The organism is Streptomyces mangrovisoli, assembly GCF_000974985.2.
Lineage (GTDB): Bacteria > Actinomycetota > Actinomycetes > Streptomycetales > Streptomycetaceae > Streptomyces > Streptomyces mangrovisoli.
Genome location: NZ_LAVA02000062.1, coordinates 1 through 42,450 on the forward strand (window position 1 = coordinate 1; position 42,450 = coordinate 42,450).

General features: G+C 73.3%; 35 protein-coding genes and 2 pseudogenes. 20 read left to right on the forward strand and 17 right to left on the reverse strand.

Annotated elements, in window-relative coordinates:
• Window positions 1-59: 59 nt before the first annotated feature.
• A complete protein-coding gene (gene allB, locus WN71_RS24765; RefSeq protein WP_046592720.1) occupies window positions 60-1,400 on the reverse strand; it encodes an allantoinase AllB in 1,341 nt (446 codons plus the stop codon).
• Between the two features lie 227 nt (window positions 1,401-1,627).
• Here allB and WN71_RS24770 point away from each other — a divergent pair, with 227 nt between their 5' ends.
• Window positions 1,628-2,422, forward strand: a complete 795-nt coding sequence (locus WN71_RS24770) for an IclR family transcriptional regulator (RefSeq protein WP_046592721.1) — start codon at window positions 1,628-1,630, stop codon at window positions 2,420-2,422.
• Window positions 2,423-2,544: 122 nt separating this feature from the next.
• Here WN71_RS24770 and WN71_RS24775 read toward each other — a convergent pair whose 3' ends face one another.
• Window positions 2,545-2,859 carry a DUF5955 family protein gene (locus WN71_RS24775; RefSeq protein WP_046592722.1) on the reverse strand — a complete coding sequence of 105 codons (315 nt, stop codon included), beginning with the start codon at window positions 2,857-2,859 and terminating at the stop codon, window positions 2,545-2,547.
• Between the two features lie 187 nt (window positions 2,860-3,046).
• Here WN71_RS24775 and WN71_RS24780 point away from each other — a divergent pair, with 187 nt between their 5' ends.
• Together WN71_RS24780 and aceB are read left to right on the forward strand one after the other, a co-directional pair.
• Entirely contained in the window at window positions 3,047-3,667 is a 621-nt protein-coding gene (locus tag WN71_RS24780) for a nucleotidyltransferase family protein (protein WP_046592723.1), read from the forward strand.
• 237 nt (window positions 3,668-3,904) lie between these two features.
• On the forward strand, window positions 3,905-5,530 hold the full coding sequence (aceB, locus tag WN71_RS24785) for a malate synthase A (RefSeq protein ID WP_046592724.1): 1,626 nt from the start codon (window positions 3,905-3,907) through the stop codon (window positions 5,528-5,530).
• A 97-nt stretch (window positions 5,531-5,627) separates the two neighbouring features.
• On the opposite strand, the gene WN71_RS24790 is transcribed toward aceB, so the two are convergent.
• The 3 genes from WN71_RS24790 to WN71_RS24800 all read right to left on the reverse strand — a co-directional run bounded on the left by WN71_RS24790 (window position 5,628) and on the right by WN71_RS24800 (window position 8,424).
• Entirely contained in the window at window positions 5,628-5,903 is a 276-nt protein-coding gene (locus WN71_RS24790; protein WP_046592725.1) for an Rdx family protein, read from the reverse strand.
• Complete coding sequence (locus WN71_RS24795) at window positions 5,900-6,805, reverse strand: HipA family kinase (RefSeq protein ID WP_046592726.1); 906 nt, start codon at window positions 6,803-6,805, stop codon at window positions 5,900-5,902. Before WN71_RS24795 ends, WN71_RS24790 begins: the two co-directional genes overlap by 4 nt.
• 116 nt (window positions 6,806-6,921) lie before the next feature.
• Entirely contained in the window at window positions 6,922-8,424 is a 1,503-nt protein-coding gene (locus WN71_RS24800) for an IucA/IucC family protein (protein WP_046591101.1), read from the reverse strand.
• Window positions 8,425-8,623: 199 nt separating this feature from the next.
• Here WN71_RS24800 and WN71_RS24805 point away from each other — a divergent pair, with 199 nt between their 5' ends.
• The 3 genes from WN71_RS24805 to WN71_RS24815 are packed head-to-tail and all read left to right on the forward strand — an operon-like array spanning window position 8,624 to window position 12,279.
• The gene (locus WN71_RS24805) at window positions 8,624-10,180 is read left to right on the forward strand and encodes an IucA/IucC family protein (RefSeq protein WP_046591102.1); all 1,557 of its coding nucleotides are present in this window, start codon (window positions 8,624-8,626) and stop codon (window positions 10,178-10,180) included.
• 9 nt (window positions 10,181-10,189) lie between these two features.
• Window positions 10,190-11,452 (forward strand): VWA domain-containing protein, encoded by a 1,263-nt coding sequence (locus tag WN71_RS24810; RefSeq protein WP_046591103.1) that lies wholly within the window; start codon window positions 10,190-10,192, stop codon window positions 11,450-11,452.
• On the forward strand, window positions 11,452-12,279 hold the full coding sequence (locus WN71_RS24815) for a hypothetical protein (protein ID WP_046591134.1): 828 nt from the start codon (window positions 11,452-11,454) through the stop codon (window positions 12,277-12,279). The genes WN71_RS24810 and WN71_RS24815 overlap by 1 nt, the downstream gene beginning before the upstream one ends.
• A gap of 163 nt (window positions 12,280-12,442) precedes the next feature.
• Here WN71_RS24815 and WN71_RS24820 read toward each other — a convergent pair whose 3' ends face one another.
• Window positions 12,443-13,075 carry a winged helix-turn-helix transcriptional regulator gene (locus WN71_RS24820; RefSeq protein ID WP_046591104.1) on the reverse strand — a complete coding sequence of 211 codons (633 nt, stop codon included), beginning with the start codon at window positions 13,073-13,075 and terminating at the stop codon, window positions 12,443-12,445.
• An 87-nt stretch (window positions 13,076-13,162) separates the two neighbouring features.
• Between WN71_RS24820 and WN71_RS24825 the strand changes: the two genes are divergently transcribed.
• From WN71_RS24825 to WN71_RS24845, 5 genes and pseudogenes are all read left to right on the forward strand, one after another.
• On the forward strand, window positions 13,163-14,371 hold the full coding sequence (locus WN71_RS24825; protein ID WP_046591105.1) for a pyridoxal phosphate-dependent aminotransferase: 1,209 nt from the start codon (window positions 13,163-13,165) through the stop codon (window positions 14,369-14,371).
• Window positions 14,372-14,392: 21 nt separating this feature from the next.
• The gene (locus WN71_RS24830; protein WP_046591106.1) at window positions 14,393-14,992 is read left to right on the forward strand and encodes a histidine phosphatase family protein; all 600 of its coding nucleotides are present in this window, start codon (window positions 14,393-14,395) and stop codon (window positions 14,990-14,992) included.
• A gap of 102 nt (window positions 14,993-15,094) precedes the next feature.
• A pseudogene (locus WN71_RS42865) lies at window positions 15,095-15,313 on the forward strand (hypothetical protein); the annotation flags it as partial.
• A 513-nt stretch (window positions 15,314-15,826) separates the two neighbouring features.
• Window positions 15,827-16,228 (forward strand): annotated as a pseudogene (locus WN71_RS24840) (hypothetical protein); the annotation flags it as partial.
• Window positions 16,229-16,321: 93 nt separating this feature from the next.
• Window positions 16,322-16,744 carry an acyl-CoA thioesterase gene (locus WN71_RS24845; RefSeq protein WP_046591107.1) on the forward strand — a complete coding sequence of 141 codons (423 nt, stop codon included), beginning with the start codon at window positions 16,322-16,324 and terminating at the stop codon, window positions 16,742-16,744.
• An 88-nt stretch (window positions 16,745-16,832) separates the two neighbouring features.
• On the opposite strand, the gene WN71_RS24850 is transcribed toward WN71_RS24845, so the two are convergent.
• Window positions 16,833-17,234, reverse strand: a complete 402-nt coding sequence (locus WN71_RS24850; RefSeq protein ID WP_079178082.1) for a winged helix-turn-helix transcriptional regulator — start codon at window positions 17,232-17,234, stop codon at window positions 16,833-16,835.
• Between the two features lie 83 nt (window positions 17,235-17,317).
• On the opposite strand from WN71_RS24850, the gene WN71_RS24855 reads away from it, so the two are divergent.
• The 3 genes from WN71_RS24855 to WN71_RS24865 all read left to right on the forward strand — a co-directional run bounded on the left by WN71_RS24855 (window position 17,318) and on the right by WN71_RS24865 (window position 22,946).
• A complete protein-coding gene (locus WN71_RS24855; protein WP_046591109.1) occupies window positions 17,318-18,823 on the forward strand; it encodes an MFS transporter in 1,506 nt (501 codons plus the stop codon).
• A 430-nt stretch (window positions 18,824-19,253) separates the two neighbouring features.
• Window positions 19,254-22,280, forward strand: coding sequence for a glycosyl hydrolase (locus WN71_RS24860; RefSeq protein WP_046591110.1), 3,027 nt, complete (start codon window positions 19,254-19,256; stop codon window positions 22,278-22,280).
• 63 nt (window positions 22,281-22,343) lie between these two features.
• Window positions 22,344-22,946, forward strand: coding sequence for a 3'-5' exonuclease family protein (locus tag WN71_RS24865; protein WP_046591111.1), 603 nt, complete (start codon window positions 22,344-22,346; stop codon window positions 22,944-22,946).
• Between the two features lie 21 nt (window positions 22,947-22,967).
• On the opposite strand, the gene WN71_RS24870 is transcribed toward WN71_RS24865, so the two are convergent.
• The 7 genes from WN71_RS24870 to WN71_RS24900 form a co-directional block, all read right to left on the reverse strand.
• On the reverse strand, window positions 22,968-24,335 hold the full coding sequence (locus WN71_RS24870) for a nucleobase:cation symporter-2 family protein (RefSeq protein WP_046591112.1): 1,368 nt from the start codon (window positions 24,333-24,335) through the stop codon (window positions 22,968-22,970).
• Between the two features lie 304 nt (window positions 24,336-24,639).
• Complete coding sequence (locus WN71_RS24875; protein WP_046591113.1) at window positions 24,640-26,019, reverse strand: 8-oxoguanine deaminase; 1,380 nt, start codon at window positions 26,017-26,019, stop codon at window positions 24,640-24,642.
• 144 nt (window positions 26,020-26,163) lie between these two features.
• Window positions 26,164-27,135 (reverse strand): factor-independent urate hydroxylase, encoded by a 972-nt coding sequence (pucL, locus tag WN71_RS24880; protein WP_046591114.1) that lies wholly within the window; start codon window positions 27,133-27,135, stop codon window positions 26,164-26,166.
• 4 nt (window positions 27,136-27,139) lie between these two features.
• A complete protein-coding gene (gene uraH / locus WN71_RS41035) occupies window positions 27,140-27,535 on the reverse strand; it encodes a hydroxyisourate hydrolase (protein ID WP_046591115.1) in 396 nt (131 codons plus the stop codon).
• 3 nt (window positions 27,536-27,538) lie between these two features.
• Window positions 27,539-28,051, reverse strand: a complete 513-nt coding sequence (gene uraD / locus WN71_RS41040; RefSeq protein ID WP_046591116.1) for a 2-oxo-4-hydroxy-4-carboxy-5-ureidoimidazoline decarboxylase — start codon at window positions 28,049-28,051, stop codon at window positions 27,539-27,541.
• 153 nt (window positions 28,052-28,204) lie between these two features.
• A complete protein-coding gene (locus WN71_RS24895) occupies window positions 28,205-28,573 on the reverse strand; it encodes a helix-turn-helix domain-containing protein (protein ID WP_046591117.1) in 369 nt (122 codons plus the stop codon).
• The gene (locus WN71_RS24900; RefSeq protein WP_046591118.1) at window positions 28,570-28,821 is read right to left on the reverse strand and encodes a thiamine-binding protein; all 252 of its coding nucleotides are present in this window, start codon (window positions 28,819-28,821) and stop codon (window positions 28,570-28,572) included. The genes WN71_RS24895 and WN71_RS24900 overlap by 4 nt, the downstream gene beginning before the upstream one ends.
• Before the next feature lie 202 nt (window positions 28,822-29,023).
• Here WN71_RS24900 and WN71_RS24905 point away from each other — a divergent pair, with 202 nt between their 5' ends.
• From WN71_RS24905 to WN71_RS24915, 3 genes are all read left to right on the forward strand, one after another.
• Entirely contained in the window at window positions 29,024-29,854 is an 831-nt protein-coding gene (locus WN71_RS24905; RefSeq protein ID WP_046591119.1) for a TIM barrel protein, read from the forward strand.
• Window positions 29,855-29,981: 127 nt separating this feature from the next.
• Window positions 29,982-30,875, forward strand: a complete 894-nt coding sequence (locus WN71_RS24910; RefSeq protein ID WP_046591120.1) for a 2-hydroxy-3-oxopropionate reductase — start codon at window positions 29,982-29,984, stop codon at window positions 30,873-30,875.
• A 561-nt stretch (window positions 30,876-31,436) separates the two neighbouring features.
• Window positions 31,437-31,688, forward strand: a complete 252-nt coding sequence (locus WN71_RS24915; RefSeq protein ID WP_046591121.1) for a hypothetical protein — start codon at window positions 31,437-31,439, stop codon at window positions 31,686-31,688.
• Between the two features lie 206 nt (window positions 31,689-31,894).
• Here WN71_RS24915 and gcl read toward each other — a convergent pair whose 3' ends face one another.
• On the reverse strand, window positions 31,895-33,679 hold the full coding sequence (gene gcl, locus WN71_RS24920; protein ID WP_046591122.1) for a glyoxylate carboligase: 1,785 nt from the start codon (window positions 33,677-33,679) through the stop codon (window positions 31,895-31,897).
• Window positions 33,680-33,935: 256 nt separating this feature from the next.
• On the opposite strand from gcl, the gene WN71_RS24925 reads away from it, so the two are divergent.
• On the forward strand, window positions 33,936-34,799 hold the full coding sequence (locus WN71_RS24925) for a hypothetical protein (RefSeq protein ID WP_079178083.1): 864 nt from the start codon (window positions 33,936-33,938) through the stop codon (window positions 34,797-34,799).
• 42 nt (window positions 34,800-34,841) lie between these two features.
• Here the strand turns inward: WN71_RS24925 and WN71_RS24930 are convergent, their stop codons facing one another.
• Window positions 34,842-36,494: an AMP-binding protein gene (locus WN71_RS24930; protein WP_046591124.1), complete on the reverse strand. Its 1,653-nt coding sequence runs from the start codon at window positions 36,492-36,494 to the stop codon at window positions 34,842-34,844.
• Window positions 36,491-38,161 carry an AMP-binding protein gene (locus WN71_RS24935; RefSeq protein ID WP_046591125.1) on the reverse strand — a complete coding sequence of 557 codons (1,671 nt, stop codon included), beginning with the start codon at window positions 38,159-38,161 and terminating at the stop codon, window positions 36,491-36,493. Before WN71_RS24935 ends, WN71_RS24930 begins: the two co-directional genes overlap by 4 nt.
• Before the next feature lie 187 nt (window positions 38,162-38,348).
• Here WN71_RS24935 and WN71_RS24940 point away from each other — a divergent pair, with 187 nt between their 5' ends.
• Window positions 38,349-39,191 (forward strand): helix-turn-helix transcriptional regulator, encoded by an 843-nt coding sequence (locus WN71_RS24940; RefSeq protein WP_046591126.1) that lies wholly within the window; start codon window positions 38,349-38,351, stop codon window positions 39,189-39,191.
• A 236-nt stretch (window positions 39,192-39,427) separates the two neighbouring features.
• Window positions 39,428-42,238, forward strand: coding sequence for a helix-turn-helix transcriptional regulator (locus WN71_RS24945; RefSeq protein ID WP_046591127.1), 2,811 nt, complete (start codon window positions 39,428-39,430; stop codon window positions 42,236-42,238).
• Window positions 42,239-42,450 lie beyond the last annotated feature (212 nt).

The window sequence follows — 42,450 nt, forward strand, 5'->3', positions numbered from 1 at the left end:
GGTGTGGGTGCGGGTCGGGGTGTGGGAGCCGTGCCGGTCGTCCCCTGCCGGGTGCGGTCTCAGGTCGTACGGCTCAGCAGGTGCCCCCTCGGAGCCGTGAACTCGCCGTCGGCGAACACGCGTTCGCCCCGCAGCCAGGTCGACCGCACGACGCCGTACAGCGTCTTGCCGGCGTACGCCGTGACGCGGTTGCGGTGGTGCAGGGCGGCCGGGTCCACGGTGAAGGTCTCGTCAGGGGCGAGGACGGCGAAGTCGGCGTCGTGGCCCGGCGCGATGGCGCCCTTGCGGCCGTCGAGGCCGACCAGCCGCGCGGTGTGCGCGGACATCCAGCGCACCACGTCCTCCAGTCCGTGCCCGCGGCGGCGGGCCTCGGTCCACACCGCGGCCAGGCTGAGCTGGAGGCCGGAGATGCCGCCCCAGGCGGTGGCGAAGTCGTCGGTCTTGAGGTCGGCGGTCGAGGGCGAGTGGTCGGTGACCACGCAGTCGATGGTGCCGTCCGCGAGCGCCTGCCACAGCAGGTCCTGGTTGGCGGCCTCGCGGATGGGCGGGCAGCACTTGAACTCGCTCGCGCCGTCCGGGACTTCCTCGGCGGTGAGGGTCAGGTAGTGCGGGCAGGTCTCCACCGTGACGGCCACCCCGTCGGCCTTGGCGGCGGCGATCAGGGGCAGGGCGTCGCTGGAGGAGAGGTGCAGCACGTGCACCCGGGCGCCGAGCCGCCGGGCGTGCTCGACGAGCCGGGCGATCGCCGTGTCCTCCGCGTCGCGCGGGCGGGAGGCCAGGAAGTCGGCGTACTTCGGGCCGGGGCGGTGCGGGGCCGCGTCCAGGTGGCGGGGGTCCTCGGCGTGCACGATGAGCAGCCCGCCGAACCCGGCGATCTCGGCCATCGAGCGGGCGAGCTCGTCGTCGTCGAGGTGGGGGAACTCCTCCACGCCCGAGGGCGACAGGAACGCCTTGAAGCCGAAGACCCCGGCCTCGTGCAGCGGGCGCAGGTCGCCGGTGTTGCCGGGCAGGGCGCCGCCCCAGAAGCCGACGTCGACATGCGCCTTGTCCGCGGCGGTCTTCTGCTTGATCCGCAGATGCTCGACCGTGGTGGTCGGCGGCAGGGAGTTGAGCGGCATGTCGACGAGGGTGGTGATGCCGCCGGCCGCCGCCGCGCGGGTCGCGGTCCAGAAGCCCTCCCACTCGGTGCGGCCGGGGTCGTTGACGTGCACGTGGGTGTCGACCAGGCCGGGCAGCAGCACGTCCTCGCCCAGGTCCACCAGGCGCGCGCCCGCGGGGATCGGGGTGTCGTACGGCAGTACGGCCGCGATCGTGCCGCCGGACACCGCGACCACGGCGGCCCGTGTCCCTTCAGGGGCGATGACCCGCCGCGACCGCAGGACCAGCTCTGTGTCGGACACCCGGACCCCTCTCTCCGCCGGCGCTTCACGTCCGGGAAACGGGATTTACTTCCACGTAACGGAATTCAACTTTCTGTTGAAGGAGTCTTCACTCCCGCCTTCGCGCCGTCAAGGGCACACTGCTGTACAGCCTGCCCCGCGCGCACACTCTGGACGTTTCCACAAGGCGAAATTACAATTCCGTAGAGCAGAATGTAGGGACGCACCATCGTCGAAAGGAACGCGCCGTGCCGACGTCCAGCGCCAGCACCAACGGCTCCGCCCGGTCCTCCGGCGGCGGTGGCGTCCAGTCCCTCGAGCGCGCCTTCGACCTGCTGGAGCGGATGGCGGACGCGGGCGGCGAGGTCGGTCTGAGCGAGCTGTCGGCGAGCAGCGGGCTGCCGCTGCCCACCATCCACCGTCTGATGCGCACGCTGGTGGCCTGCGGCTACGTACGCCAGCAGACCAACCGGCGGTACGCGCTCGGCCCCCGTCTGATCCGGCTCGGCGAGTCCGCCTCCCGGCTGCTCGGCACCTGGGCGCGGCCCTGTCTCGCGCGACTGGTCGAGGAGACCGGCGAGACGGCGAACATGGCACTGCTCGACGGCGACGAGATCGTCTATGTCGCCCAGGTGCCGTCCAAGCACTCCATGCGGATGTTCACCGAGGTCGGGCGGCGCGTGCTGCCGCATTCCACGGGGGTCGGCAAGGCCCTGCTGGCCACCACGCCCGACCACGAGGTGCGCGCCCTGCTGGCCCGCACGGGGATGCCCGCCGCCACGGAGAAGACGATCACCACGCCCGACGGCTTCCTCGCGGCGCTGGCGGACGTGCGGCGGCTCGGTTACGCGGTCGACGACAACGAGCAGGAGATCGGGGTCCGTTGCCTCGCGGTCCAGGTCCCGGACTCCCCCACGGCCGCCGCGATCTCCATCTCGGGCCCGGCGGGCCGGGTCACGGAGGAGGCCGTCGAACGGATCGTGCCGGTGCTCCAGCAGATCGCGGTGGAGCTGTCACAGGCCCTGGCGGGCGCGGGAAGCTAGGAGAGACACCGGCGGGCGCGGGAGGCCAGAAGAGACACCTGCGGGCGCGGGAAGACCAGAAGAGACACCTGCGGGCGCGGGAGGCCGGAAGACACCCCGGCACGAGCGTGGTTGACGGTACGTCACCTGCGCGGCGGTTCGCCGAACAGCTCGACCGCCGCGCGCACGTCCGCGAGGCCGCGGGCGAGGGCGCTGACCGAGCCGATGGAGCCGGCGATCAGCAGTAACGAGCGGCGCAGACGCGGGATCTCGGGGGCGCCGCCCATGGCCATCGCGGCCAGCGCGGCGAGTTCGTCCTCGGCGATGCCGCGGTCGGGGAACTCGGCCGGGTGAGCGGCGAGTTCACGGCGTAACCGGGACACGGCGGACCGCAGTTCCGCCACTCTCGGGTCCTCGTCACTGCCGGTCACTGACCTCTGCCCCACGCTCCGCAACACAGCTCTCCCCCCGCGCACGCCCTTGTGCGCACCGTCGTGGTGAACCCGCCCGGTGCCCCGTGGCGCTGGTCGGACGCCGGGGACGCGGGTCAGTAAACGCCACCTCGTGCGGAAAGCGCCACCGGGCGGACCGAAATTCAGTCCCGGGAATCCGCGCCACCGCCGTGCGGTCAGGTATGCAGGAGTCATGACCGAAGAGAAGGCGGACGAAAAGGGCGGAGTCCGGCAGGTCGCCGGGGTGCTGCTCGCGGCGGGCGGGGGACGGCGGCTCGGCGGCCGGCCCAAGGCGCTGCTGCCGCACCGCGGGCGGCCCCTGGTGGAGCACGCGGTGGGGGCCCTGCGGGCCGCGGGGTGCGCGCCGGTGCACGTGGTGCTCGGGGCGGCCGCCGACGCCGTACGGGAGTCGGCGGACCTCGCGGGCTGCGTCGTCGTGGACAACCCCGACTGGCGGGAGGGCATGGGCGGTTCGCTGCGGGCCGGGCTCGACTCGCTGGCCGGCTCCGGCGCGTCGGCCGCGCTCGTGCTGCTGGTGGACCAGCCCGGGATCGGGGCCGCGGCGGTGGCGCGGGTCGCCGGGCGCGGCGGGTCGCGGGAGTCGCTCGTGGCCGCCGCGTACGACGGCGAGCGGGGGCATCCGGTGCTGTTCGGGTCGGCCCACTGGGCCGGGATCGCCGCCCTCGCGCACGGGGACCAGGGGGCGCGCGCCTACCTGCGGGCCCATGCGGACCGGCTGGAACTGGTGGAGTGCGCGGACGTGGCGGAGCCGTACGACATCGACACCGAGGAGGACCTGGGCCACCTTGAGTGAACCAGGTGGCACCGAGAGCTTGAGTGAACCAGGTGGCACCGAGAGCCACTCCGGCTCGCCGCGGAGGGTCTCGACATCAACAAATCATTGAACTTCCACCATGAGGAAACTACTATCCACTGTTCAGAAGCGTCGTGCCGTGCCGCAGGGCTTGCCGGGCCGTTTCCGGGCACCTGGCATCCCGTGCCAGCGCGTACGCACCCCAGCTCGCCAGCTCGCTGAAGGAAGTGACCGCTCATGTCCGCACCAGCGCCGTCCCCGCTGGCCCTCGTCGACGCCGAGCCCCTGCCCCGGCAGGAGGAGATCCTCACGGACGCGGCGCTCGCCTTCGTGGCCGAGCTGCACCGGCACTTCACACCGCGCCGTGACGCCCTGCTCGCCCGCCGCGCCGAGCGCCGCGCCGAGATCGCCCGCACGTCGTCGCTCGACTTCCTGCCGGAGACCGCCGCGATCCGCGCGGACGACTCCTGGCGGGTGGCCCCGGCGCCCGCCGCGCTGAACGACCGGCGGGTGGAGATCACCGGCCCCACCGACCGCAAGATGACGGTCAACGCGCTGAACTCCGGCGCCCGGGTCTGGCTCGCGGACTTCGAGGACGCCTCCGCCCCCACCTGGGAGAACGTCGTCGGCGGCCAGCTGAACCTGAAGGACGCCTACGCCCGCGCCATCGACTTCACCGACCCCGCGTCGGGCAAGTCGTACGCCCTGCGCCCGGACGAGGAGCTGGCGACCGTCGTCATGCGGCCGCGCGGCTGGCACCTGAACGAGCGGCACCTCGTCGACGCCGACGGCGTCCAGGTGCCGGGCGCGCTCGTCGACTTCGGGCTCTACTTCTTCCACAACGCGCGGCGGCTGCTCGACCTCGGCAAGGGCCCGTACTTCTACCTGCCGAAGACCGAGTCGCACCTCGAGGCCCGGCTGTGGAACGACGTGTTCGTCCTCGCCCAGGACCTGCTCGGCATCCCGCAGGGGACCGTCCGCGCCACCGTCCTGATCGAGACGATCACGGCCGCCTACGAGATGGACGAGATCCTCTACGAACTCCGCGACCACGCCTCCGGGTTGAACGCGGGCCGCTGGGACTACCTGTTCTCCATCGTGAAGAACTTCCGGGACGGCGGGGTCAAGTTCGTCCTGCCGGACCGCAACGCGGTCACGATGACGGCGCCGTTCATGCGCGCGTACACCGAACTCCTCGTGCGCACCTGCCACAAGCGCGGCGCGCACGCGATCGGCGGGATGGCCGCGTTCATCCCCTCGCGGCGCGACGCCGAGGTCAACAAGGTCGCCTTCGAGAAGGTCCGCGCCGACAAGGACCGTGAGGCGAACGACGGTTTCGACGGCTCCTGGGTCGCCCACCCCGACCTGGTGCCGCTCGCCATGGAGTCCTTCGACCGGGTCCTCGGCGACAAGCCGAACCAGAAGGACCGGCTGCGCGAGGACGTCGAGGTCAAGGCGGGCGACCTGCTCGCGGTCGACTCCCTGGAGGCGAAGCCGACCTACGCCGGTCTGGTCAACGCCGTGCAGGTGGGCATCCGTTACATCGAGGCGTGGCTGCGCGGCCTCGGCGCGGTCGCCATCTTCAACCTGATGGAGGACGCGGCCACCGCGGAGATCTCCCGCTCGCAGATCTGGCAGTGGATCAACGCGGGTGTCGTCCTCGACAACGGCGAGCTGGTCACCGCCGACCTCGCGCGCCGGGTCGCGGCCCGCGAACTCGCCGACATCCAGGAGGAGATCGGCGCGGAGGCGTTCGCCGCCGGGCACTGGCAGCAGGCCCACGACCTGCTGCTGACCGTGGCGCTGGACGAGGACTACGCGGACTTCCTGACGCTGCCGGCGTACGAGCAGCTGAAGGGCTGACGCCCCTCGGCGGCGCCTCCGGCAACGCGCACCGCGCTCACGCGGCGCGTGACCCGGTCACGCGCGGCGGGGTCCGCCCACGCGCCGCCGCAGCCGCTCACGCGCCGCGGTCCGAGTGGCCCAGGGATCTGCCCGGGGCCACTCGGTCGCGTACGGCCTGCTTCACGGCCGTGGGCTCGGGGAAGCCCTGCTCCCTGCGGTCCCAGACCACCTCGTCGTCGACGCGGACGACGAAGACGCCGCCGGTGCCGGGCTTGAGCGACAGCTCGTCCAGTTCCGTCTCGAACGTGGTGAGCAGCTCCTGCGCCAGCCAGGCCGCGCGCGGCAGCCACCGGCACTGGGTGCAGTACTCGATCTGGACCTTCCCGGTCATCCCAGGTGCACCGACCAATCCTGTTCTGCGGCCGGTTCGCCGTGCAGGTCGGGAACCCGCTTCAGCCACTTCGGCCGGCTCGCTTCGGTCCGCGCCGCCTTGATCGCGTTCTCGGCGGCGAGCTCCTCCCGGGTGGGGAAGTCGGTGGGCAGCCAGCGCGCGGAGGCCCGCACGCGGGCGTGGAGATACGCCACATACGCCTCCCGCGCCAGGTCCGGCGTGGGGAAGTCGGTGAGCCAGGCGTCGGGCACCTCGGCGACGACGGCGCGCAGCAGCTCCTCGGTCACCTTCGGCGCGAGTTCGGCGTCGGCGGCGCGCACGTCGGGGCCGTAGTGGCCGAGGGCGTGGTGGCGGAAGTCGTAGACCTTCTCGGGGTCGGCGCCGTCCCAGCGGTGGTGGAAGACGAGCGCGGCACCGTGGTCGATGAGCCACAGGCGGGGCGGCACCGTGCCGAGGGTCGGCCAGACCAGCAGGTTGGAGCTGTGGACCGTGCGGTCCACGTTGACGGTGAGGGCGTCGAGCCAGACGATCCGGCCGGCCTCCACCGGGTCGACGGGGAAGTGCCGGGCGAGGTCGGGCGTGAAGTCGCGCGCGCCCGAGAGGTAGTCCATGCCGAGGTTGAGGCCGCCACTGGCCGCGTGCAGGTCGCGGACCTCCTGGTGGGGCTCGTCGGCGGCGATCGCGGGGTCGAAGTGGACCAGGACCAGTTCGGGGAAGCGCAGCCCGAGGGCGCGCGCCAGCTCCCCGACGATCACCTCGGCCACCAGCGCCTTGCGGCCCTGCGCGGAGCCGGTGAACTTGACGACGTACGTGCCGAGGTCGTCGGCCTCGACGACCCCGGGAACGGAGCCGCCGGACCGCAGAGGGGTCACGTATCGAACAGCAGTCACGTCGCGCAGCACACCCGCAAGGGTAAGTCAGCGCCCGGACCGGGACGGGCGGCGGTCGGGCACGGGCCCGCTCCGCGCGGGCGGGTGGGCTGAGCCGGCGGGCAGGTCGGGGGCGCGGGCGGGTGGGTTCAGCCGGCGAGCGGGTTGGGCAGCGGCAGGTAGCGGGCGTCCGCGCCGTCCGCGCCGGTCCAGCGCAGCAGCAGGTTGGTCTTGCCGGGCAGGGTGGGCGCGGTGAGCAGGGCGGCGGCCTCGGGGAGGTCGCGGTGGCGGGCCAGGGCGCGGCGCGCGGCGGGCCACGGGTCGAGCCCGGGGTGGTGCTCGGCGAGGGCGGCGGCGATCTCGGTGAGGTGGTTGACGACCAGGCAGTACACCAGCCGCTCCCACCCGGCGGCCCGGGAGACGTCCGGCAGCAGCTTGACGCCCTCGGCGTCGCGGAACAGCGCCTGCACGGGGGTGCCGGCCGCGTCGACCGCGACCAGCGTGTTCTGGAGATGTGCCTCCAGTACGACGCCGTGGTCCGCGAACGCGGTGAGGGCCGGGGGGACCACCTGGCGCAGATACGCCTCCCACCAGGCGGCCGGGTCGGCGGTGGCGGCGAGCGGATTGCCCGCGAACCCCTCGGCGAGGGCGGCGGCGAGCAGCGGGGTCGCCCCGGGCACCAGGTGGTCGCGGACTCCGTCGCGGACGACGACGGCGAGTTCCTCGAAGGCGAAGCCCGCGGTGCGGTAGCCGCGGTCGCTCAGCCAGGCGGCGGGGGCGGGGCCGGCGCTCAGGGCGGCGGCCGCGGCCGCGTCGGTGCGGCGCAGCTTCAGCAGGTCGTGCCGCCACAGCCGGCGGATGTCGTTGGTGATGCGCACGTCGAGGCTGAATTTCAGGTGGAGGTCGGGCCCGGGAGCGTACAGAGTGCGGATCGCGGCCGTCGGCCACGCCGGGAAGGCGGCGGGGCCGAGGCGCACCAGGCGGCCGTCCGCGAACGCGGGGGCGAGGTCCCGGCCGACGAGTTCGAGCTGCCAGGGGTGGGCGGGCAGCAGCCGGTAGCCGGGCGGCGCGGCGCCGAGGGCGTCCAGCGCGCGGACGTCGCCCTCCTCGACGACCGTGTCCTCGCGCACGCCGAGCAGCACCGGCGGGAAACTGGTGTGGGCCTCGGGGGCGTACGGCAGCCAGGCCGTGACGGGTCCGCCGCCGCGGGCCTTGGGAGCGGGATGGCAGGGGTGACCGGTGACGAGGGACTGCTCCGAGCGTCGGTACGGGTCCTCGGGGACGGGGGTGCGGGCCCGTGCGGCGAGCAGCGCGGCGACGGCGGCGCGACTGTCGGCCATCTCGACGGGCAGTTCGTCGTTGGCCAGGCCGGTGTCTTCGCGCAGCTCGTCGGCGACGAGTTTCACCAGGTCGGCGTGGGTCAGCGGGTGCCAGCGCCCGTCGGTGCGCAGCTCGGGGTCGGCGGGGCGGCGCGCGCCGCGCACCCGCAGCAGCCGGCCACTGCCCGGCAGCCGGTACTCGCGCAGGTCGCCGGTGCGCGCGTGCGGCCGGGCGACCTCCCGCAGCAGGCAGTTGAGCAGGGGCGCTGCCGCGTACGCGTCGGCACTCCGTCCGGCGTCGTCGCTGGTGGGCATCGGGTCCACGCGGTCCATTCGTCGTGCGGCCACTCGGGGCGGTCATGATCAGTATGTCTGGCACGGTGGACGGCCGTGACCGGTTCCCGGGCCGTTGCCGGTTCCCGGGCCGCGACCGGTTCGGAGGCCGTCACCGGGGCGGGGGCCGCGACCGTTCGCCTCCCGTGGCCGGGCGCCCGTAGTGCCTCATCCGTCCCGTACCCCGAGGAGCCCGAGCGTGCACCGTTTTCCTTCCGTCGAGGCGCAGGTCGCCGCCGAGCTGGCCGAGGTGCGGCCGGATCTGCTGCCCGCGTACACGGACGGGCTGCCCGGCGCCCGTTGCGCCGTGCTGACCCGGCTGTGGCGCGGGCTCGCCCATGAGCCGCTGCCGTGGGTGACCCGCAGGGTCGAGGAGGCGCGGGGGCTCGCGCTGCGGCTCGCCGACGGCCGGTCGCTGCACGGCCCCCGGGCGGATCCTTACGCGACCGGCGACCTGGTGGGCGCGGTCCTGCTCGACGGGGTGGCGTACGCGGACCCGGCGCGGCTGATGACGGACCTGCGGGTGCCGCACGGCGCCGGGTTCGCCGCCGAACTGGCGCACAGCGTGGCGTCGTCGGCGCTGTCCCGGGCGAACCAGCCGGCCGGCGTCGCGCCCTGGCCGGGTGCCGGCCGGGACTGGGAGTGGGAGCAGCGGGTCGTGGACGGGCATCCGTTCCACCCCGGGTGCCGTTCCCGGATCGGCTTCTCGGTGGCCGAGCAGCTCGCCTACGGCCCCGAGCACCGGCCGGTCGTCGCCCTGGGAGCGGTGGCCGCGCCCGAGGAGGACTGCCTGGTGTCGGGGGTGTGGCCGGAGCATCTGCGCGACGGTGGACGGCTGTTGATCCCGGTACACCCCTGGCAGGCGGCCCACGTGCTGAAGCAGCCGACCGACACCGGGCGGCCCGCCGGGGGCGAAGCGGGCGGCGGGGGCCTCTCCGCGCATCCGTTGATGTCGTTGCGTACGCTCGCGCTCCCCGGGGGGACGCACGTGAAGACCGCGCTGAGCGCCCGGTTGACGTCGTCGGTCAGGGACATCTCGGTCGGTTCGGTACAAGCGTCCGCCGTGCTCTCGGAGTTCGGCGAGGTGCTGGCCGCGCGCTCCGGCGGACTGCTGCACGTCACCCGCACGCTGGGTGCGGCCACCACGGGCTCCCCCGACCTCGCGGCCGTACTGCGCGAGTCTCCGCAGGCGTACGCGGGGGCGGGCGAGCACGTGGTGCCGGTGGCCGCCCTCGCCACCACCGAACTCCCGCGATCGGGGGCCTGGTTGGCGGACTTCACGCGGCTCGCGCTGACGGCGGGGCTGCGACTGCTCGAACTGGGCGCGGCGCTGGAGGCGCACGGCCAGAACCTGCTGGTGGTGCTCTCCGGCACCGGGCGGCCGCTGCGGCTGGTCTACCGCGATCTGGCCGACATCCGGGTCAGCCCGGCCCGGCTCGCCGCACACGGCATCGAGGTGCCGCGGCTGCCGGAGCGGATCGTCACGGACGACGTACGGGCCCTGCGGCGCAAGCTGTTCGGCTCGCTGGTGGCGGGCGCGCTGGCGACCACGGCCGCTTCGGGACCGGCGCTGCGCGCGGCGCTCGCCGCCGTGGCGGGCGATCTGCCGCGCACCCCCGATCTCGCCGCGCTGCTCGAAGAGCCGCTGCCCGTCAAGGCGTTGACGCTGATGCGGCTGTCGCCGGACGTCCCCGGCGACCAGTGGACGACGCTGCCCAACCCGCTCGTTTTGAAGCCGGACGCCTTCGATCACTAGGATCCGGCGATGATCAGAACACAACGGCTGGCGGCGGGCGTCTGCGCCCTGCTCGCCGCCCTGACGGCCGGGCTCGCGTTCCCTGCCACGGCGACCGCCGACGAGACGGACACGCAGGCAGCCCCCAAGGTCGAACTCGTCCTGGACGTCAGCGGTTCGATGAGCGCCCGGGACATCGACGGCGGCAGCCGGATGGCGGCGGCGAAGCAGGCGTTCGACGAGGTGCTCGACGCCACGCCGGAGGGTGTGCAGCTCGGCATACGCACCCTCGGCGCCAACTACCACGGCAACGACCGCAAGACGGGGTGCAAGGACACCGCTCAGCTCTACCCGGTGGGCACGCTGGACCGCACCGAGGCGAAGACCGCGGTGGCGACGCTGTCACCCACCGGCTGGACGCCGATCGGACCGGCCCTGGAGAAGGCGGCCGACGACCTCCAAGGCGGTGACGGCACCCGCCGTATCGTCCTGATCAGCGACGGCGAGGACACCTGCCAGCCGCTGGACCCGTGCGAAGTGGCCCGGGAGATAGCCGCGAAGGGCGTCGGGCTGACCATCGACACCCTCGGCCTGGTCCCGGACGCCAAGACCCGCGAGCAGCTCAGCTGTATCGCGGACGCCACCGGCGGCACCTACACGGACGTGCAGCACAAGAAGGAACTCAGCGACCGCGTGGGCCAGTTGGTGGATCGCGCGGCCGACCCGGTGGTCACCCCGGTGGCCACCGAGGGCACCGGCCAGTGCTCCGACGCGCCCTCGCTGAAGTCCGGCCTGTACACGGACCGCGAGGAGTTCGGCCAGCAGCGCTGGTACAAGGTGGAGGTCAACCCCGGCCAGGAGCTGCGCGCTTCGGTCAGCGTCGCCGACGACCGGGCGGTCAACCCGTCGTACGGCGTGCTGCTGCGGGCGGTGACCCAGCACGGCCGGGAGATCGTGCGCGGCGAGGCGGACGGTGACGGCCGTACCGACGTCGTCTCGACGGGCCTGCGCTACCCGAAGGCGGAGGGCGACGACGACACGCCCGCCGAGACGGTGTGCCTGGAGGTCACCAACTCCTTCTCCCCCGCCACGGGGGTGAAGACCACGCCGGGTCTCCCGCTGGAGATGACCGTGGACGTGGTGGACGGCCCGGACCAGGCGAGCGACGTGGCCTCCTTCGGCCTCGGCCGGGGCTGGTGGCTGCTGGGCGCCCTGGTGCTGACCGGCTTCGTCGCCGGTCTGCTGTGGGGCTGGGTGTCGCGCTGGCGGGTCGCGGTCTGGAGGACCAACTGATGAAGTTCACAAGAATCCTGGGCACGGCCCTGCTGGCCGTCGGGCTGGCGGCGGGTCCCGCCGTCGCCGACTCCTCCCCTTCCGCGTCGCCGAGTTCGTCGGACGACTCCAAGGCGCCCACCGAGGCGGGTACGTCGTTCCGTACGGCGGCGGAGATGGACCAGGGCGTCGACGCCACCGCCGGCGCCTCCACGGGTGACTACCTGTACTGGTCGTTCGCCGCCGACGCGGGCCAGCGCCCCACCGTCAAGGCGACGGTCGACCTGCCGGACAAGCACACCGCGCAGACCTGGCAGATCGACGTGTACGACGGGCTGCGGCGCCGCCAGGCCTGCCAGTACGGCGCGCAGACCCGCGCGGCGGCCGAGGGCGCGACCTCGGTCGAACTGACCTGTGTCCTGCGCACGGTGCGGGCCTGGTCCGAGCAGTGGTCCGACGACCCGCTGCCGGGCACGTACTACATCCGGCTGACCGTCGTGGATCTCGCCGACTCCGACCTGGGCCTCCCGGTGAGCGCCAAGGTCCATGTCGACTCCAAGGACGTCGGCGGCTCGGCCGCGGTGGACGGCTCGCTGGCGAAGCCGCTGGTGCCGGGCATCGCGGTCACGTCGGCGTCCGGGGACGACGACTCCGCGGACGAGGACTCCTCCACCAAGGGCGCGGTGCTCTCCGCGATCGAGCCCGACGACGGCTGGTCCTCCGGCTGGTGGTCCGACCGCTGGGTGTGGACCGGCATCGGCGGCGTCCTCGCCGCGCTCGCGGGCATCGGCGGCTACGCGCTGACCCGCGGGCACGGGCGGCCGTACCGGGTGCCGCCGGGCGCGTGACGCCGTAGTCCGACGGGTCCTACGAACTGTCGGACGACACACAGGGGCCGACCTGCAGGGGCCGGCGCACAGGGGCCGTCGCATCGACCGATGCGGCGGCCCTTCTTCGATGCGGCCGCCCTTCGCGATGCGGCTGCCGTTCGCCGATGGGGCGCCGCCCGCGTCACCCGTCGCGCAGCGCCTTGGCGAGGGTGCCCTCGCCGGTCACCTCGACCCGGCCCGTCCGCGTCGCCTCGCGGAGGCTCAACTCCCCTCGCCCGACGGCCTCGCAGGTCGCCGGGTCGAGGGTGAGCCGGGCGTCCGGGGCGGCGGGGGCGGGCCCGTCGCCGTAGACCGGGCCCTCGGCCGCCCCGACGTGGACGTGGAACTCGCCTTCCTGCAGGCCGACTTCGACCAGTCCCCGGCCCTCGCGCTCCAGGTCCCGCAGCAGCGGGAGCGCGAACCAGTGCGCCCGCACCGCGTCCGTGGGCCGCCGCTCGCCCAGCTCGGCCGCGCCCCACTCCCCCAGCGCCTGCACGACGGGCAGCAACCGCCGCCCGCGCTCGCTGAGTTCGTAGACGTGCGCGACGCCCGGCGGGGGCAGCCGGCGCCGGGTCGCCAGTCCGTCGCGCTCCATGTCCTTCAGCCGCGAGGCGAGCACGTCCGTGCTGACGCCCGGCAGATCGGCGTGCAGGTCCGTGTAGCGGCGGGGCCCTGCGAGCAGCTCCCGGACGATCAGCAGGGTCCAGCGGTCGCCCACGACGTCGAGGGCGCGGGCGGCGGAGCAGTACTGGTCGTAGCTTCGGCGAGGTGGCATGCGACGCAGTCTAGACAAGACGTTGGACTTTCCAAGCTCGGACTTGGTAAAACCAAGTAACACCAGATACCGGAGGGGAATCGGCGCATGGAGTTCCGGCAGTCGAGCAAACTGAGCGAGGTCTGCTACGAGATCCGCGGTCCGGTCATCGAGCAGGCGGACGCCCTGGAGGCGGCGGGCCACAGCGTGCTGCGCCTGAACACCGGCAATCCGGCGGCGTTCGGCTTCGAGGCGCCGGAGGAGATCCTCCAGGACATGATCCGGATGCTGCCGCAGGCGCACGGCTACACGGACTCGCGCGGGGTCCTCTCCGCCCGCCGGGCCGTGGCGCAGCGCTACCAGAGCCTGGGCCTGGAGGTCGGCGTCGACGACGTGTTCCTCGGCAACGGCGTCTCCGAACTGGTGTCGATGGCGGTGCAGGCGCTGATCGAGGACGGCGACGAGATCCTCATCCCCGCACCGGACTTCCCGCTGTGGACGGCGGTCACCACGCTGGCCGGCGGCAAGGCGGTGCACTACCTCTGCGACGAACAGGCCGAGTGGTACCCGGACCTGGACGACATGGCCTCGAAGATCACCGACCGGACCAAGGCCGTCGTCATCATCAACCCCAACAACCCCACGGGCGCGGTCTATCCGAAGGAGATCGTCGAGGGCATCCTCGATCTCGCCCGCCGGCACGGGCTCATGGTGTTCGCCGACGAGATCTACGACCAGATCCTGTACGACGACGCCGTGCACCACTCCGCCGCCGCGCTCGCCCCCGACCTGGTCGTGCTGACCTTCTGCGGGCTGTCGAAGACCTACCGGGTGGCGGGCTTCCGCTCCGGCTGGCTGGTGGTGACCGGCCCCCGGCAGCACGCGCGCGACTATCTGGAGGGGCTGACCATGCTCGCCTCCATGCGGCTGTGCGCCAACGCGCCCGCGCAGTACGCCATCCAGGCCGCGCTCGGCGGCCGCCAGTCCATCCGCGAACTGACCGCGCCCGGCGGCAGGCTGCACGAACAGCGCACGGTGGTCTGGGAGAAGCTCAACGAGATCCCCGGCGTGTCGTGCGTGAAGCCGAAGGGCGCGCTGTACGCCTTCCCGCGCATCGACCCCAAGGTGCACCCGATCCACGACGACGAGAAGTTCGTCCTGGACCTGCTGCTGCGGGAGAAGATCCAGGTCGTCCAGGGCACCGGCTTCAACTGGCCGACGCCCGACCACTTCCGCATCCTGACCCTGCCGCACGCGGACGACCTGGAGGCGGCGATCGGGCGCATCGGGCGGTTCCTGAGCGGGTACCGGCAGTAGCCCGGACGTACCCTGTGCCCCATGGGTGATCTTTTCCTGGTTCGGCACGGCGAGACCGAGTGGTCGCGATCCGGACGGCACACCGGCTGGACGGACGTGCCGCTCACCGAGCGCGGCCGGGAGGAGGCGCGCCGCCTGGTGCCGCTGATCCGCTCGCACCGGATCGGGGCGGCGTTCGTCAGCCCCTCGCAGCGGGCGCGGGAGACCGCGCAGCTGATCGGGGTGGACGACGCACGGGTCGACACCGACCTGCGGGAGTGGGACTACGGCGGCTACGAGGGCGTCACCACGATGGAGATCCAGCGCTCGCGGCCCGGGTGGTTCCTCTTCGACGACGGGGTCGCACCCGGACCGCCCGAGCACCCCGGGGAGACCCCGGCGCAGGTCGGGGAGCGCGCCGACCGGATGCTGGGCAAGGTCGACGCGGCGCTCGCCAACACCGAGGGCGTCGTGCTGCTGGTGGCGCACGGGCACTTCCTGCGGGTGCTGACGGCCCGGCGGCTGGGGCTCGCGCCGTCGGCGGGCGCGCACTTCCTGCTGGCGACCGGAACGCTGTGCCGGCTGAGCACCGAGCACGGGCGGCCGGTGATCGCCGGCTGGAATGTCAGACCCACGCCGTAACCTCGAAGAGGCCGTCGGGGGACGGCTCGGGACCGGCCCGACGCGCGAGCGGACGGGGCCTTCGCGGCGGGCGCTCCCGGGGACGACGGGGAGGTGCACGCCATGACACGACCGCCGACCGCCACGCAGTGGCGCGTCATCGACGCGGCCGATCCGGTGACGGGGCTGCTGCGGGGGACGCCGGCGCAGCTCGCCGCGCTGGTGCGGCGGGGCCTCGCCTTCCGCCATCCGCGACCGCCGCACGACCACTTCCTGACGCCTGCGGGACATCGGATCCGGGAGGCGGGTCCCTCGAACGCCGCGGCGGGGGGTGAGGCGCCCGGGTCCCGGGCGGACCCGCGCGCGACGGCCGGAACGGGCGGCCGGGCCCGCACGGACGGCCCGCACCACTCCGACACCCTCGACGCACACGGCACGGAAGCGCTCTGGACGCAGGACACCGAAGCCGCGGGTACGCACGGCGCCGCGGCGGGCGGCGCCCGGACCGGCGGCCGGACCACCCCGCACGCGGACGAGCGCGCCGCGGGCGAAGCGATCCGGGACCAGGGCGGCGGGGGCGGCCGACCCGGTGGCGGCGCGTGGCCTGGCGAGGGCGGTCGGTCCGGCGGCGGTGACCGGCCCGGTGCCGGTGATCGGTCCGGCGGGAGCGACCGGTCCGGCGGGGGCGGTCGGTCCGGGGGCAGCGCATGGCCTGACAGGAGCGGTCGGTCCGGCGGCGGTGACCGGCCCAGTGCCGGTGATCGGCCCGGCGGGAGCGACCGGTCCGGTGGCGGCGCGCGGTCCGGCGGGGGCGGGCGGTCCGGCGGCGGTGACCGGCCCGGGGGCGGCGAGCGCGGTGTGTTCGCGGCGCGTGTCGGTGGTGAAGACGGTGGGGGCGACGGGCCCGGGCGGGTGCGGGAGGTGTACAGCGCCTGGCAGGGGCTGCTCGAACTGCGCCGGATGACCAATCCGGACGGCGCCACGGACCGGCCCTGCGGCTGGGAACGGACGCATCTGATGCGGGCGGCCGCGCTCGCCCTGGAGGCGGCCGGGCACCGTCCCGCCGGAGCCGACGGCGACGACGGATACCGGGTGCGCGCCACACCGCAGCCGGAGGCGGTCGCCGTGCACGCGCCCACGGTCGAGGCGCTGCGGGCCTGCGCCGCCACCCTGGAGAGCGCGGGCTGGCAGACCGGGGAGCACGCGGAGCCGCGCGGCAGAACGCGCTATCTCCTGGCATCGCCGCGCCGGGCCTGAACGCGTGCCAAGATCGGTTGCGAACCGGAACGACCTCAACATGAGCACACGCACGCGCCAACGGACGCGAGCCGTGCGCGAGAAGGGAAAGCCGTGGCCGAACCGTTTTCCGTCCGGGTGACCGTCCGAGGGTACGAGACGGACGTCCAGGGACATCTGAACCAGGCGGTGTACCTCAACTACGCGGAGCACGCCCGCTGGACGCTGCTCAGGGCGGCCGGCGTCGGCCAGTCGCGGCTGATCTCCCGGGGCGTGGGTCCCGTGGCGCTGGAGACGACGATCCGGTACAAACGCGAACTGCTCGCGGGCGACGAGGTCGACGTGACCTGCGAGTTCGAGTGGAGCGGGGGCAAGGTGTTCCACATCCGGCAGGAGATCCGCAAGACGGACGGAACCGTGGCGGCCGAGATCGTCGCGACCGGCGGCGTGATGGACCTCGAACAGCGCAAGCTGGTCGCCGACCCGAGGGAGATCTTCAAGGAACTGGCGGACGACCTCAGCCTGTTCGGGCTGTAGAGCCGGTCCGGGCGTCCCGGACCACCCGGTCCCGCCCGGACCACCCAGTTCCGCCCGGGACGCCCGGTTCCGCCCGGGACGCCCGGACCTACCCGTCGACCAACTCCGGCCGGTGCTCCGTGTCGTAGGCCGCCCGCGCGTTCGCGATGTACACCCGGTTGCGCTCGGCCCAGTCGGTGAGGCGTTGCAGGGTCTCGTTCAATTCGTGGGCGACCGGCGTGAGTTCGTACTCCACCTTCGGCGGCACGGTCGCGTAGACGGTGCGCTTGACCAGTCCGTCGCGCTCCAGGTTGCGCAGGGTGAGGGTCAGCATCCGGCGGCTGATGCCCTCGATGCCGCGCTCCAGTTCGGTGAAGCGGACCGGCCCGTGCGCGGCCGCCACCAGGATCTGCACGCTCCATTTCCCGGACACCCTGTCAAGAACTTCCCGGACCGGGCACGCGTGCGCGTTCACTGCCTGGACGGTAACACCGGTGTTCCTCTGGGACATCGGACTGCCTCCTTACGGCCTCCTCCCATGGTCACTCACGATGTACCCCGTTACAAGTCGTGCACCATGAGGAGGCCGCTGCCATGCCGACCACCGTCGCGCCCCGCGCGAAAGCACCCGCGCCGAGCCGAACGTACTCCCGCTGGGCCGCCCTCGTCGTGCTGTGCGCGGGCACGCTGATGACGATCCTGGACGGCAACATCGTCACGGTCGCCATGCCCGCCATCCAGAGCGACCTGGGCTTCAGCGCACCGGGCCTGGCCTGGGTGGTCAACGCCTACCTGATCCCGTTCGGCGGGCTGCTGCTCCTGGCCGGGCGGCTCGGCGACCTGGTCGGCGGGCGGCGGATGTTCGCCACCGGGCTCGCCGTGTTCACCGCCGCCTCGGTGCTGGCCGGCACGGCCGGCGGCCAGGGCACGCTGATCGCGGCGCGTGCGCTCCAGGGCGTCGGCGGGGCGATGACGGCGGCCGTGGTGCTCGGGATGCTGGTGGCGCTCTTCCCCGAGCCGCGCGAACAGGCCCGCGCCATCGCGGTGTTCAGCGCGGTCGGCGCGGCGGGCGGAGCCCTCGGCACCTTTCTCGGCGGGGCGCTGACCCAGGCTGTCGGATGGCACTGGATCTTCCTGATCAACCTCCCGATCGGCGTCGCCGCCTGGGTCGCGGCCCTGCGGGTGCTCGCCCCCGACCGGAGCACGGGGGCCGGCAGGGGCCCGGAGACCGGTGACGGATCAAAGAGCGACAGCGGGCCGGACAACGGGGCCGGCGCCGGGCGCGGCAAGGGCGCGGACTTCCCCGGCGCCGCGCTGATCACGGGCGCGCTGATGCTCACGGTGTACGTGATCGTGGGCGCCGGCGACCGGGACCCGGGCGGGACCGCGCTGCTCGCCGCGCTCGCCCTCGCGCTGTTCGCCGCGTTCACCGTGCGCCAGGCGCGGGCCGCCCGACCGCTGCTCCGGCTGCGGCTGTTCCGGTCCCGGGAGCTGACCGGCGCCAACGCGGTGCAGGTCCTGATGATCGCGACGATGTACGGATTCCAGTACATCGGGGCGCTGTATCTCCAACGCGTGCTCGGCTACAGCGAGTTGGCGACGGGTACGGCGTTCCTGCCCGCGCCGGTGGCGATCGGACTGCTGATGCTCGGCCTGTCGGCGCGGGTGGTCGGCCGGTTCGGCGGCTACCGGGTGCTGCTGGCCGGGCTGGCGCTGATCACCGCGGGGATGGCGCTGCTCGGCCGCGCGCCCGCCGACGGGTCCTACGTCGGCGACGTACTGCCGCCGCTGCTGCTGCTCTCCCTGGGGTTCGCGGCGGCCATGCCGGCGCTGACCGGCCTCGCGATGTCGGGGGTCCAGGACGAGGACGCGGGCCTCGCCTCGGGCCTGTTCAACACCACGCAGGTGGTCGGCGGTTCCCTGGGACTGGCGGCCCTGACCACGCTGGCCGCCGCTCGCACCGGCCATCTGGTCGACGGGGGCTCGGAGTTGGTCCCGGCCACGGCGGACGGGTACCGGCTGGCGTTCCGCGTGGCGACGGTGATCGCGGTGCTGGCCCTCGCCCTGGCGGCGACGGCCCTGCGCCCACGGCACGACTGAAACGCCGCGCATTCCGAGCACCGCGCACCCCGACCAACCCCAGAAGGACCCGCCCGCCGCCCGAAGTCCGGGCGGCGGGCGCTCCTCATCCCCGGCGGTGGGCGCCCCTCCTCCGGACGGCGGGCGCTCCTCCCGCGGACGGCGGGCACCCCTCCTCCGGACGGCGCGCACGCCCTGGTCCTCGCGGCGCGCACACCCCCGCCCCCGCACTCGCGGCGCGCACGCCCTCGTCCTCACGGCGCGCACGCCCTCGGCCTCGCGGCGGGCACGCCCCGCCTTGACGGCTCCTCGGCCACTTGAATCGTTGCCATCTACAGTCGCCCCTATTGACCTCCCTTCGCCCCGCGATTTACGGTTCCGGCACGTACAGCGATTGAAACGATTCAATTCCCGTCCGTCGATGGCTACTTGAACTTTTTGGGGCTGACCCATGCACGAGAACCACCCGCAGCGCGGCGGAGTGACCCGTCGGTCGGTGCTCGCCGCCGGTCTCACCACCGGTGTGCTCGCGGCACTCGCTCCGGCGGCGAGTGCCGCCGCCTCCACCGCGAAGACCGTCCCGGCGGGGGCCGCCACCCCGACCGCGAGCTGGTTCGCCGGGCCCGCGAAGGCGGTCCGGCCCCGGTTCCGCTGGTGGTGGCCGGACGGCCTGGTGGACCCGGCCGAGATCGCCCGCGAGATCGACCAGATGGCGGACGCAGGCTTCGGCGGGGCCGAGATCGCGGCCGTGCACCACAGCATCACCGACACCTCGGTGCTCGACACGGCGCACCACGGCTGGGGCAGCACCGCCTGGCAGGACGGGGTGAAGGCCGCGCTGCGCCAGGCGGCGAGACGCGGCCTGACCGTCGACCTCACGCTCGGCCCCAGCTGGCCCGTCGCGGTGCCGGGCGTCACCCCGGACGACGAGGCCGCGGTGAAGGAACTCGCCTACGGCAAGGCCACGGTGACCGGCGGCGCCACCTACGACGGCCCGGTGCCCGCCCCGGTCTACGCGGCCGCCTCCGGCGTCACCGTGCAGAAGCTCTTCGCCGTGCAGGCCGCCCGCGTCAACACCGCCTACTCCAGCGGCAAGGCGACCGGTCTGGACGTGGACAGCGTCACCGACCTGACCGGCCAGGTGTCCGGCTCCACGCTGACCTGGACCCCGCCGGACTCCGCGACCTGGGTCGTCCTGGCGTACTGGCAGCGCGGTTCGGGCCAGCAGCCCGAGGCGGGCCCGCACTCCTCGCCCGCGGCCTACGTCGTCGACCACTTCAGCGCGGCCGGCACCGCCGCCGTCACCCGCCACTGGGACACCGCGATCCTCGACTCCACGCTGCGCAGGCTGCTGAAGGCGGCGGGCGGCGCGTTCTTCGAGGACTCCGTGGAGCTGGAGACCAAGGGCCTGCAGTGGACGCCCGGCCTGCCCGACGCGTTCCGCGCGCACACCGGGCGCGACCTGCTGCCGTATCTCCCGGCCGTGATCCTCGACAACAGCAACCAGATCTTCGCGTTCGAGGCCCGGCTCACCCAGGAGATCCGCCACGACTTCTGGGAGACCGTCTCGAACCTGTTCAACGAGCACCACTTCGAGGCGCTGAAGGCGTGGGCGCACGGGCACGGCATGAAACTGCGCTCGCAGCCCTACGGCCTCCAGACCGACGCCATCGCCACGGCGGCGATCCTCGACATCCCCGAGGGCGAGTCGCTCGGCTTCAAGAACCTCGACGACTACCGCTGCCTGGCCGGCGGCCGCGACATGGCGGGCAGCCGCATCCTGTCCTGCGAGGCCGGGGCGTACGCGGGCGGCGCCTACAACACGACCTGGGACAAGTTCCTGCGCACCATGGGCGGCGCCTACGCGGCGGGCGTCAACCAGACGGTGATCCACGGCTTCTCCTACGCCACCGCGCCGGGCGTCAGCTGGCCCGGCTTCGCCGCGTTCAGCCCGTACAGCGGGGCGCCCGGGTACGGCGAGTCCTGGGGGCCGCGGCAGCCGACCTGGCGCCATGTGCCGCACATCGCGGGCTACTTGGGCCGGGTGCACGAGGTGCTCCAGTCCGGCACCGTCCGCGCGGACGTCGCCGTGTTCCGGCAGACCGGTTACTCCGCGACCGGCATCGGCGCGTCCTGGCTGACCTCGACCGGCGTCCCGCTCGGCTGGACGCACCAGTTCCTGAGCGGTCCGCTGCTCGACCTGCCGTCCGCGAAGGTCGCCGGAAAGCGCCTCGCACCCGACGGACCTAACTACAAGGCGCTGTTCCTCGAAGGCGACTTCTTCTACGGCTCCACGCCGACCCTCGCCGTTCCCGACGCCCGCAAGCTGCTGGCGTTCGCGCGGGCCGGGCTGCCGACCGTGCTGCTCGGCGCCTTCGACCAGGCCCTCACACCCGGTGTCCCGGACACCGACGAGACCACCGAACTGCGGGCGCTGACGGCCCAGTTGCTGGCCCTGCCGAACGTCCGCCAGGTCACCGACAAGACGCTGGTGGGCGCCGCGTTCGCGGACCTGGGCGTGACGTCCGACGTCACCCACTCCGTGTCGTCGACCCTGCTCAACGCCCACCGGGCCACCGACGACGTGGACTTCTACTACTTCTGCAACGGCAAGCACGCCGAGACGGTCAAGCCCGCGGTCGCCGCCATCGACCACGACGTGACCGTGCGCGCCACCGCCCGCAAGGGCTCGGGAACGGTTCCCTACGTGCTGGACCCGTGGACCGGGCGGGTGACCCGGCTCGCGCGGTACACGCAGGACGGCGACGCGTTCACGTTCCGGGTCGCGCTCCAGCCGGGCGAGACGCTCATGGTGGCGCTGGGCCGCCCGGCGCTGTTCGGGGACGGCTCGGGCGCCCGCCCGCACGCGGTCGCCACCGACGCGGACTCCGCGCTGTTCACCGCGGACGGCTCGCTCGCGGTGCGCTCCTCGGCGGCGGGCACCTTCACCACCACCCTGTCCACGGGGCGCAAGGTCACCACCCGGATCGCGGACGTCCCGGCCGCCGTCACCCCGGACCAGTGGACGCTGACCGTGGACGACTGGCAGCCCGGCGCCGACGCGACCAGCACCGAGGTCGTGCACCACACCCTCACGCTGGACGCCCTGCTGCCCTGGTCGCAGATCCCCGAACTGGCCGACGTGGGCGGCATCGGGAACTACCGGACCACGGTCACCCTGCCCGGCACGTGGAACTCCACGACGGGTGCCCTGCTGCGGCTCGGCACCGTCACCGACACCTGCCGGGTCACCGTCAACGGCACCCGGCTCGACCCGGTCGACCGGATCAACCCGGTCGTGGACCTCGGCGGGCATCTGCGCAAGGGCGCCAACACCATCGAGATCGAGGTGGCCACACCGCTGTTCAACCGGCTGCGGATCAGCAACCCGGCCGTCTTCGGCTCGGCGGCCCGGCAGGCGTACGGCCTGGTGGGGCCGGTGCAGCTGGTGCCGTACGTGCAGCAGACGGTCGCCTAGCCGAGGGCCGGCCGGGAGGAAACCGGCGTGCGGGCGGACGCGGTGGGCTGCGATGCTCGTCGTATGTCCGCACGCCGCGTCCGCCCCAGCTGCTACATCTCCGTCGACATCGAGGCGGACGGCCCGATCCCGGGGCCGTACTCCATGCTGAGTCTGGGGGCCGCGGTCGCCGGGACGCACGACGAGCGGGGGTTTGTCGCCGCCGACCCCGAGCGGCAGACCTTCTACCGCGAACTGCGGCCGGTCAGCGAGGATTTCGTGCCCGAGGCGCTGGCGGTGAGCGGTCTCGACCGGGCCCGGCTGGCCGTCGAGGGCGCCGAACCCTCCGTGGCGCTGGCCGAGTTCAGCGCCTGGGCGGTCGAGGCGAGCGCCGGCGCGCAGCCGGTGATGTGCGGCTATCCGGCGTCGTACGACTGGACGTTCCTGTACTGGTACCTGATCCGGTTCACCGGGGCGAGTCCGTTCGGGCACTCGGGCTGTCTGGACCTGAAGACGCTGTACGCGACGAAGGCCCGCCTGCCGCTGCGGGCCGTCGCCAAGGGCACCATGCCCCGTGAACTGCTGTCGCGGCGCCGCCACACGCACCACGCGCTCGACGACGCGATGGAACAGGCGGACCTGCTCGCCAACCTGATGGCGTGGCCCGGTCCCGGCACGCCCTCGTAGGACCGCCGCGACCGGGCCCGGTCAGCGGGCGGCCGCGATCTCCTCCCCCGCCTCCATCGGATGGGTCACGTCCCGGGCGCCGCCGCCCCGCGTCAGGTGGTTGAAGACGAGGTTGAGGGCGACGGCCGTCACGCAGCCGGTGGAGATGCCCGAGTCGAGGACGATCCGCGCGGTCTCGGGGAAGGCGTGGTAGAAGTCCGGCGCGGTGATCGGGACCATGCCGACCGCGAGGGACACAGCCACGATCAGGACGTTGTTGTCCTGGTCGAGGCCGGCCCGGACCAGGGTCTGGATGCCGCTCGCGGCGACCGACCCGAACAGCACGACCCCGGCGCCGCCGAGCACCGGCCGGGGCACCACGGCGATGAGCGAGGCCGCGGCCGGGCACAGGCCCATCAGGACGAGAAAGCCGCCGCCGGTCGCGACGACGAACCGGCTGCGGATGCGGGTCATGGCGACCAGGCCGATGTTCTGCGCGAAGGCGCTGCACATGAACCCGTTGAACAGCGGGCTCAGCGCCGAGCCGAGCGTGTCGGCGCGCAGGCCGGCCGCGATCGTCCGTTCGTCCGCGGGCCGTTCGACGATCTCGCCGAGGGCGAGCATGTCCGCGGTCGACTCGGTCATCGACACCACCATCACCACGCACATGGAGACGATGGCGGCGAGCTGGAAGCGCGGGGCGCCGAAGTGGAACGGCGTCGGGAAGCCGACCAGGTCCGCGTGGGCGACCGGGCCGAAGTCCGTGGCGCCGAACGGGATCGCGATCAGGGTGCCCGCGACCAGGCCGAGCAGTACGGCGATCTGCTTGACGAAGCCGGTGGTGAACCGGCGCAGCACCAGCACCACGAGCAGGGTCAGACCGGCGAGGCCCAGATGGGTCGCCGAGCCGTAGCTCGCCGCGTGGGCGTCGGGGCCCTGGGCCCAGCCGAACGCGACGGGAAGCAGGGACACGCCGATGAGCGTGATCACCGTGCCGGTGACGACCGGTGGGAAGAAGCGCACCGCCCTGCTGAAGTACGGCGCCGCGAGGAAGCCGAGCACTCCGGCGACCATGACGGCGCCGAAGACGATCGGCAGGGCGTCGGACGTGTCGTGGGTGGAGGCGACGATCGCGGTCATGGGGGCGACGCCGGCGAAGGTGACGCCGTTGACGAAGGGCAGCCGGGCACCGATCGGCCCGATGCCGAGTGTCTGGAGGAAGGTGGCGAGGCCCGCGGTGAACAGGCAGGCGCCGGTCAGGAAGGTGAGGTCGGTGCCGGTGAGGCCGATGGCCGCGCCGACGATCAGGGGCGGGGCGACGACACCCGCGTACATCGCGGCCACGTGCTGAAGGCCGGTCGTCGCCATCTTGAGGGCGGGGAGTTTCTCGTCGACGGGGTGGGCGGACACAGCGGCTCTCCTCCGGTCGGGTGCACGTCGTCGTCGACGTGGGGTTCTGGGAGGTGGTGCGTGTGGTCGTGCCGGGAGGCGGCGGGTGACGGTGGGGGCGGCGGGGGGGCAGGTGACCGTGGCGGCGGGTGACGGTGGTGGCCGTTCCGGGGCGCGCACGTCCATGCGCGCCCCGGAGCCGGCCGCCGTGGCGCCCGCGTGGGGTCCACGGCCACCGGTCGGGGCCGTCCCCCCGACCGGAGCTCTGCGTCCGCCCGGCCCTCGGCCGGACGGTGTCGATCGGCCCGGCGCGGGCCGGAGGTGATCAGCCCTGCGCCGCGATCCGCGCCAGGCGGCGGGCCTCGTCGCGGGTGGCGCGGGCGATGGCGTCCTCGTCGACGTGCAACAGGCGTCCGTTCTCGACGATCTGACGGCCGTTCACGAAGGATGCCGTCACGGGCGCGGCGGCACCGAGGACCAGCGCGGTCACCGGGTCCGCGATGGAGGCGTGGGCGAGGGTGTCCATCCGCCACAGGACCAGGTCGGCGAGCTTGCCGGGCTCCAGGGAGCCGATCTCGGCGCCCCGGCCGAGCACCCGGGCACCCCCGTGGGTGCCGAGGCGCAGCGCCTGACGTGCCGTCAGCGCGGCCTCGCGGTGCGCGCCCAGGCGGTTGATCAGCAGGGCGTTGCGCAGCTCGGTGTGGAGTTCGCCGGACTCGTTGGAGGCGGTGCCGTCCACGCCGAGGCCGACCGGGACGCCGGCCCTCAGCATGTCGGGGACGCGGGCGATCCCGGCGGCCAGGCGGGCGTTGGAGGACGGGCAGTGGGCGACGCCGGTGCCGGTGCGGGCGAACGCGGCGATGTCGGAGTCGTTCATGTGGACGCAGTGCGCCATCCACACGTCCTCGCCGAGCCAGCCGGTGGACTCGAAGTAGTCCGTCGGGCCCATGCCGAACAGTTCGTGGCAGAACTTCTCCTCCTCGACCGTCTCCGAGCCGTGGGTGTGCAGCCGGACCCCGAGACGGCGCGCCAACTCGGCGCCCTGGCTGAGCAGTTCGGTGGAGACGGAGAAGGGCGAGCAGGGTGCGACGGCGATCTGGGTCATCGCGTCGAAGGACGCGTCGTGGTGCTCCGCGACGGTCGCCTCGGTCGCGGCCAGCGCTCCCTCCAGCGTCTCGACGGCGAAGTCCGGGGGCAGTCCGCCGTCCTTCTCGCTGCGGTCCATGGAGCCGCGGGCGAGGGTGAAGCGGACGCCCATGTCGCGGGCGGCGCCGATGATGGCTCCGGACAGGTCGCCGGAGCCCTTCGGGAAGACGTAGTGGTGGTCCATCGCGGTGGTGACGCCGCCGCGGGCCAGTGTCGCGAGGGAGCCCTGCGCCGCCGCGCGGACCATCGGTTCGTCGATGCGCGCCCAGGTGGGGTAGAGCGCCACGAGCCAGTCGAACAGGTTGTGGTCGGTGGCCAGGCCCCGGGTGATCCACTGGTAGAAGTGGTGGTGGGTGTTGACCAGGCCGGGGGTGACCAGGTGCCCGGTGGCGTCGATACGGCGGTCGACGTTCTCCAGGTCTGCCGGGGCGCTGCCCGCGCCGAGCGACTCGATGCGGTTGCCGGCGATGACGACGTGACCGCTCTCGTACTCGGTGTCCTCGGCGTCCACGGTCGCGATCGAACAGTTCTCGATGACGATGCGCCGCTGTGCTGCCATGGTTCGTCCTTTGCGCTGAGGTGGAGGGGGCACGGCAGGACCCTGGGAATTTGAGTGCCGCGGCCGGGAGGGCGCTCCCGGCCACGGGTGCCGAAACGATCGGGATCAGGGGGCGGGGTCGGAGGCCGGCGAGGTCCGCCGGGGTCAGAGGTTGGTGAGGTCCGCCGGTATGCGTGCCTCGGCGCCCTCGCGCAGCACGGTCGCCTCGATCAGGCCGTAGGGGCGGTCGGCGGCGTAGTACACCTCGTTGTCGTTCTTGAGGCCGAACGGCGCCAGGTCGACGAGGAAGTGGTGCTTGTTCGGCAGCGAGAAGCGGATCTCGTCGATCTCGTCGCGCCGCTCGATGATCCGCGCGCCCATCTCGTACAGCGTCTGCTGGAGGGAGAGCGAGTAGGTCTCGGCGAACGCCTGGAGCAGGTGCCGCCTCGTCTGCTCGTAGGAGAGGTCCCAGTCGGGCATCTCCCCTTCGTCGTCACTCCAGTTGAAGCGCCAGCGGGCGGACACCTCGGTGGCGAGGATGCGGTCGTAGGCCTCGGGCAGGGTCGTGTACTTGTCCTTGACGTAGCCCCAGAACTCGGAGTCGGTGGAGTTCAGCACGACGAGGTCCTTCAGTCCGGAGATCACCTCCCAGGAGGTGCCGTCGAAGGTGATCTGGGTGAGGCGGGTCTCCTGGCCCTTGCGGACGAAGGAGTGCTCGGGCGCGGCCGCGCCGTCGGGGTGCGCGTGGCCGGAGGGCTCGATGCGCTCCCAGGCGTACTCCTCGATACGGATGCGGGCGCGGTGGATCGGCTCCTGCGAGGTGACGAAGTGGCGGGCGAGGTGGATGCCGAACTGCTCGGCGGACGCGATGCCGTGCTCCTTGGCGAACGCGTAGACCGTGTTCTTGGTGGTGTCGGTCGGCAGGACGTTGGCGTTGGAGCCGGAGAGGTGGACCTCGTCCATGTCGCCGCTCAGCGACACCGAGACACTGAGGTCCTTGATGTGGTGGGTGGCGCCGTCCCGCGTGATCTTGACGACCCGGTTCTCTGCCTTGCCGTACTGGTTCTGCCCCAGGACGACCGGGCGGCCGGGGCGCTCGGCCGAATCGTCGTGGCCGGGGCGGGAATTGACGGTCATGTAGCTAGCTCCCTCGGTATACGGAGTAGCCGAACGGGTTGAGCAGCAGCGGTACGTGGTAGTGCTCGCCCGGTACGACGGCGAACGTGATCGCCACCTCGGGGAAGAACACTCCGGCACCGCTGTCCCGATTCGCGGGGGCGTCCTGCTGCGCATCGGCTTGCTTCTTCTCGAAGTACGGCTCCACCGCGAAGTCGAGCCGTACGTGGGTGGTCCCCTCCGGCGGGGCCGGGAGGTCCTTGCAGCGTCCGTCCGCGTCGGTGACCGAGCCGCCGAGCTCCCGCCAGCCGGCCGTGTGCCCGGCGCGGGCGGCGAGCCGTACGGCGACGCCCGCGGCGGGGCGGCCCACGGAGGTGTCCAGGATGTGCGTGGACACGGAGGCGGTGGTGCTGGTGCTCATCGGTCAGGCGTCCTCTTCGACGATGCGGGCGAGCCGGATACGGTTGATCTTGCCCAGTTCGGTGCGGACGATCTCGCGTTCCTTCTCGGGCGGGTTGCCGATCCGCTCCTGGACCGCGTCGCGCATCCGCTCGCCGGTCAGGCCGGTGGCGCAGATGAGGAAGACATGGCCGAACCGCTCCTGGTAGGCCAGGTTGAGTTCGAGCATCTCCGCCTTGAGCTGCTCGGAGGCGCCCGCCATGCCGCGCTGCTCGCGGGCGGAGGCGGGATCGCCGGGCTTGGGGCGGCCGATCGGCGGGTGCCCGGCCATCGCCTCCGCGAGGTCCGCGGCGGTCAGGGCGGCGAGGGCGGTGTCGGCGGCCGCGTAGAGGTCGTCGGGGCCGGCGTAGGGGCGGTGGGCCAGCAGGTGGCGGGCCCAGGCGGTGGAGGCGCAGGCCTCGTGCAGGACACGGAGGGCCGCGCGCTCGTCCAGGGCGTTGAACCGGGTCAGACCGGGTGGCGGGGGAGTCGACGTCACGGGAGCCTCCGTGGCCGCGCAGGGCCGTCGTGCTGAACGGACTGCGGCCAGCTAACGCCCCCCGATGTCGCGCCGTCAACACTTTGTTGAAAATTCCGGGTTACGGATGCGGCGGCGCGGTGGGCCGGGGAAGCCGGCCCGCGGATCGCGGTGTCAGACCCCTTTCTCCCTGTTCAGGTAGTTGTAGACGGTAAATCGACTCACGCCCAGCGCGCTCGCCACGGTCTCGACACCGTGCCGCACGGAGAACGCGCCGCGCGCCTCCAGGACCCGTACGACCTCCTGCTTGGCCTTGCGGTCCAGATCGGCCAGCGGCTTGCCCCGCTTGCGCTCCATCGCGGCCAGGATGTGATCCAGGGAGTCCGCGAGCTGGGGCAGGCGCACGGCCACCACGTCGGCGCCCTCCCAGGCGAGCACGACGTCGTCCGGACCGGCCTCGTCCGGCGGGAGCAGCTCCCCGCCCATGGCGTCGACCAGGGGCTTCACGGCCGCGATGAACGGCTCGTCGCCGCCGCCGGTCACGCGGCGCCCTCCCCGATCACGTTGATCTGGAACGAGATCCGGGTGGCGCCGGCCTCCAGGGTCCGGCGCAGCAGCGCGTCCACGGCGCCGAGCACCGCGTCGGCGCGGCCCTCCACCGTGTTGCCGAACGGCCCGACGTCCACCGCGTCCAGCTCCGCCGCCTCGACGACCTCGCGGGCGACCAGCGCGTGCGCGGGCGCCTCGTCCAGGTCGAAGGGCTCGGTCGTGAACTCCACTCGCAATCGCACTGTGCCCCCATGGCATCCGTCCGCCCCCGTCACTGGAGCACGACCTTAACCCGCCCAGGTCATCGGGGCGTCGCGCCGAGGCCCCGCGGTCCGACCCCCTTGACAGCGGCGCGAGTCCGGCGGCAATCTTCCATTGAGCAGAAACAAACTTCCGCAATACGAAATTCAATGAGTTCGATCAACGGAAGGGAGCGCGGCCCCCATGGGATTCGCAGACCAGCGCTTCAACGTCAACCTGTCGATCCTCTTCACGGAACTGCCGCTCCTGGAGCGCCCGGCGGCCGCCGCCGCGGCCGGGTTCGGCGCGGTCGAGCTGTGGTGGCCCTGGCCCGACACCCCCACTCCCCCGCGGTCCGCACTGGACGCGCTGCGCACGGCGGTCGAGGACGCGGGGGTACGGCTCACGGGGCTGAACTTCTACGCCGGGCAGCTCCCGGGCCCGGACCGCGGCGCCCTGTCGGTCCCGGGCACGGAGTCCGCGCGGTTCCGCGCCAACATCGAGGTGGCCGCCGCCTTCGCCGAGTCGCTGGAGTGCCGCGCCCTCAACGCGCTGTACGGCAACCGCGTCGACGGCGTCGACCCGGCCGAGCAGGACGCGCTCGCGCTGGAGAACCTGGCGCTCGCCGCCCGCGCGGCCAACCGGATCGGCGCGACCCTGCTGATCGAGGCGCTCAACCGGCCCGAGTCGCCGCGGTATCCGCTGCTCGACGCGGCCTCGGCGGTCGCCGTCGCGGACCGGGTGAACGAGGCGACGGGCCTGGGCAACGCGGCCTTCCTCATGGACCTCTACCACCTGTCCATGAACGGCGAGGACCTGCCCGCGGTGATCGACCGGTACGCGGCGCGGACCGGCCATGTGCAGATCGCGGACGACCCCGGCCGCGGCGCCCCGGGCACCGGTTCGCTGCCCCTGGAGGACCTGCTCGACCGGCTGCGGAAGGCCGGTTACGACGGCTGGACCGGGCTCGAGTACAAGCCCGGCGACCGCCCGAGCGCCGAGTCCTTCGACTGGCTCCCGCGCGCCGCGCGCTGAACTCCCGCGCCCGGCGCGCCGAACCCGCCGGCCTCCGTGCCCGCCGCGCCGACCCCCCAGGCTTCCGCACGCAGCGCGCCGAGCCCCGAACTCCCCCGCATCGCACCGCAGTCAGGAAGGCTTTCCGATGAGCGACGCTCTCCCCAAGATCGCCTGGATAGGGCTCGGCATCATGGGCTCCCCCATGTCCGAGAACCTGATCAAGTCGGGTTACGACGTCACCGGCTTCACCCTCGAACAGGACAAGCTCGACCGGCTCACCGCGGCCGGCGGCACCGCGGCCGCCTCGGTCGCCGAGGCCGTCCACGACGCCGACGTGATCATCACGATGGTGCCCGCGTCCCCCCAGGTCGAGGCGGTGTCCTACGGCCCCGACGGCATCCTGGAGAACGCCCGGACCGGCGCCCTGCTGATCGACATGTCCTCGATCACCCCGCAGACCTCCGTGGAACTCGCGCGCGCGGGGCGGCAGAAGGGCATCCGGGTGCTCGACGCCCCGGTGTCCGGCGGCGAGGCCGGTGCGATCGAGGCCGTGCTGTCCGTCATGGCGGGCGGCGAACAGGCCGACTTCGACGAGGCACGGCCGATCCTGGAGGCGCTCGGCCGGACGATCGTGCTGTGCGGGCCGGCCGGCTCGGGCCAGACCGTGAAGGCCGCCAACCAGCTGATCGTCGCCGTGAACATCCAGGCCGCCGCCGAGGCCGTGGTCTTCCTGGAGAAGTCCGGCGTGGACCTGACGGCCGCGCTGGAGGTGCTGGGCGGCGGGCTCGCGGGCTCGACCGTGCTGGCCCGCAAGAAGGACAACTTCCTGCGCCGCGACTTCCGGCCCGGCTTCCGCATCGACCTGCACCACAAGGACATGGGCATCGTCACCGACGCGGCCCGCGCGGTCGGCGCCCCGCTGCCGGTCGGCGCCGTCGTGGCGCAGCTGGTCGCCTCCCTGCGGGCCCAGGGCGACGGCGGCCTCGACCACTCCGCCCTGCTGCGGGCCGTGGAGCGGCTCGCGGGCGCCGAGGTCTGACAACCCGGGGCGCCCGCACGGCGCCCCCGCGGCCGGGACCGCGGCGCACTCACGCGTCAGGCGTCCCGACAGCCGTACGAGATCTTCCGGGCGGTGCCTTCGCCGACATCTGTCCTGTCGCGCCCAGGCGGGGGCGCCGCCCGGAACACCTGAGAGACCGACCGGAACACCCGAGAGACCGAAGTGAATGAGCCCCCGGACCGCGTCCGGCCGGCCCGGATGAGGGGTCGCCGGACCGGACGCGGTCCGGGCCGGGCGGGGACCGCGGTGGAGCGCGAGCCAGTGCGGTGGTGAAGGTCCCGACCGTCCTCTCGACCAGAGGGAGGGCGGACGGGAGCCGTCGCGTCCACCGCGGTCCCCGCCCGCACCGATGCCGTCCGGCGGCGCGAACGTACCTGTGCGATCAGCTTCGCGCCGTCGGACGGTCAGGCGTTCCCGAGCGCTCCCGCGGCGGCCCGTCCGCCACGGGAGCGCTCGGCGCGTTCGCCGCGGGAGGGCTCGGCGCGTTCGGGGGTCCGTGCCCGGCGTGCGGGTGCCGCGGCCGTGCAGGACGCTGAAGGCATGACACATCCACCGGCGGAGTACCCGCACATCGTGGTGCACGCACCGGCCCTGGACGGTTCGCGCCGCGTCACCGAGGGGGACGTGATCCTGGGGGTCGCCTCCCACCTGGACGACGTGGTGAGAATCCTGCGCATGGCCGACCTGGACCGGATCGAGGTCGAGGAGAGCGACCTCATCGAGTGGCAGGGCGGCGGCCCGGACGACTGGCCGGGTCTGCGCGAGTACCCGGAGGACCTGGGAAAGCAATGAATCGGTACGAACCGGGCGGCGAACCTCAAATAAAGCTCTGAACATCACCCGAGGCGTATCGAACACCTCTTCCGCCGGGCATATTCACCAGCGGGCGGGACCCGCCGACACGGGGGCGGCGGGCTCCCTGCCCGGGACGTGAAGCGGGCGGCTCGTCCGAGAGGACGAGCCGCCCGCTGTCGTACCCGGCGCCGCGCGCGGAGGGATCAGACCTTCAGCGTCCTGATGGCCGTCGGCGCGTGCCCCGGCTCCGTCGCGATCTCCTCGAACTCCACCACGTTGCCGATGTCGTTCGTCGTCGACATCGCGATGTTGGTGACGCGCTCCAGGATCGCCTCGACCACCACCGGCACCCGGTGCTCCTGTGCCAGCTTCCGCGCCTGCTCGAAGGCCGCGCCGAGTTCGTTCGGGTCGGTCACCCGGATCGCCTTGCAGCCGAGGCCCTCGGCGACCTTGACGTGGTCCACGCCGTAGCCGCCCAGCTCGGGCGAGTTGATGTTCTCGAACTCCAGGTTGACCTCGAAGTCCATGTCGAACGCCCGCTGCGCCTGACGGATCAGGCCCAGGTAGGAGTTGTTGACCAGGACGTGCACATAGGGGATCTTGTGCTGCGCGCCGACCGCCAGCTCCTCGATCATGAACTGGAAGTCGTAGTCCCCGGAGAGGGCGACGACGGGGGTCTCGGGGTCCGCCGTCGCGACGCCGAGGGCGGCCGGGATCGTCCAGCCGAGCGGGCCCGCCTGACCGCAGTTGATCCAGTGCCGGGGCCGGTGGACGTGCAGCATCTGCGCGCCGGCGATCTGCGAGAGACCGATGGTGGAGACGTAGCGGGTCTCCGGGCCGAACGCCTTGTTCATCTCCTCGTAGACGCGCTGCGGCTTGATGGGGATGTCGTCGAAGTGCGTACGGCGCTGGAGGGTCGCCCGGCGCTCCTGCGCGGCCGCGGCCCAGGCCGAGCGGTCCGGCAGCCCGCCCGCCGCCTTCAACTCGCCCGCCACGTCCACGAACAGGCGCAGGGCGGCCTTCGCGTCGGACGCGATGCCGTAGTCGGGGGCGAAGATCCGGCCGATCTGGGTCGGTTCGATGTCGACGTGGACGAAGGTCCGGCCGGCCGTGTAGACGTCGAGGCGTCCGGTGTGCCGGTTGGCCCAGCGGTTGCCGATGCCGAGCACGAAGTCGGACTCCAGGAAGGTCGCGTTGCCGTAGCGGTGCGAGGTCTGGAGGCCGACCATGCCGGCGTTCAACTCGTGGTCGTCGGGCAGCGCGCCCCAGCCCATCAGCGTCGGCACCACCGGAACGCCGGTCAACTCGGCGAACTCGACCAGGAGGTGCGAGGCGTCGGCGCCGATGACACCGCCGCCCGCGACGATCAGCGGGCGCTGCGCCGCGTTGAGCATGCCGAGCGCCTTCTCGATCTGGGCGCGGGTCGCGGCCGGCTGGTGCACCGGCAGCGGCTCGTACGTCTCCGGGTCGAACTCGATCTCGGTGAGCTGGACGTCGACGGGCAGGTCGACGAGGACGGGGCCCGGCCGCCCGGAGCGCATCAGATGGAACGCCTGCTGGAGCACGCCCGGCACCTGGCCCGCCTCCAGCACGGTGACCGCCATCTTGGTGACCGGCCGCGCGATCGAGGCGATGTCGACGGCCTGGAAGTCCTCCTTGTGGATGACCGCGGTGGGGGCCTGGCCCGTGATGCACAGGATCGGCACGGAGTCGCCGATGGCCGAGTACAGGCCGGTGATCATGTCGGTCCCGGCCGGGCCGGACGTGCCCACGCACACACCGATGTTGCCGGGACGGGCCCGGGTGTAGCCCTCGGCCATGTGCGAGGCGCCCTCGACGTGCCGGGCCAGGGTGTGCCGGATGCCGCCGGCCGCCTTGAAGGCCGCGTAGAAGGGGTTGATCGCCGCGCCGGGCACACCGAACGCTTCGGTGACGCCCTCGCGCCTGAGGATCTCGACTGCCGCGCGGGCAGCGGTCATACGAGCCATGGGTACTCCTGCTTCGGCTGCCGGATCCGCACGCCCGTCGCGCCCCGCGGTGAGCTGGTCCGTGTCGGCTTGTTCCCTTGTCGATTCCGCAACTAATTCCATCATGCGGAAACTTGCTTCTACTATCTGGAAGAAATGTAGGGAGGGTGACGCGAAGGCGTCAAGGGCGGCAGGGGCTCGGCCAAGTACCGGACAGACGAGGGCGCCCCGGAGGACGATGGGTCCGCTGTCCCGACGCGACGCCTTGGGGTGGGCCATGTCCGAGTGCGTGCCGGTGCGTTGTCCGGCCTGTCGGCGCGAGCACGTCTTCGCCGCGCCGGCGTATCCCTGCGTCTGCGGCCGCCCGGTGAGCCCGCCATTGAACCCGCGGGCGGCGCCCACGGCCGTCACCCGGCGCTCCTGGGACGACGACTGGGTCACCGTGCGCTGCGCCTGCTGCGGCCGCCGCGGCGAGTGGCCGTACCCCGAACTGGGCTGCCCCTGCGGGACGGTGCTGCGGATACCCGTGGCGGAGACGCCCGCCGCGCCGCAGCCGAAGGCCGCTGGACCGAAGGCGCCTGAACCGGAGACCCCTGAACCGATAGCCCCTGAGCCGAAGGCGCCACGCCCGAAGGCCCCGAACGCGAAGGCGCCCGAGCCGGAGGCGCCGAACCCGAAAGTCCCGCACCCGAAAGTCCCGCGCCCGAAGGCCCCGCACCCGAAAGCCCCGGCGCCGGAGCGCGCGGGGCGGCGGGGCGCGTACGAGCCGGTCGAGATCCGCACCGCGCGCGACGCGGTGACGGCCACCGTGCTGTATCTGCGCGCGCTCGGCTACGGCGACGTCCGGCGGGCGGACCAGCGCCCGCCGTCCGGGATCGGGCTCGCCGCCCGCGGGCTGGTGGTCCTGGTGGACGCGGGCGCGCGGCCGGCCTCGCTGCGCGACGTGGAGTGCCTGTGGCTGACGGCGATGACGGAGCCGGCGGACTGCGTCTGCTTCTCGCTCGCCGGCTACGCCGACGACGCGCGCGAACGCGCCGACGGCCTCGGGGTGCCCCTGTTCCTGCTGGCGCGGTCGGGCGCTCCGAGGCCGGTCAACGACCCGGCGCGCGCACTGGACGCGTCGGGCGCGCGCCGGGGCTGACTTCGCGGGGGCCGACTTCGCGGCGGAAGGGCCCCGGCGGTCTCACCCCTCCCGCGTCGCGTCCTCGCGCAGCTGCACCTTGCGCACCTTTCCGGACACCGTCATCGGGAAGGATTCCAGCAGCCGCAGCCGGCTCGGGATCTTGTAGTGGGCCAACCGCCCCTCGCAGTAGGCGCGCAGCTCCTCCAGGGTGAGCGGGTCGGCCGGGTCGTGCGCGATGACGCAGGCGAGCACCTCCTCGCCGTACCTCTCGTGCGGGACGCCGACCACCTGGACGTCGCGGATCTTCGGGTGGCCGTAGAGGAACTCCTCGACCTCGCGCGGGTAGATGTTCTCCCCGCCCCGGATGATCATGTCCTTGATCCGGCCGACGATCTCGACATAGCCGTCCTCGCGCATGGTCGCGAGGTCGCCGGTGTGCATCCAGCGGCCGGCGTCGACGGCCTCGGCGGTCTTCTCCGGCTCCTCCCAGTAGCCGAGCATCACGCTGTAGCCGCGGGTGCACAGTTCGCCGGGGACACCGCGCGGCTGTGTGACGCCGGTCGCCGGGTCGACGACCTTGACCTCCAGGTGCGGCAGGACGCGGCCGACGGTCCCGGTGCGGTGCTCCAGGTCGTCGTCGCGGCGCGTCTGCAGGGAGACCGGCGAGGTCTCGGTCATGCCGTAGCAGATCGACACCTCCTCCATGTGCATCTCGGCGACGACCCGCTTCATCACCTCGACCGGGCACGGGGAGCCCGCCATGATGCCGGTGCGCAGGGTGGAGAGGTCGTGGTCGGCGAAGCCGGGCAGGTTCAGCTCGGCGATGAACATGGTGGGCACGCCGTACAGCGAGGTGCAGCGCTCCTGTTCGACCGCTTCGAGGGTGGCCTTCGGTTCGAACGACGGCGCGGGGATGACCATGCAGGCGCCGTGCGAGGTGGCCGCCAGGTTGCCCATGACCATGCCGAAACAGTGGTAGAAGGGCACCGGGATGCAGATCCGGTCCTCTTCGGTGTAGGCGACCAACTCGCCCACGAAAAAGCCGTTGTTGAGGATGTTGTGGTGGGAGAGCGTGGCTCCCTTGGGGAAGCCCGTGGTGCCCGAGGTGTACTGGATGTTGATGGGGTCGTCGCAGGACAACTCGGCCTCGCGGGCGAGCAGTTCCTCGCGCCGGTCGGCCGTGCCGCGCGCGGTGAAGGCCGCCCAGCCGGGGTCGCCGATGTAGACGGTCTCGCGCAACCGCGGGCACCTGCCGCGGACTTCCTCCACCATGGCGCGGTAGTCGCTGCTCTTGTGGCCGAGCGAGGCGAACAGCAGGGAGATCCCGGCCTGGTTGAGGACGTACTCGGCCTCGTGGGTGCGGTAGGCGGGGTTGATGTTCACCATGATCGCGCCGACCCGGGCGGTGGCGTACTGGACGAGCACCCACTCGGGGCAGTTGATCGCCCAGATGCCGACCCGGTCCCCCTTGGCGACGCCGCTCGCGAGCAGCGCGTACGCCAGTTGCTCGACGTCCGCCGCGAACTCGGCGTAGGTCCAGCGCCGTCCGGAGGGCACGTCGACGAGCGCCTCGCGCCCTGGCCGGGCCGCGACGGTGCGGGCGAGGTTCGCGCCGATGGTGTCGCCGAGCAGGAGGGTCGGGGAGGTGCCGTGGGCGTAGGACGGTTCGGTCACCGGAGAGCCGCCGGCCGCGGTGGGGTGCGTCTCGCTCACCGGAAGTCCTCCTCGCGGTACTCGGCGTCCGACCCGGCGGCCGTCGCCTCGCGCAGTTCGATGCGGCGGATCTTTCCGGAGACGGTCTTGGGCAGGGCGCCGAACTCCAGCCGGCGCAGGCGCTTGTAGGGGGCGAGGACCTCGCGGGAGTGCTCGAAGAGGACCTTCGCGGTGTCGGGCCCCGGCTCCCAGCCCTCGGCGAGCACGATGTACGCCTTCGGCACGGCGAGCCGCACCGGGTCGGGGGCCGGGACGACGGCGGCCTCGGCCACCGCCGGGTGCTCCAGCAGGGCGCTCTCCAGCTCGAACGGGGAGATCTTGTAGTCGGACGCCTTGAACACGTCGTCGGCGCGGCCGACGTAGGTGACGTAGCCGTCGGCGTCGCGGGAGCCGATGTCGCCGGTGCGGTAGTAGCCGCCGGCCATGGCCTCCGCGGTGCGGTCGGGGTCGCCGTGGTAGCCGGTCATGACGCCCACCGGGTGCGCGGAGAGGTCGAGCGCGATCTCGCCCTCGTCGGCGCCGGGGACCCCGGTGACCGGGTCGAGGAGCACCACGCGGTAGCCGGGGCTGGGGCGGCCCATGGAGCCGGTCTTCAGGGGCTGGCCGGGGCTGTTGGAGACCTGCACGGCGGTCTCGGTCTGCCCGAAGCCGTCCCGGACGGTGACGTTCCAGGCGCGCCGGACCTGCTCGATGACCTCGGGGTTGAGCGGCTCGCCCGCGGCGACGACCTCGCGGGGCGGGGTGCGCAGCTGGCCGAGGTCGGCCTGGATGAGCATCCGCCACACGGTGGGCGGCGCGCAGAAGGTGGTGACGCCCGCCCGGTCCATCTCGGCCATCAGGCGGGCCGCGTCGAAGCGCGTGTAGTTGTGGATGAAGACGGTCGCCTCGGCGTTCCACGGGGCGAACAGGTTGGACCAGGCGTGCTTGGCCCAGCCGGGTGAGGAGATGTTCAGGTGCACGTCGCCGGGCTTGAGCCCGATCCAGAACATCGTGGCGAGGTGGCCGACCGGGTAGGAGACGTGGGTGTGCTCGACCAGCTTGGGGCGGGCGGTGGTGCCCGAGGTGAAGTAGAGCATCAGCGGGTCGTCGGCGTGGGTCTCGCCGTCGGGGGTGAACTCGGCGGAGGCGGCGTAGGCGTCCTCGTAGCGCTGCCAGCCCTCGGGGGCGCCGCCGACGGCGACGCGGGTGTAGTCGCCGGGCACGTCGTCGAACTTGGCGGCGTCCTCGGCGCGCACCAGGACGTGCCGGACCCGGCCGCGGTCGACGCGGTCGCGCAGGTCGGCGGGGCCGAGCAGCGGGGTGGCGGGGATGACCACGGCGCGCAGCTTCATCGCGGCGAGGGCGGTCTCCCACAGTTCGGCCTGGTTGCCGAGCATGACGAGGACGCGGTCCTCGGCGCGCACGCCGCGCTCGCGCAGCCAGTTCGCGACGCGGTCGGAGCGTTCGGCCATCTCGGCGAAGGACACCTTGGTCTCGGTGCCGTCCTCCTCGACGATGTGCAGGGCCGTGCGGTCGTTGCCGTCCGCGACGACGTCGAACCAGTCCAGCGCCCAGTTGAAGCGCTCGGGGCGGGGCCAGACGAAGCGCTCGTAGGCCGTGGCGTAGTCCTCGCGGTGTTCCAGCAGGAAGTCCCGCGCCCTGCGGAAGTCCTCCGTGGCCGTGTTCATCGTCGTCCTCCATGCTCTTCGGCGTGCGCGGTCGGGCGGTTGGCGGGAGTCCGTCCCTCGGGGCGCACTCCCCGGTGCCGGACCATTGCCGGGCGGCTCTCTGACATCGTGTAATCCGTGATGCAGGTCTCACCACCCCCGAACGGGGGTGGGGACTGCGGAAAAGCCTGGGTGAAGGGGCGCGGACGTGGCGGAAGACACGGCGGGGGCGGTGGAGATCCGGGGTGCGCTGGCCCGGCTGCGGCGCGCCACGGGGCTTCCGGTCGCCTTCGGCGGCCTGGTCGAGCCGGGCCGGCAGCAGGTGCGGATCAGCGAGCTGAGCGGTACGGCCACCCGGTCGCTGCTGTCGCTGGTGGTGACGTCGGGCAACGGGCTGGGCGGCAAGGCGGCGGCGCTCGCCCGGCCGTGCGCCGTGGCGGACTACTCCGTCTCGCGGCAGATCAGCCACGAGTACGACGTCCCGGTGGCGGCGGAGGGGCTGCGCTCGGTCCTCGCGGTGCCGGTGGTGGTGCGGCGGCGGGTGCGCGGTGTCCTGTACGGCGCCCTGCGCACGGCCCAGCCGCTGGGCGACCGCACGCTGGGCGCGGCGGTGGAGGCGGCGCGCGACCTGGAGCAGGCGCTGGTGGTCCGGGACGAGGCGCGCGCGGTGCGGGAGGAGGCGCGCGGGCTGCTCGCGGGGGCGCGCGCGGAACCGGGCGCGGGCGCGGCGTGGGAGCAGGTGCGGGAGGCGCACGCGGCCCTGCGCTCGCTGGCGCCGCGGATCGTGGATCCGGCGCTGCGGGCGGAGCTGCTCGCCGCGTGCGGGCTGCTGACCGGCGGCGGCCTGCCGCAGGAGGTGGCGCTGGCCCCGCGCGAGCTGGACGTGCTGACGTGGGTGGCGGCGGGTGCGACGAACGCGGTCGCCGCCGAGCGTCTTGGGCTGCGCCCGGAGACGGTGAAGGGCTATCTGCGCTCGGCGATGCGCAAGCTGGGCGCCCACACCAGGGGCGAGGCCGTGTCCTCGGCCCGCCGGGCGGGGGTCCTGCCGTAGCCGTGTCATGGGCCGGAGGTACTGCCGCAGCCGTGTCGCGGGGGGCCCGCGACGGTCCCGCCGCAGCCGTGCCGCGGGCGCCCGCGACCGTCCCGCCGTAGCCCCGCTATTCATTCAACGTTGGCCTGAATTTGCTTATGCCGAGAGGTTGTTATTTCCCTCACCACGCCATCTCTCCGGATTTCAAGGAAACATTGCCTAGAATTTGGCCCGGACACGACACACGGAGGGGAGGGGTGACCGTGCGACGGGACTTCCAGGAGCCTGCCAGATGCCGTCCCGCCCTGGTCATCGGCCGGGAGGAACTCCTGACGCCCGCGCGCGAGCAGCTCGCCCGCGGCGGGAGCGTGCTGCTGCACGGCCCCGCCGGAATAGGAAAGTCGACCGCGCTGCGGGCATTGGCCGCGGAATACGGCCCCGCCACCAGCACCGTGTTGCGCTGCTCGGCCACCGAGTCCGAATCCCACCTGCCCTTCCTGGCCCTCGCCGACCTCCTCGGACTGGTCCTCGACGAGGTGTCCCCGCGGCTGCCCGCGGCCCAGCGCACCGCGCTGGAGTCGGCGCTCACCGGCCGCGGCGAGTCCACCCTCCAGCGCGACGGCCTCGCCCTGCGCCTGGCCGTGCTCTCCGCGCTGCGCGCGCTCGCCACGCGGGGCCGGGTCCTGGTCGTCGCCGACGACCTCCAGTGGCTCGACCCGGCCAGCGCCGAACTGCTCGGCTTCGCCGCCCGCCGCCTCGGCGACACCCCCGTACAACTGCTGTGCGCGGTCCGCACCGAGGGCCAGGAGTACGACCGGCACCTCAAGGCGTCCCCGCCCGACACCCTCGCCGTCCGCCTCGGCCCGCTGAACCGCGGCCAGGTCTCCGCGCTGCTCGACCACCGCGGCTACACCGGCCTGTCCCGCTCCACCGTGCGCGACATCCACCGCACCAGCGGCGGCAACCCGCTCTTCGCGCTGGAACTCGGCCGCGCCCTCGCCGAGAACCCCACCCCGCCCCGGCCCGGCGAGCCGCTGCCGGTGCCCACCTCGCTGCGCGCCCTCGTGCTCAGCCGGCTCGACATGCTCTCCGTCGAGGCCCGCCGCACCCTGCTGGTCGCCAGCGCCGGCGCCCGCCCCACCCCGGCCCTGCTGCTCGCGGCCGGCCGGGAGAACGTCGAGGCCGAGTGCGCCCAGGCCGCCGAACTCGGCCTGCTCGCCACCGAGTCGGACGGCCCCGGCATCCGGTTCGCCCACCCGCTGATATCCGCCGCCCTCTACGCCGAGGCCCCCGCCCCCGAACGCCGGGCCGCGCACGCGGCGCTGTCCACCGCCGCCTCCGACCCCATCGAACGCGCCCGCCACCTCGCGCTCGCCACCAACGGCGCCGACCCGGAGACCGCCGCCCGGCTCGCCGAGGCCGCCGCGCTCGCCCGGGACCGCGGCGCCCCCTCGGTCGCCGCCTCGCTCGGTCTGCTGGCCGCCCGGCACACCCCGGCCGACGACGTGCCGGGGCCGGACGAACGCCGGCTCCAGGCCGCCGAGGACGCCATCACCGCCGGCGACCTCGACCTCGCGCGGGACATCGCCCGCGACGTGCTGACCCGGTCCACCGTGCCCGCCGAACGGGTCCGGGCCTGGATCATCGTCATCGACACCGCGGGCCACACCATGGCCGAGGTCGACGCCGCCTTCCCGCAGGCCCTCGCCGACGCGGGCGAGGACCCGCGGCTGCTCGGCCTCGTCCACTACCAGCTGGCCTGGCGCGGACTGCTCGTCGAGGGCGACTTCACCGAGGCCCGCGAGGCCGCCGCGCACTCCGCCGAGCTGGCCGCCCGCGGCGGCGACCGGCGCACCGAACTGCTCGCCCTCGCCCTTCAGGCGCAGGTCGAGACGCTGATGGGCCACCCCGGCGCGCCCACCACCATCAAGCGCGCCCTGACGGAACCTCAGGACCCGCGGGTCGCCTGCCACCACAACGGCGCGGGCAGCGCCCGCTTCCGCTGGCTGGTGATGAGCGACCAGCTCGTCGAGGCGCGCTCCACGGTCACCGCGCTGCTGCGCGAGGTGCGACGGCGCGGCTCCGTCGAGAGCGAGGTGCACTTCCTGCGCGGGCTCGCCGAGACCGAACTGCGCGCCGGGCACTGCGGCCGCGCCCTCGACCTCGCCCGGGAGGGACTCAGACTGGCCCGCGACTCCGGCATCGGCGAGACCGCCTCCGCCATGCTCACCTCGCTCGCCGAGGCCTCCGGCGGCGACGTCGACCGGGGACTCGCCCTCGCCCGCGAGGCTGTCGAGCACGCCGAGGAGGACGGCGACCAGATGTATCTCTCGCGGGCCCTCGGCGCCCTCGGCTACGCCCAGCTGGTGGCCGGGGACGCGGCGGGCACCGTGCGCTCGCTGCGCCGGGTGCGGGAGCTGGAGGTGCACCTCGGCATCACCGACCCGGCGCGCGGCCGCTGGCACGGCGACCTCGCCGAGGCCCTCGTCCTGATCGGCGAACCGGCCGAGGCACAGGACGTCATCGATGTCTCCCGTGAGCACGCGCTGCGCCTGGAGCGGGAGAGCGTGCTCGCCGCGCTGGACCGGGCCGAGGCCCTGGTGCGGGCGGCCGCGGGCGACCGCGAGCGCGCCGCCACGCAGCTGACGTCCGCTCAGCAGCGGTTCGCCAAGCTCGGCTACGGCCTGGAGGAGGCGCGGGCCGCGTTCGCCCTCGCGGGGCTGCGCGCCGGGCGGCCCGGCGGGCCGTCGTACGACGAGGCGACGCGGCTGTTCCGGCGCTGCCGGGCGCTGCCCTGGCTGCGGCAGGTGGAGACGGCCGCGGCGGCCGGCCCGCCGGAGCCCGCGTTGCCGGCCGGGCCCGTCCTCGACGCGCTGGAGGGGCTCGCCGCGATGGAGCGTCAGGTCGCCGCGCTGGTCATGGAGGGCGCGACCAACCGGGAGATCGCCGCGCGGCTGTTCATCAGCGTCAAGACGGTCGAGGCGACCCTGACCCGGGTCTACCGCAAGCTGGGCATCCGCTCCCGGGTGGACATCGTCCGGCTGGCGGCGGGGCGCCGCACCAAGTGAGGGCCCGGCGGGTTTAACTGCCTGGGCGCGGTCGCTGAGGGCGACCGGCTCGGCAGGGGACGACCGAGGGTTTTCCCTGCCCTGCCTCCCCTAGGGGGTTCCCTCATTGGGAGGTGTGCCGCCCCGGTCCTAGCGTATGGCCATGCCGCTCGCCCGGGCATACGGGGGTCGGTCCCGCGACCCCCGTGCAGACCCCCCACCCGCGCGTCCCC

What these genes read in the sequence shown, in the direction of transcription:
- WN71_RS24780 (WP_046592723.1), top strand. Translation starts at nt 3,047, where the DNA reads ATGACCGAAGAGAAGGCGGACGAAAAGGGCGGAGTCCGGCAGGTCGCC.
- aceB (WP_046592724.1), top strand. Translation starts at nt 3,905, where the DNA reads ATGTCCGCACCAGCGCCGTCCCCGCTGGCCCTCGTCGACGCCGAGCCC.
- WN71_RS24790 (WP_046592725.1), bottom strand. Translation starts at nt 5,903, where the DNA reads ATGACCGGGAAGGTCCAGATCGAGTACTGCACCCAGTGCCGGTGGCTG.
- WN71_RS24800 (WP_046591101.1), bottom strand. Translation starts at nt 8,424, where the DNA reads ATGGACCGCGTGGACCCGATGCCCACCAGCGACGACGCCGGACGGAGT.
- WN71_RS24810 (WP_046591103.1), top strand. Translation starts at nt 10,190, where the DNA reads ATGATCAGAACACAACGGCTGGCGGCGGGCGTCTGCGCCCTGCTCGCC.
- WN71_RS24815 (WP_046591134.1), top strand. Translation starts at nt 11,452, where the DNA reads ATGAAGTTCACAAGAATCCTGGGCACGGCCCTGCTGGCCGTCGGGCTG.
- WN71_RS24820 (WP_046591104.1), bottom strand. Translation starts at nt 13,075, where the DNA reads ATGCCACCTCGCCGAAGCTACGACCAGTACTGCTCCGCCGCCCGCGCC.
- WN71_RS24825 (WP_046591105.1), top strand. Translation starts at nt 13,163, where the DNA reads ATGGAGTTCCGGCAGTCGAGCAAACTGAGCGAGGTCTGCTACGAGATC.
- WN71_RS24830 (WP_046591106.1), top strand. Translation starts at nt 14,393, where the DNA reads ATGGGTGATCTTTTCCTGGTTCGGCACGGCGAGACCGAGTGGTCGCGA.
- WN71_RS24850 (WP_079178082.1), bottom strand. Translation starts at nt 17,234, where the DNA reads ATGTCCCAGAGGAACACCGGTGTTACCGTCCAGGCAGTGAACGCGCAC.
- WN71_RS24855 (WP_046591109.1), top strand. Translation starts at nt 17,318, where the DNA reads ATGCCGACCACCGTCGCGCCCCGCGCGAAAGCACCCGCGCCGAGCCGA.
- WN71_RS24860 (WP_046591110.1), top strand. Translation starts at nt 19,254, where the DNA reads ATGCACGAGAACCACCCGCAGCGCGGCGGAGTGACCCGTCGGTCGGTG.
- WN71_RS24865 (WP_046591111.1), top strand. Translation starts at nt 22,344, where the DNA reads ATGTCCGCACGCCGCGTCCGCCCCAGCTGCTACATCTCCGTCGACATC.
- WN71_RS24875 (WP_046591113.1), bottom strand. Translation starts at nt 26,019, where the DNA reads ATGGCAGCACAGCGGCGCATCGTCATCGAGAACTGTTCGATCGCGACC.
- pucL (WP_046591114.1), bottom strand. Translation starts at nt 27,135, where the DNA reads ATGACCGTCAATTCCCGCCCCGGCCACGACGATTCGGCCGAGCGCCCC.
- uraH (WP_046591115.1), bottom strand. Translation starts at nt 27,535, where the DNA reads ATGAGCACCAGCACCACCGCCTCCGTGTCCACGCACATCCTGGACACC.
- WN71_RS24905 (WP_046591119.1), top strand. Translation starts at nt 29,024, where the DNA reads ATGGGATTCGCAGACCAGCGCTTCAACGTCAACCTGTCGATCCTCTTC.
- WN71_RS24910 (WP_046591120.1), top strand. Translation starts at nt 29,982, where the DNA reads ATGAGCGACGCTCTCCCCAAGATCGCCTGGATAGGGCTCGGCATCATG.
- WN71_RS24915 (WP_046591121.1), top strand. Translation starts at nt 31,437, where the DNA reads ATGACACATCCACCGGCGGAGTACCCGCACATCGTGGTGCACGCACCG.
- gcl (WP_046591122.1), bottom strand. Translation starts at nt 33,679, where the DNA reads ATGGCTCGTATGACCGCTGCCCGCGCGGCAGTCGAGATCCTCAGGCGC.
- WN71_RS24925 (WP_079178083.1), top strand. Translation starts at nt 33,936, where the DNA reads ATGTCCGAGTGCGTGCCGGTGCGTTGTCCGGCCTGTCGGCGCGAGCAC.
- WN71_RS24935 (WP_046591125.1), bottom strand. Translation starts at nt 38,161, where the DNA reads ATGAACACGGCCACGGAGGACTTCCGCAGGGCGCGGGACTTCCTGCTG.